Source organism: Nocardia sp. NPDC005978 (genome assembly GCF_040614455.1).
Taxonomy (GTDB): Bacteria; Actinomycetota; Actinomycetes; order Mycobacteriales; family Mycobacteriaceae; genus Nocardia.
Genome location: NZ_JBEXUS010000034.1, coordinates 1 through 57,671, shown reverse-complemented (window position 1 = coordinate 57,671; position 57,671 = coordinate 1). Strand labels below are relative to the sequence as shown.

Genomic DNA, 57,671 nt, shown 5'->3' with positions numbered 1-57,671 from the left:
CTTATCCGCCCGCTGGATCCCTCGAGGTCCCGGCCCGGCAACACTCTGCGATTCGGTCGAAATCGAAGTAGCGGTGCAGGGCCGGGCATCCACGACCCGGTGTCGTCGTCAGTGGGTGGCCGCGGGTTCCGGGGCGGGGGCCAGGCTGTGCAGGGCCTCGGTGAGGGTCGCGAGGAGGGCGTCGGCGCGGGCGGGGGTCAGCAGGCCCTCGACGTAGCCGAGATTCAGGGTGAGGGCGGTGGGGCCCGCGCCGACCGTGAGCATCATCATCCCGCTGATGGACATGCCGGAGAGGAACTCGGGGTCCGAGACTTCCCACGGCCCGATGCGGGTGGGGAAGTCGTGGGTGTCGAGGTGGGTGAGGCAGAGGTTGCCGGGGCCCCGGGCATCTAGGAGTTCGACCGTCTTGTCGGAGTGGGCCGGGGTTTTGGGGGTCATGAACGCCATGCTGCCCAGGTTGGCGAGGTGCTGGCGTTTGCCCACCCGGGTGGTGAAGTCGGCGTCGAAGGCCGCGGCGGTGTCCCACAGGGGTTTCCCGGCCGGCGTGGGCAGTGCGATCATCGCCTGGTAGGCGCCGGTCCGGGTGTCGTCCAGCGGGGTGTCGAGCTGCTCGCGGAACAGCACCGAGACGCCGACGGGGTAATTCGCCTGCGGCGCTCCGGCATCCGAGCCCGCCGCCCGGGCCAGCGCGGCGGCGACCACGCTCGGCAACGCGACGCCGCGGTCCCGGCACTCCCGCAGGAGTGCCTCGTACCGGGGTCCGTCGATCACGCTCCGTGTCAGCCTGGTGAAGCGTTGCGCGGGAGCCGATTCGGCACTGGCACTCAGGCGCACCGGCTTGGCGCGCAGGTCGCGCAGTCCGTCCGCCGCCAGTCGGCCCAGTGACCTGCCCGTGCCCCGCACACCGCGGAAGGGCTTGGGGAACAGGTCCTCCGGCCCGGGCGGTGCGGGGACCTCCGCCACCCAGCCGGTGTTTCGATCCGCGGCGAGTTCGAGGACCTGGCGGGCGAACGACAGGATGGTCACCGCGTCGGCGATGACGTAGGTGGAGGTCAGGATCAGGTCGTGCACGTCGGGGGCGACGGTGACCAGTACGGCGCGCAGCAGGGGTGCGCCGTCGGCGAATCGGTCCCGCAACTCGGTGTCGATCTCGGCGGTCCAGTCGCCGGATGCGACCTCGCGCAAGGGAATCGGCCGCATCTCGATGGGGAAGAAGCGCGGATTGCGGCCCTCGTCGCTGTGCACCACGGCGCGCAGCATGGGATGGCGGCGGGCCAGCGCGTCCAGCCCGATGCGCACCGCGCCCGCGTCGAGGTCGCCGGTGACGCGCACCCGCGACACGATGTGCAGGGGCGCTACCTGATCCGCGGTCCAATGCCACCGTTCCAGCACCGACAGCGGACGCGGCAGTGCCGCAACGGGTTCCGGATCGCCCAGCCCCGGCCAGGTCATCGGCTCGGCGAGATTGTCGCGCAGCTTGCTTTCGTTGCCCCGCGCGATGAACCTGTTCCGGACGGCGATCATCGCCCGGTTGCGGGTCTGTTCGAGCCGGCCCAGCTTGCGGGAACCGTCGACGAGCATGGTGGTCCGTGGAATTCGGCGCTGCTCGTAGGCGCGCAGCCCGGCCTCGGCGTCAGCGTGGGTGGCCAGCGCGTGCGCCAGGACCACCGCGTCCTCGATCGCGGAGTTCGCGCCCTGCCCGAGACTGGGCAGCATCGGGTGGGCCGCGTCGCCGAGCAGGGTGACCCGGCCCCGGCCCCACGAGGTCAGTGGTGGCCGGTCCTGCGAGGGCAGCGCGAGGATGTCGGATTCCGGTGTGGCGGAGATGATCTCGCCGATCTCACCGGACCAGCCCTGGAACCGGGAGAACAGATCCTGCTTGCCGTGCGGCCAGTTCGCGGCCAGTTCGCCGGTGGTGGTCATGGTGCCCCACCAGTAGACGTTGCCGTGCCCGATGTCATGGATGCCGAACCGCATGCCGCGACCCCAGTAGTGGATCGAGGCCCCGGGTTCGATCGCCGGATGACTGAACGGAACCAGCGCCAGCCAGCAGACGAATTCGCCCGTGCGCGGCGGTTCGGCGCCGTGCAGCTGGGAGCGGATGGCCGAGTTGATCCCGTCCGCGCCGATCAGTACATCGGCGTCGAGCGTGCGGCCGTCCGCGAAACTCACCTGAACTCCGTCGGCGGTCTCGGTGAAACCCGTTGCCTCCGCGTTAAGTTCGACTCGAAGATCGGGGCCGCAGGCGGCCAGTAGGACGTCGTGCAGGTCCTTGCGGGCCAGCGCCACCGAGGGGGCGCCCAGTTCGATGTCGATGGGCGCCACGTCGATGCGTCGCATGTCCGAGCCGTCGGGGCGGCGGAAGGTGAACGAGCGGGCGCGGCCGCCCACCTTCAGCAACTCCTCGTCGATGCCGAGATTCAGGGTGCGCAGAGCGTTCATCGCGTTGGACTGCACCGACAGGCCGAATCCGGCGGCGCGCAGTTCCGGGCCGCGCTCGCAGAGCACCACGTCGATTCCGGCGCGCCGCAGCGCGGCGACCGCGGTGAGACCGCCGATGCCTGCTCCGACGACGATCGCGGACTTTTTGGGAGAGTTCACGGGGTTTCCTTGCTGTGTCACGGAATTCGATGCTTTCACGAGGTGGTCGCGGCCGCCCGCTGGAGAAGTCTGGTCAGCTGGGTGGCGACCTCGGTGACGTGCGGATGCTGGATCAGGGTCAGGTGGTCGCCGGGCACCTCGATGACCTCGAGATGCCCCGCCGCGTAGGCGTCCCAGCCGTTGGTCGGGTCGCGGTGCAGGGTGCCGGCCGAGTCGTGCGCGGGGCGCAACACCTGCGGCAACGGCTCGGCGGCCCGCAGCAGGGTGATGTCGCCGTCGTACGCACGCGGCCGATACCCGTCGATGGCCCGCCAGCCGCCGGCGAACACCTCGAACAGCCGCCGCACGAGCTCCCGCGAACCGGCGGGCGGGAGCACCCCGGACGCGATGGCGGTGGTGAGGATGAAATCGAAGACCTGGTCATCGTTTTCGAGCTCGGCGGGAATCTCGACCACGGGTGTGTCCGCGCCGCGCGCCAGCCACAGCAGCTCCCACAGGAAGAACTCGTGGAGGTTGTGGCGCGGGATCGGCTTCCCATCACCGTGCCGGACGGTCATGGTGTCGATGAGGGCCAGCGTTGCGACCTCGTGGCCGGCGGCGGTCAACTGCTGCGCCATCTCGAAGGCCACCATGCCGCCCAGCGACCAGCCGCCCAGGTGATAGGGGCCCGCGGGCTGTACGCGGCGCAGCGCCGCGATGTAGCCGCGGGCCATGTCCGCGAGGGTGTCGACCGGGGTGCTGCCGGGTGCGAGCCCGGCGGCCTGCAAGCCGTACAGCGGCTGCCCGTCGGGCAGCTGTTTGCTCAATTCGACGTAGCAGAGCACGTTTCCGCCGATCGGATGCACCAGGAACAGCGGAGCCGCGGTTCCTTCGCGCAGCACCACCAACGGATCGAACTCGGCATCGGCATCGCGGCCCAGTCGTGCGGCCAGGGCGGCGACCGTGGAGCCGGTCGCCAGCGCCGATACCGGCAGCGATACCCCGTAGCGCTGTTCGATGGCGACGATCAATCGCATCGCCGTGAGCGATGTGCCGCCGAGCGCGAAGAAATCGTCGTACACGCTCACCTCGGGCAGCCCCAGCGCCTCGGCCAGGAGCGCGGCGAGTCCGGCTTCGAGCGGCGTGCGCGGCCGGACCGGATCGGCGGCGGCGGTGGCGGGCAGCGCCATACCGGCGAGCACCCGGTCCGCCCGCTTGCCGCTGGGGGTCAGCGGCATGGCGTCCAGCCACACCAGGCGACTGGGGATCATGGGCTCGGGTAGCCATTCCCGCAGTGCCGTAAGCAGTTCCGGCTCGTGGACATCGGCGCCGGATCCGACCAGGAAACCCACCAGCCGGGTCTGCGCGCTGGAGGCCGCGGGGGCGGTGTGCGCCACCACCGCCACCTCGGTGACGCCCGGCAGGGTGGCGGTGGCACGGATCAGCGCCAACTCCACCTCCATCGGCTCCACCCGGTGCCCGCGGATCTTGACCTGGCCGCCGCGGCGGCCGTCGCTGATCACGGCTCCGCCGGCCTGCCTGCGACCGAGATCTCCGGTCCGGTACATCCGCCGTCCCGGTGCGAACGGGTGCGCCAGGAAGGCCGCGTCGGTGAGGTCGGGCCTATGTTCGTACCCGTCGGCGAGTGCCGCACCGGCAAGGTAGATCTCGCCGGGCACGCCGTCGGGCACCGTGTGCAGCTGTTCGTCGAGCACCAGGATCTCCACCCCGTCGATGGCCGTGCCGATCGGCGGCAGGTCCGGGAACAGGGCGGGATCCCCGGACATGGTGTAGCTGGTGGCGACGTGAGTTTCGGTGGGGCCGTACTGGTTCTCCAGCACCACGTCGGTGCCCGCCGCGCACAGTGCCCGGATCTCGTCGGTGACGCGCAGCTGTTCACCGGAGGAGATGATCACCCGCAGGGCGGCGGGGGCGGCGTCCAGGCGAATCGCGGCCTCGGCCAGCTGCTGCAGGGCCACGTACGGCAGGAAGATTCGCTCGGCGCCGGTGGCGCCCAGCAGCCGCGCCAGTGCGGGCAGGTCGCGCCGTTGCTCCTCGCCGAGCAGGATCAGCCGCCCGCCGCCGCACAGCGTCGAGTAGATCTCCTGGAAGGAGACGTCGAACGACAGCGGCGCGAATTGTGTTGTCGCGGGCGCACGGTCGAGCCCGGCGAGCAGACCACTTCCGGTCGACAGCTGCCAGCGCACCAGATTCGCCAGTGCTCGATGCGGCATGGTCACGCCTTTGGGCGTACCGGTCGAGCCCGAAGTGAACAGCACGTATGCGGTGGCGGCCGGGTCCGGATCCGGCAGGACGGCGGCGGCGTCGCCGGAAATCAGCTCATCGAGGATGATCCGCGAATAGTGTTCCGGCACTTGCGCTTCGTGACCGGGACCGGTGATCACCGCGAACGGCCGGGCCTGTTCGAGCATGGCGTGCAGCCGGGCGGCCGGATAGGTCACATCCAGCGGCACACAGGCGGCGCCCGCCTTGGCGATGGCGAGCACGGTCATTATCAGTTCCGGCGACCGATCCACGGCTACGGCGATCCGGTCGCCCGGCCGTGCCCCGCGTGCGATCAGGTTCGCCGCCATTCGATTCGACGCCGCCGACAACTGCGCGTATGTCACCGTGCGGGAATCGAATTCCAGCGCGACGGCATCGGGTGTGCGTGCCGCGCGGAGATCGAACAGCTCGATCACGGTGCCGGTGTGCACGGGATCGGGCGCGCGCTCCGGGATGGGGGCGAGCGTGCCGAAGTCGGGTGTGGCGGTGAGGTCGCCGGTGAGCAGATCCAGGACCGCCAGGTAGGTCCGGCCTATGTCGCCGAGCTGATCTCGGGTGTAGACATCCGGGTCGCCGTCGATGCGCAGGGTCAGCGTGCCGTCGAGCGGGTTGCGCACGGCATTGACCAGCAGGGCGAAATTCGTGTCCTCCCGGATGTCGATGCCCAGCAGCGTCACGTCCAGCGCGTCCAGCGCCGCGCCCGCGGCGTGGAAGTGGACATAGTTGAAGGCGGTGTCGAGCACCACGCCGGCGGTGCGCTGGATCTCTGTGAGCGGGTATCGCTTGTGTGGCGCGCTGTGGCGTTCACGATCGAAGACGCCGGTCAGCAACTCCTGGCGGGTTCGACCCGAGATGTCCAGCCGCAGCGGCATCGTATTGAGGAACAGTCCGGCCATGCGTTCGGCGTCGAGGCGTTCGGGGCGGCCATGGGTGACGACGCCGGTGGTCACATCCGTGCGGCCCGACAGCAGGCCGAGCGTGCACAGGTGCGCGGCCAGCAGGACCGCCTTCACCGGAACATGCGTCGCGGCGGCCGCGTCGTCGGCCCGTGCGAGCAGCTCGCCGGGTACGGCGACGGGCAGCGAAACGCGCGCGTCGCCGGGCTCGCCGAGGGGAGTCCGATCGTGCGGGACATGCGGACGCAGGCCGGGGATGCGCGTCGCTTCCGCGCCCTCGAGTGCGCGGGCCCAGTAGTCGGCGTCGGCGGGATCCTCGATCGAGGCACGCTCGGCGCGAACGTACTCCGCGAACGACGGCAGCTCGGTGCCGGAATCGCCGAGCTGCGCGCCGCGGTAGTCGGCGAGCAACTCCGAGAGCACGGTCGCCACACTCCAGCCGTCGAGGATGGCGTGATGGAACGACAGCACCAGGTCGATGCGATCCGGGAGCCGGAACACCGCGAGATCGAACAGGCCCGGCTGCCCCAGCGGATACTGCCGCAGCCGGCGCTGCTCGACGTGGTCCCGGATATGTGCCCGGGCATCGTCCGCCGCCATCGCGCGCAGGTCGGTGACCGACATCGGTGGTTCGAGGTGGGCGTGCACCAGCTGCAGCGGCTCGGAATACGCGGCCGGTTCGAAGGATGTGCGCAGCAGCGGGTGCCGGGCCACGGTTCGCCGCGCCGCGGCGCGTAGCCGCGATTCGTCCCACGGCATGCGCAGCGAGTAGCGGAAAACGTCGTGATAGAGCGAGGAGTCGGCGCGTTCGCGGCTGTGGAACAGCATGCCCAGTTGCAGTCTGGTCAACGGATAGGCGTCCACCACATGCCCGAGCCGAGCCCGGTCGATCCCCGCGACGAGCTCGAAGGGCTCCGGCCCGGTCGCGATCGCCGCGCCGGGCCGCGCCCGCACGGCGAGCTCGGCGATCGTCGGGCTCTCGGCGATGTCGCGAGCGCTGAGCAGCAGTCCGCGTGCCTCGGCGCGAGCCCGAACCCGCAGCAGCAGAATCGAATCGCCGCCGAGATCGTAGAAGTTGTCGAAGACCGACACCGTCTCCCGGTCGAGCACCTCGCACCAGATCTGCGCCAGTTGCTGTTCCACGGGTGTGCGCGCGGCGGTGCCGGCGGCGGATTCGGGTGTGCTGTCCAGCGCGGCCAGTGCGTTGCGGTCGGTCTTTCCGCTGGGTGTCAGCGGTATCGCGTCGATGCGCGCGAACTGCGCGGGGATCATGAACTCCGGCAGTGTCTTCATCAGCTCGGCACGCATCGTGGCGGGCTCGAACTCGGCGTCGGTCACGCAGTAGGCTGCGAGATAGTCGCCGCGAGTGGGGGATTCGCGGTTGATGACCACCGCGGAGAGCATCCCGGGCAGCGTCGCGAGCGCGTTCTCCACCTCGCCCAATTCGACTCGATTCCCGCGAATCTTCACCTGCCGGTCGATCCTGCCCAGGTACTCCATTTCGCCGTCGGCGAGCCGGCGGGCGAGGTCGCCGGTGCGGTACATACGTTCACCGGCGTGGAAAGGGTCGGCGACGAACTTCTCCGCATCCAACTCGGGCCGGCCCAGGTATCCGCGCGCCAGACCCGCACCGGCGATGCACAATTCGCCCGCGACGCCGATCGGCTGCGGCAGGTCGTCCGGGCCGAGCACGTACAGGCGGGTGTTGTCGATCGGCCGGCCGATCGGGACCCGGGTGACCGGCTGCGCCGGGTCGGTGGGGCAGTCGTGGTAGGAGACGTCGACGGTCGCCTCGGTCGGACCGTAGAGATTGACCAGCCGGGGCATGTCCGCACCGAGTCCGCCGAAGATCCGGTTCCACCGTGTGACCTGGTGCGGCAGTAGCGCCTCGCCACTGCAGAAGACCGTGCGCAGGCTGGTCGCGAGGGACGCCGCGGCGGGGTCGGATTCCAGCACGTCCAGGAACGGGGTCAGCATGGACGGCACGAAATGCAGGACGGTGACGCCGAAATCGGCGACGGCGCGCAGGATTTCCCGCGGATCCTTTTCACCGCCGGGCCGCAGCAGCGCGACCTGAGCGCCCTCCATCGCCCACCAGAACAGTTCCCACACCGACACGTCGAACGAGGACGGCGTCTTCTGCAGAATTACATCGGTGGTCCGCAACGGGTATCGCCGCTGCATCCAGCCGAGTCTGTTGATGATCGAATGATGTTCTACGGCGACGCCTTTGGGACGTCCGGTGGAACCGGACGTGTAGATGACGTACGCGAGGTCGCCGCCGGCGGGCGGCGTTGCCGGCGCGGGCACGGCCGCGGGCCGGTCCTCGGGAGTCAGCGCGACCACGTTGTCGAGCGTCGCGGCCCGCACGGCATCGGTGAGGACCACCTTGGCGGAGCTGTCGGCGAGCAGGTACGCGATGCGATCCGCCGGGTAGCTCGGATCGACCGGGACGTAGGCCGCACCGGCGTGCATGGCGGCCAGTATCGCGACCAGCATGTCCGGACCGCGGTCGTGCATCACCGCGACGAGATCGCCCGCGCCGACGCCGGTTTCGCGCAACAGGCCCGACAGGGCGGCGGTGCGGGCGGCCAGCTCGCGGTAGGTGAGGGTGTCCGTGCCGTGCACCGCGAGGGCGTCCGGGGTCTGCTCGGCCCGCGTCATGATCCGCCCGATGACGCTGAGCGCGGTGTCGTAGGGCCGGGTGGTCGCGCGGGAGCGGTCGGTCAGCAGGTCGTGCTCGGCGGCCGTGAGCATCGGCAACCGCGCAGGGTCGGCGTCCAGGGCATCGATACCCGCGTACAGGAGCGCGGTGACGTGGGTGGCGACCGATTCGATCGGATAGTCGGCATCGAAGATGTCGTTGGCGTGGTCGAGCCGGATGAGCAGGGGACCGTCGTCGTCGATCTCGGAGATGGTCCAGGCCATGGCCAGCGGGCTGTAGCCCTGGGAGGGCTGGCTGACTTCCTCGAGCCCCGGGATCAGACCGGCGGCGTCGGGCAGGCGCGGATAGGCGACGGTGACGTCGAAGAGCTGCCGCGCCGGATTGCCCGCCCGGCGCAGGTCGCCCATGAGATCGCCGAGCGGATAGCGCTCATACTGCTTCATCTGGCGCACATCGGTTTTCACCGCGTCGATGAGGTCGCGAACGGTCGCGTGACCACGGGTGCGGACGCCGAGCGGGAGCGTGTTGGCGAAGTCGCCGATGGTGGCCTGTTCGACGGGGTCGGTGCGATTGCCGAAGGGGATTCCGATCGTGATCTCCTCGGCGCGCAGCACCCGGGACAGGTAGAGACCGATCATGGCGCAGAAGTACGGATACAGCGATACGCCCGATTCTCGAATCCGGTTGACCAGCGGGCGCTCCAGCGTGAACTCGTAGGAGGTCACCGGAGCGAGTCCCGCGGCGGCGTGCGGCCGGTCGAACAGCGCGGGTGTGGTCGTGCGCAGCCGCGAGACGAGTGCGTCCCGGTCTCGACCGTAGTCCTTGCTGGCGCGGTAGTCCCGTTCGAAGTCCAGGCATCGCAGAAACGAGGATCCCGGTAGCTCGAGCGGACTTCCGGTCGCCACCGCGGTCGCGTAATCGGTGAGAATTTGCGCCCCGATGTGAAACAGACCTGTCGCGTCGGCCGCGATGTGATGGGTGGTCACCACCACGTAGGTGAGTGTGGTCCCGGCGCGGACGATGTGAGCCCGGAACGGCACCGTCGTGGTGAGCTCCACCGCGGCGCCGGTGAGGTCATGGACCCGGCGTTCGGCCTCGGCCCGTGGATCCGCGGCCGCGCTGACATCGATCACCTGGACGGCGGGCATCGGTTCGGGTGAAAGCTCCTGATAGGGAACGCCATCGACGACGCGATACCGCAACCTGAGGCCGTCGTTGCGGGCCCAGGTGCGCTCGATGGCCGCGATCATCGCGGCCACATCGATATCGAGGGAGAACCTGCCCACGACGTTCGAGAGATAGCTGGGCAGACCGGGGTACAGCTCGACGACCGTCCAGATGTCGCGCTGATAGGCCGTGAGGGGGAAACGCTTGGAAGCGGACATGGATTGCCCCTGGGGTGGAGAGCCGATGATTGCTCGATCCCGCTACGCTGCGGCGATCCGAAAGTCCATTGGGCACTGTGCATTTCGCTCACAGGCGAGCGCGAAAGCACCGGTTGGGCCGCTATGGGTTCTTACCGGCGTTCACTGTGCCACGGCAGTCCGGTATAGCCAATACCCTTCGGTAGTAAGACAATTCACGACCCCCGAAAACCAGGGGCAAGCGGTGCGTCGGGTGGACAGGCCGGTGAATGATGAGCCATATCGCCATGACGATTGCGTGAAATCAGCACGGTCGCAACGGAATGTCGGTACAGTGCTGTGCCGGACCCGGATTCGGAGTGTCGGGTCCGGCGCGATATGACTCACACTCGCGCGGGCGCGTCCTGTTCGACGATGGCGATCCGGCGATGCGCGCGGCGCAGGAATTCCGGCGCCCACCAGTTGGCCGAGCCCATCAGCCGCATCAGAGCCGGTACCAGGATGCCCCGGATCAGGGTGGCATCCATCAGCACCGCCAAGGTCAGGCCGACACCCATCAGTTTCATGAAGGAGACCTCCGAAAAGATGAGTGCCGCGGTGACGATCGTCATCAGTGCGGCCGCCGCGGTGACGATGCGGCCGGTGCGTTCGAGTCCGTAGGCGACGGCGTCGGAGGTGACACCGCGTGCCCGGTATTCCTCGGCGATGCGGGAGAGCAGAAAGACCTCGTAGTCCATCGACAGTCCGAACGCGAGGCAGAACACCAGCACCGGCACCGGGGCGGCCAGGTAACCGGTCTCGGTGAAGTCGCCTACGAGCCACTTCAGGTGCCCGTCCTGGAACACGTAGACCATCGCACCGAAGGTGGCCGACAGGCTCAGCGTATTGAGCAGCACCGCCTTCAACGGCAGCACAACGCTCCCGGTGAAGGCGAAGAGCAGCACGATCATCGCCAGCACGATGAGTGCCACCACCAGCGGCAGTCGCTGCGCCAAACCGGATTTGGTGTCGGCGTTCTGGGCGGTGGCGCCCCCGACGAGCAATGGCGCGGGCGAGTCGATGCCGCGGATGCCGGCCAGCAGCGCGTCCGCGTCCTTCGAGTACGGATCGACCTCGGGCAGCACCGTCAGGTGCGCGCCGTCGGGGCCGGGTTGGGTGCGGACCAGGCCGACATGCGGCAGGAGTTGCAACCGAGAGGTGAGTGCGGTGAGATCCGCGGCGGAGATCGGGCCGTCGACCACGACATCGAACTGCCCGGCCGTGGTGGCCGGGAACTCGGCGCGCAGTACGTCTCCGACCTGGCGGCTCTCCACGGTGCTCGGCAGTGCCCGATCGTCCGTCAGGCCCAGCTGGAGCCCGGCGAACGGCGCGCCGAGTACGAGCACCAGCAGTAGCGCCGCGCCACCGAATATCAAGGGGCGGCGGGTGACTCGGCGGGCGCTGCGATACCAGAATCCATCCTCGGGCCGGCGCGGCTCCCTTTCGGGGCGCCCGAGCAACCGCCGCACACCCCGGCGCAGATCCAGCGTGTCGATCCGGTGGCCGAACAGCATGAGCAACGCCGGCAACAGCGTCACGGTGGCCAGCGCGGCCAGCAGGGCCACCGACAGGCAGGCGGCGCCGAGCGAGCGCAGGAACGGCATGGGGAACAACAGCATCGCCAGCATGGCGACGACGATCGTGCCCGCCGAGAACAGCACGGTGCGGCCGGCGGTGGTGACGGTCGCCGTCACCGCGTCCGCGACCTCGCGACCGGCCCGGCGTTCCTCGCGGAAGCGGCTGACGAGAAACAGGCTGTAGTCGATTCCCAAACCCAGGCCCAGCACCGTCGTGAGGTTCAGCGCGTAGCTGGAGACCTGGGTGAACTCGGTGAGCACCCGCAGGATTCCGAAGGTGCCGACAATGGACACCATGCCCAGCGCCAGTGGCAGTCCGGCCGCGACCAGACTGCCGAAGATGAGGACGAGCAACACCAGCAGGATCGGAATCGAGATTCCCTCGCTGACCTTCAGGTCGGCGGTGAGCTGGGCGGTGACGTCGTGGTAGCTGACGGCGCTGCCCCCGAAACGCAGCCGTAGCCCGTCGTAGTCGTGATCTCGATAGGTGTCGAGCAGCCGGCCCACCACCTCGTCGACCGCGAGTTCGTCTCCCGGGACATCCACCGCGACCAGCGCACGGGTGCGATCGGCGTTGCGCAGGAAGTCCAGGGAACCGGTCGACCAGTAGGAATTCACCGAGCGCACCCCGGGTACAGCCGCCAGTTCCCTGGTGAGCTTGGATCCGGTCGCAGCGACCGCCGCCGTGTCGACGGTTTCACCCGACCCTGGAACATCCACCAGCACTACGACATTGGGTGTTCCGGTGGTGTACCTGTCGGACAAGACCTGTGCTGCCCGTGCCGATTCGGCATCCGCGTTCCAGAATCCGCCGCCGGAGAGCCGCTGTTGCAGCGAACCCCCGCCCGCTCCCGCCAGCACCAGCAGTACGAGCGCCACCGCGACCACAATTCTGGGTCTGCCGACCGCCAACCTCGCAAGCGACTTCATATGCGTTGATCCTCCCTGGCGGCGCCATCGAATCGGCGCCGAGCTTCGGCGTGAGACACGTTGCGGCGCTGCGATTCGGGAGTATACGAGTGCGTAACATGTTGCGCCGGATGAGAATTGCAATGCTCTGGAGCTGCACCCATCGCGGTCATCGGCGCGGTGGCGGAGTAGCGGAGTTCTGTGCCGGCGACCAGAACGGCCCCGATCCAGCGGACCGGGGCCGTTCTTCATATCGTTCGCAGCGTTCCGCTGTCGCATCACATCGGATGCGGTCCCTCACCTATCGGCGGACGGGACGCGGAGAAAAATCAGCCGAGGTCGGGGTGGCCGACCCACTCGACGATCGTCCAGCCGGTCTGGGGGGTGCCCTTGAGGACCACGCGGCCGCCGTTGCGGATCGGGTCGGTGCCCAGCTTGCCCTTGTCGGCGTTGTCGGCGTTCATCATCGACCAGAACATGATGGTGCCGCCGTGCGAGAAGATCACCGGGTTCTTGCAGTTGTTGCGCTGCACGTCGAGCAGGGCCTGATCGACGCGGCCGTCGAACTCGTTGCCGTCGATCGAGCCGGGGATTCGCGCGTTCACATCGCCGGAGAGCCACTTGATCGGCGCCTGGAGGTACCCGCCGAGCGAGTTCGCCTCGGGGGTGCCCTCGTAGTCGCCGGCCTCGATCTCGCGGAAGCCGGGCTGAACCTTGGCCTTCAGATCCTGCTTGGTGAGGGTGGGGGCCGCGGTCTGCGCGGTGCGCACCATGTTCGAGGTGTAGGCGCAGTCGTAGTCCTTGCCGGCAAGCTCGACGGCCAGCTTGTCCGCCTGCGACCGGCCGCGTGCGGTCAGGTCGGGACCGGGCACCTTGGTGTCGATCAGGCCGGAGGCGTTGCCCGCGGACTCGGTGTGGCGCACCAGGGTGATCACCATTTCGTTGGAGGCGCCGCTGCCCGAACCGCTGCCGGTGCCGATATCGGCGGCGGCTACACCGGTGGCGGCGGTCGCGGCCGCGACCGCCATTACCGCTACGGAAAGTCGAAGAGAACGGATTCGCATAAGTGGGAATGCCTTTCATCGTGGCGGAATGCCACTTCAGGTATGCCGAAGAATCGGAATTCGGAGTGTCGCGTCTCACAGAAGCAGTCAATTGTCCGAATCGACTATCAGGTATCCCATTCATCGGGATGCTCCGCGCATCCGATCGCGAAGGGGTGGAACCATCGGGATCACGCCACCGGCACGGGCACACCTGTGGACACCGTGTGCTTCCACCCGGTACTGTCCGCGCACATGAGTGGTGGCCTAGCAGGCGTGGCCGAGCCATCGGCATGATCCGAGGAGCACGACACCGGACACTGACCGCGGTGCAACGCCGCACCGCGCAGCTGCAGCCGTTCACCCTGTCCGGCTTCAGCCGAATCCTGTTCGAGACCAGTGGAATTCCGGTCCGGATCACCCCGAGCACCGTGCTGCCCCCGGCGGTGGCGGGCCGGTGGCTGCGCACCGACACCGGGGATCTCATCGAGTACGACGCCGACCTGCCGACCATCGCCCGGATCAACACCGTGCTGCACGAAGCCGGCCATATCCTGCACGGCCACAGCACGATCGACCACCGGATCGAGACCGGCGCGGCGGTGTGCTCGGTGCTCGGCCCCGGAGCCATCGCGCACTTCGCGCGGGGCCGGTACCGATCCGCGTACGACATCGGCAGCGAACGCGAGGCGGAGGCGTTCGCCCGCCGCACCCTGCGCACCATTCTATGGAGCGACAGCGGCGCCGACGAGCAGGCCAAAATCCGTACCGCACTGGGCTTTCCGCGCACCAGAATCGGCTAGCCGGTGACGCAGTTCAGCACCGCGATGGGTGTTCTCATCTTCGTCGGCTTGCTCGCGGCCATCTGGCAGCTGCCGCCGCAGGGTGCGCGGGGGCAGTGGGCGCCGGTCGTCATCCTGGGCCTGCTCTGCCTCGGCTACGTGCTGATCCTGCCCGGATCCGAAGAGCTGTTCGCGATGGTGCGGGTGAACTCCGCGTATCTGCTGAGTCACCTGTGCCTGCTGGCGGCCCTGGCGCTGTCGACGCTCTACTGGCTGGACTACCTCTCGGCCGGACCGCCCGCGACGCGCAGGCGGGTGGTGACGACCCTGGTGGTGTACGGGTTCGTCGCGGTGGTTCTGGTCGTGTTGTTCGCGACCTCGGCGCAGCAACCGCACGGACTCGGCTACGGCTACGACTTCGGCGGGAGTCCCCGCATGCGGATCTACTGGGTTGTCCAGGCGGTCATGGTGATTCACGCCATGTACCCGCTGGCACGGGCCGCGATCCGCGCCTACCGGCAGGAATTCTCCTGGCGGCGTGGGCTGTTGGCGGCGCTGTCCGGCGTGACCGTGGTCTACATCGCCTACGAGTTGTGGGTGATCGTGGTGGTCGTGCTGTGGCCGGTCATGCCGCCGCCCTGGGCGCAGGGGATCACCAGCACCCTGCAGGTCGCCGGCGGCGTGCTGCTCGTCGCCGGCGCGATCGGCCCGGTGGTGTCCGGCACCTTCCGCAGCACCCGTATCGCGCTGTCCTACCTCGAACAGCTGGCGCCACTGCACGACTGGCTGCTGAAGCGCTACCCGCAGATTCGATTCCGGGACCGGGTGAGCCTGCGGGCCGAAACCAATGTCACCGAGATGCTGGTCGAGATCAGCGACGGGCTGCGGTTGCTGCAACGCGACGCACCGGCGCTCGCCGCGGCCCACTCGCTGGACCACGAGACCGTCGCCGGCGCGGTGCGCGACGAAACCAACCACGCCGCGTACGAATTGGCCGCCGCCGCCCTGTTCCGTTCGGCAGCCGGATCCATTCCGGCTGTGTCACAGCACGATTCGGCGGGAACCGGCTAGCTCGACGGCCGGGCCTCGGGCAGATCCGGGGGGTCGGCGGGCAAACCCTCCTGCACCCGCAGGAACTTGAGGTAGTCGATCAACGACGCCAGCGACTGCTGGGAGAGATCGAGCGCCCGGAACGCCAGGGCCTCGATGTCCGGCGCGGTGGCGAGCCGCAGATACTCGATCTCCTGCCTGCCGCGCTGCCAGGTCTCGTCGTCGGTGAAGAACCGGATGTCGACGTCGAACGCCGCGGCCAGTCCGGCGGCGTGCTTCAGCGACGGATTCTGCTTCAGGCCCGAACGTAGTTGCGCCACATATACCGCCGAGATGGTGTGCCCCCGTTCGGCGGCCCGCCGCGCGATCTCGTCCGCGGTGTACCGCTGCCCCCGTGCGTTGGGCATCGTGCGAAACAGATACTCGAGTCGTTCGGAGAAGGCCGCCCCCTCGTCCATTGTCAGCCCACCCATTCTCCGGCTCGCTTCGCTGCGAGCGATCATGCTACAGCATATTGATACCGGCGTCCGCCGCTCGACAGCCGTGCGCGCACCGCGGTCAGTACGCCCCGTCGCCGCGCGCCACGGTCGTGATCGTTTTCCCGATGATGCTCATATCCAACAGCATCGACCAATTCTCGACGTAGAAAAGGTCGAGTTCGACGGACTCCTCCGGGGCCAGGTCGGAACGGCCGCTGACCTGCCACAGACCGGTGATGCCGGGCATGACCAGCAACCGGCGGCGGGTTACGCCGTTGTAGGAGCGCACCTCCCGGCGCACCTGGGGCCGGGGGCCGACGACGCTCATGTCGCGGCGCAGCACGTTCAGGAACTGGGGCAGCTCGTCCAGGCTGTACTTGCGGATGAACTGGCCGACCGGGGTGATCCGGGGATCGTTCTTCAGCTTGAAGAACAGCGGGTTGCCGCCGTTGCTGGTGATGAGGGCCGGGGCCTGACGGTCGGCGTCGGCGTACATGCTGCGGAACTTGATCATTCGAAACGGCTTGCCGTCCACGCCGATTCGTTCCGAGAGATAGAAGATCGGGCCCTTGCTGGTGAGTTTGACCGCCGCGGCGATCACCAGCATCAGCGGAGCTACCAGGATCAGCGCCAGGATCGCGAAACAGGTGTCGAACGCGGCTTTGTGCAGTGACATCGCGCGGTCGTATTGCGGCCCGTCGATATGGAGCATCGGCATGCCTTCGAGGAGCTGGCTCGTCATACGCGTTTTGGAGATGTCGATCACGCCGGGCGCGACGATCAATTCCACACCGGCCAGATCGAGATCCCACGCCATTCGGCGAATATCGCTGGGGCCCAGATGATTGGTGGCCATGACCGCGACGGTGTCCGCGCCCACGCGGCGTGCGGCACGGACCACCGATCGATCATCGCCGACGATGGGTATCGAACGGCCGTCGATCTCGATGACCGCCGAGTCCGCCGCCGGGAGCCGGTCCGGCGTGCAGACGCCGGCGACGCGATAGCGGACCGGCCGGCTGCGCGAGAACGCCGCCGCCATGGTCCGCGCGGCTTCGGTGCTGCCCACGATCAGAACCGATCGCTGGTGCGCGTGCGGCGTCTGCCGGCGCGCGGTGCGCAGCCGCCAGATCAACCTGCCCAGGATCAGGCCGGTGAGTCCCAGCGGCAGGGTGATCGCCAGATAGGTGCGGGCGTCGTCCAGACCCAATACCAGCGCGACGATCGCGAGCGGGCCGAACAGATGCAGCGCCGAGGACAGCAACTTCCGGTATTCGCCGCTGCCGGTATCGATTACCCGTGGCGAGCGGGCGCCATTCCAGTTCAGCAGTGTCAGCCACGCGAGCGCTATGCCCGCGGAGATCAGGGTGCTGGTGGCCGCCGGTTGCGGTCGCCAATCGATGGACGCATCCGCTGCCCGGACCGAATCGATTACGTGCGTGAGAACGACAGCGAAACAAACCATGAAGAAGTCGATCGCCAGCAATTGCCGCGAGTAACGAGTTCGCCATTGATCGCGCTCGCCGGGACGCAGCGAATTCAGCGGCGCGGCAATAGCGTCGATGGGGGCACGGAGTTCTATACCCATGGAGATGTACCTGTCATACACAGAGGGTCTTTCGCGCTTCGATGCGCGACGGTGGTCGAGGGTGCTGGGGGGTGGTCGGTACCGGCGACCGGCGCGGTAACTGCCCGCGGCTCATGGTCAGTTGTCCATGTTGTCGGGGCTCCGCGAGCTGTGGCGGTCGGCGAGAATCCTTATCGGGCATTCTGATAGCGAATTCGAATAACTGATGTTCGGGTCGGTGTGCGGCGTGCCCCCCAAGGCTGGCGGCCCGCTTGCCGGGCCGACGGTCGAGCGTATCGCTGCGATAGTAGCCGACGGGAAGCGGAATCACGCTGGGGCTGTGTCCCACTCACGGGGAATCTGGTTGTAACGTAATCGCGGAGCAATGAGATGTGGATCGTGCAGCCGGCTGTCATCGGTCTGTTGGAATCGGTGGGGCTGGAGCTTTATGCGTTGTCGACTGTGCAATTCCGAACGAATAGCGAGCGTGCTGGATCTGGGCGCGACGCCGCCCTGTGAGAAGTTTCTCTCGGTCGGCGATCTCGACCTGCCCGAGGTGACCTATCCGCTGCATCTGCGATTGTGCGACGAGTGCCTGCTGCTGCAACTGCCCGCGCTGATAACCCCGGAAGAGACATTCACCGAATACGCCTACTTCTCCTCGTACTCGGACAGCTGGGTCCGCCACGCCGCCGAGTTCGTGACGGCGGCGGTCGAGCGCCTGGATCTGGGGCCGGAGTCGTTCGTCGTGGAGGTCGCCAGCAACGACGGCTACCTGCTGCAACACGCCGTCGCCCGCGGTCTGCGGTGCCTGGGGATCGAACCCTCGGTCAACGTCGGCGCGGCCGCGCTGGCCAAGAACGTGCCGACCGTCACCGCGTTCCTCGATGAGGACCTGGCCGCACGCGTCCGCGCCGAACACGGTCCGGCCGATCTCGTCGTGGCCAACAACGTCTTCGCCCACATCCCCGACATCCTCGGCTTCGCCCGCGCGCTGCGCGGCCTGCTGGCCGACTCGGGCACGGTGTCCATCGAGGTGCACCATGCGCTGAACCTGGTGCGGCACGGGCAGTTCGACACCATCTATCACGAGCATTTCCAGTACTACACCCTGGCTTCGGCGCAGCGCGCGCTGCGGGAGGCGGGGTTGACGGTGGTGGACGTAGAGCTGCTCGGCACCCACGGCGGATCGTTGCGGGTATGGGCCACAGCCGATTCCGCGCGGCCGGTCTCCGGCGATGTCGCGCGGGTGCTGGCGGCCGAGGCCGAGGCCGGACTGCACGCGGCCGGCGGCTACGCGGACATGCGCGCGGCCGCGGAGACGGTCCGGGCGGAACTGCTCGGCTTCCTGCTCGAGCAGCGCGCTCTCGGGAAGCGGGTGGTCGGATACGGCGCCCCGGGCAAGGGCAACACCCTGCTCAACTACTGCGGAATCCGCAGCGACCTGCTCGAGTACATCGTGGACCGAAGCCCCTACAAGCACGGCAAATTCACCCCGGGAACCCGGATTCCCATCCACGCGCCGGACCGGATCGAGGCCGACCGGCCCGACGTCGTGCTGGTGCTGCCCTGGAACCTGGAAACCGAACTCACCGAGCAACTGCGGTACGTCGGAGAGTGGGGCGGCGTCCTGGTCTATCCGCTGCCGACGCTGCGCGTGGTGCACCCGAACGAGATCGAGAGCAGAGTGTCATGAAGGTTGTGCTGTTCTGCGGCGGCTACGGCATGCGCATGCGCGGCGGGTCGGGCGACCCGATCCCCAAGCCGATGCAGCTGGTCGGGCCGCGTCCGCTCATCTGGCACGTGATGCGGTACTACGCGCACTTCGGGCACCGTGACTTCATCCTGTGCCTGGGCTACGGCGCGCAACACATCAAGGACTACTTCCTGACCTATCGCGAGACGATGTCCAACGACTTCGTGCTGCGCGGCGGCGAGGTGGAGCTGCTCCAGTCCGACATCAGCGACTGGACGATCACCTTCGTGGACACCGGCGTCGAATCGGCTATCGGGGAACGACTTCGGCGCGTGCGCCCGCATCTGGAAGGTGAGGAGTACTTCCTCGCCAACTACTCCGACGTGCTGACCGACGCTCCGCTGGACGAGATGATCGAGCAGTTCCGGCAGTCCGGCGCGGCGGCGGCGCTGATGGCGGTCCCGCCGCAGTCGTCCTTCCACTGCGTGGATCTGAACCCGGATGGTGCGGTCAAGGCCATCACGCCGGTGTCGCAGCTGCCCGTGTGGGAGAACGGCGGCTACTTCGTGCTGAGCCAGGAGATCTTCGATCTGCTGCCGCCGGGTGGCGATCTGGTCGAGGACGCCTGCGCCGTATTGGCCGATCAGGGCAGGTTGTTCGGGTATCAGCATCCGGGGTTCTGGAAGCCGGCCGACACCTTCAAGGAGCGCGCCGAACTCGACGCCGGGTACCGGGACGGCAATCGGCCCTGGATGGTCTGGGAGCGCTCGGCGTGATCGCGCTCGACTCCGGTCCGGTCAGCGAGATCGCCGTGCTCGGCGCGCACTGCGACGACATCGCGATCGGCATGGGCGGGACCCTGCTGACGCTGGCCCGGCGGCACGCGGGGCTGCGGGTCCGGGCGCTGGTGCTCTCGGGCCGGGACACCGAGCGCGAGACCGAGGAGCGCGCCGCGCTGCGCGCGTTCTGCCCGGACGCCGACCTCGCAGTCACCGTGCTGGACATCCCCGACGGTCGCGCCCCGGCGTGCTGGGACCGGGTCAAGAACGCGCTGAACGAGTTTCGGCGATCCACGAATCCGGATCTCGTGTTCGCGCCGCAGCGGAAGGACGCGCACCAGGACCATCGGCTGCTCGCCGAGCTGACGCCGACCGAGTTCCGCGACCATCTCGTGCTGGGGTACGAGATCCTCAAATGGGAGACCGACACCCCGCGCCCGACGGTCCTGCATCCGCTCGAGCCGGAGGTGGCCCGCATCAAGGCCCGCCTGCTGGCGCAGTGCTACCCGTCGCAGGCGGATCGGGACTGGTTCGACGACGAGGCGTTCCTCGGTCTGGCGCGACTGCGCGGAATCCAGTGCCGCGCACCATATGCCGAGGGCTTTGTGCTGGACAAGGCCACCATCACCTTCGGAGGTTCGTAGCGATGCGGGTACTGGTCACCGGTCACCAGGGTTATCTGGGCACGGTCATGGTGCCCCGGTTGATCGAGGCCGGCCACGAGGTCGTCGGCCTGGACTCGGGTCTGTTCGCGGAGTGCGTTCTCGGTGCGGCGCCGCAGGATCCGCCCGGGCTACGGGTCGACCTCCGCGACGTCCGCGCGGAGCAGCTCGCCGGATTCGACGCGGTGATCCACCTGGCGGCGCTGTCCAACGATCCGCTGGGCGCGCTGGTGCCGCAGGTCACCCACGACATCAATCACCACGCGTCGGTGCGGCTGGCCGTGCTCGCCAAAGCGGCGGGCGTACGCCGGTTCCTGTACGCCTCGACCTGTTCGGTCTACGGCGCCGCGGGTGACGCGCCGGTGAGCGAGAGCGCGCCGCTGCGGCCGCTGACGCCGTACGCCGAGAGCAAGGTCCGGGTCGAGGACGACGTCGCGGCGCTGGCCGATGACGGCTTCTCCCCGGTCTTCCTGCGCAACGCGACGGCTTTCGGCTTCTCCCCGCGGCTGCGAGCCGACATCGTGCTCAACAACCTGGTCGGCTACGCCGTGCTGACCGATGAGGTCCGGGTGCTGTCGGACGGCACGCCGTGGCGTCCGCTCGTGCACGCCGTCGACATCGCGGACGCCTTCGCGACCTGCCTGGTCGCCCCGATCGACGCGATTCACTGCCGGGCGTACAACATCGGCACCGAGGCGAACAACCTGACGGTGGCGCAGATCGCCGCGGCGGTGGTCGAGGTGGTGCCCGGTGCGCGACTGGTGATCACCGGCGAGCACGGCGCGGATCCGCGGTCCTATCGCGTCGACTTCTCGGCCGCGCGCGAGGGGCTGGGATTCGAAGCGCGCATCGGTGTTCCGGAGGGCGCGCAGGAGCTGTACCGGGAGTACCGGGCCCGGGAGCTGACGGCCGACGGCTTCTTCGACAGCTTCGTGCGGCTCTCCCGCTTGCGGGTGCTGCGCGAGCAGGGCCTGCTCGATGACGCGCTGCGCCGCGTCGTCGCGTGACGCCGCCGTGAGGTCGTCGCGCCCGGGGGAGGCGGCACGCTGCCGCGGTTGTGCGGGAACGGATCTCGCGCCGGTGCTCGATCTCGGTACGGTGGCGGCCGCGGACGATTTCCCGCCGGCGGGCACCCCCGTCGATCCCGCCGAGACCGCGCATCCGCTGGCGATGCTCCGCTGCGCTGAGTGCGGTCTGGCGCAGCTCGCGCGGGATGACACCGTGACGCGCGAGCCGCGCGGCGTCGAACCGCGGGCGCTGCGGGATCAGGCCGCCGATGCCGTTGCGCGCGTGGCCGACTCGGGTCTGCTGCGCGGTTCGACGGCACGGGAGTTCGGCAGCCCGCACGGCGGCAGCTGGCTGCCGCTGCTCACCGAGCGCGGTTTCGAGATCACCGAGTCCCGCGCGGATCTCGTGATCGACTGCTTCGGCATCATGCACGAGCCGGACCAGCGCGCCGCCTTCGCCCGGCGCGCGGCGGCGGTGGGACCGGACGGGGTGTTGCTGCTGCAGTATCACTCGCTGCGCGCGATCGTCCGGCTCGGGCAGTGGAACGCGCTGCGCCACGGCCATTTCGGCTACTACACCCTGCCGGTCCTGAGCGGGCTGCTCGGCGCCGCCGGCATGAGCGTGGCGCACGCGTGGGAGTTCGATCTCTACGGCGGCACGGTCCTGCTCGCCGCCGTGCACGGTGCCGCCGCCCCCGGCGAGTCGGTGCGTCGCATCGCCGCGGCCGAGGCGGCGGCGACCGATCTCGACGCGGTACGCGGTCTCCAGCGCGCGGCCGACGCGCACGCGCTGGCGCTGCGCACTCGGCTGGAGCGGGAATCCGCCGCCGGCCGAACGGTATTCGCGTACGGCGCGGCGTCGCGGGCGGTCGGGTTGTTCTGCCGCGCGGGCCTGCATCGCGGACTGCTCGCGGGCGTGGCCGACGCGTCGCCCGCGAAATGGGGGCGGCGAATGCCGGGCACGGATATCCCGATCATCGCGCCGGGCGAACTCGTCGCGGCCGATCCGGATCGGGTGCTGCTGACCGTTCCGGATCTCCTCGCCGAGGTTACCGAACAGTACCCCGAATTGAATGGCAGATGGATTCTCGACGGCGCCGAACCGCACGACATTGCGAATCGGACTACGTTGCACGGACATTCGCGATGAACGCCGAATGTGACATCGATCACGAAGAGGTTTGGGAAGTTCCCCTGCACTGGGACGTATCTATACCGTCGAACGGCCGGGCATTCATTCGGCGCAATGGATCGCAGCTGGATTGTCAACTGATGAGGAATATTGTGGTTGCGCGGGGTGATGCACAGCGTTTTCGTGCCGCTATGGTCCGTGCTGAATCACCGCTGGTGAGCGGTACTTTCGAGGTGAGCGGAAGGTCGGTCGCCGCTGTTGGGATCGATGCGGTCACTCGAATTGCCGAGCGCGGAAGTCGTCCCGGTTCGCTCGGATTAACCGGAGATCGTTCCTCTGTAACGGTCCGCGACTCACCCGGCGATGTAGTGACTGCTCGCGGCCGTTCGTGGGCCGTGTGAGTTCGCCTTCTTGTTCGCCACGACATAGTTCCGCTTCGCGTTCGTGCATTTCCCGGCGCGCATTCAAGTGGCCTGCCGAGGAGTAAATGTGGTCAGCCTGTCCGTGTGTGTTCCCGCCTACAATGCCGGGCGCACTCTGGAAACGACACTGCGCTCGGTGCTGGATCAGAACGTCGATTTCGAGCTGCTGGTTCTGGATAACGCGAGTTCGGACGAGACGGCCGATATCGCAGCCGCTTTCGACGACCCGCGGCTGCGCATCGTCCGCAACGACGAGACGCTGGCCATCGGCGACAACTGGAACAAGGCGATCCGGCTCTCCACCGGGCGACTGGTCAAGGTCGTGTGCGCCGACGACGTCATCCTGCCCGGCTCGCTCGCGGCGCAGCTCGAGGTCATGGCGGATCCGGGCGTGGCGCTCAGCTCGGCCAAGTTTCAGGTGATCGACTCGACCGGCGCGCTGCTCGAGAGCGGTCTCGGCCTGCCCGGCCTGCACGGCCACCGCACGGCGCGCGAGCTGGTGCGCACCATCGTCAGGTACGGCCCCGCCGAATTCGGCCCCACCGCCGCCGCGATGTTCCGGCGTGAGCACTTCGATCGGGTCGGCGGGATTCGCGGCGATCTCGTATTCCCCATGGACGTAGACCTTTTCGCGCGCGTCGGCCAGTTCGGGACCTTCTTCGGCAGTTCGGAGATCGCGGCTGCCTGGCGTGATTCGCCGTTCAACCTGTGCAGCCGCACCTCCACGATCAGCAAGCTCACCGAGACCTTCCGCTTCCATCACCGCATAGCCCGCGATCTCCCACGCCATCTCGCCCCCGCGGACGTGCTGGCCGGCGATTGGCGACTGGCGCGGGACGCGATGAACCGCCTGCGGATCCGGACCGCGATGAGCGCTGCTCGCGTGCTGCGGGAGCGCGGATGAGCGACGTGCGGACCAGGGTGCACCTGAGCGGATCCGAGTGGTTCGACGCCGCGCCGGGCGGATTGAACCGGTACTTCACCGATCTGTTCCAGGCCCTGGCGCCGCGGCCGGAAGCGACGGTGTCGGCGAGCGCCTTCGGCGATCCGCCGGCGGGCGGGCATTCGTGGGGACCGATCGGCGGGTCGACGGCCCACCGGGCGGCGACCGCGTTCGCCGCGGGCGCTCGACTGCCGCGCGGCACCGTGCTGGACCGGCATTTCGCGCTCTACGGCCGGCCCGCGATCGGTGTGCGCGGGCGGCATCCGCTGGTGATCCATTTCCACGGACCCTGGGCCGCCGAGAGCAGGCTGGCGGGTTCTGGCGAACTCGCCGCGCGCGCGAAGTTCGCCGTCGAACGGCTGCGCGGGCTCGGCGCCGATAGATTCGTCGTGCTGTCCGAGCAGTTCCGGGATCTGCTCGTCGCGGACTACCGGGTGCGCCCGGACCGGATCTCGGTGATTCCGCCGGGCGTCGATCTGGATCGATTCCGGCCGGGCGCGCCCGTACCGGGCGCGTCGACTCGCACGGTGCTGTGCGTGCGCAGGCTCGAACGCCGCATGGGCATCGACAGGCTGCTGCGCGCCTGGCCCGCCGTGCTCGCCGCCTGCCCCGAGGCGCGCCTGGTCATCGTCGGCACCGGGAGTGCGGAACCCGAACTCCGCGAACTGGCCGGGGATTCCGGCATCGCGGGCACCGTGACGTTCGAGGGCTGGGCCACCGACGAGCGACTGACCGAGCTGTATGCCCGGGCGGAGCTGACGGTCGTCCCCTCGGTCGCGCTGGAAGGCTTCGGCCTCATCGCGCTCGAATCGCTCGCCGCGGGCCGCGCGCCGATCGTGACCGACTGTGGGGGCCTGCCGGATTCGGTCCGCGGGCTCGATCCGACCCTCATCGTCCCCGCGGGCGAGGTGGAACCGCTGGCCGCGCGCATCGTGGCCGCGCTCGACGGCGCGGTCCCGGATCTCGCACGGTGCCGGGCGCACGCCGAGACGTTCTCCTGGGATGCGGCGGCGTCGCGGCATCTCGCGCTGTACGCGGAGCTGGCGCGATGACCCGGGCGGTATTCCTCGCGCACACCGCGGCGCCCTCAGGCGCCGAACTCGCGACGCTGCGCCTGCTGTCGGCCCTGCGGGATCGCCCCGGCGCCCCGTTCGAGGTCGAACTGCTGGTGACCGAGGACGGTCCGATGGTCGAGCGCGTGCGCGCCCGCGGCATCCCGGTCACGGTGCAGCGCAACACTTTCGACAGTCGCTCGATGACCATCGCCGACAGCGGGGCGGGCGGTCTGCTCGCCGGTGGCGTGGCACTGCTGAAACTCGGCTGGACCCTCGGGGGCGTCCTGCGCGAGCGCCGGGCCGACGTTCTGGTCGCGGAGAGCACCAAGGCGCTGCTGATGGGCGCGGTCGCCGCCGGCCGCGCCCGGATCCCGCTGGTGTGGCAGGTGCACGACCTGGTGTCGCGCGAATACTTCGGGCGGGTGCTCGCGGTGGTGGTCCGGCTGCTGGGCTGGTTGCTCGCACGGGGCGTGATCGCCAACAGCCGAGCGACACTGGGCTCGCTGTTCACCTGGCGCCGGGCCGCCGTCGTGGCCTATCCGGGCGTCGAACCGGTCACCGCGCCGGACGACGACCGCGCACCGCAACGCGCGCCACGGGACACGGTGGTCGCGGTCGTCGGGAGGCTGTGCCCTTGGAAGGGCCAGGACGTGCTGCTGCGCGCACTCGCGGCCGCCCGGCACCGGCCGCGCACGGTATACATCGTGGGCGGAACGTTTTTCGGGGAGGAGTCCTACCGGGACGAGTTGGTGGCCCTGTCCGATGAGCTCGCGCTGCCGGTGGAATTCGTCGGCCACGTCGAGGATCCGACGGCGTACATGCGCGCGGCGGACATCTTCGTGCACTGCTCGGTGCTGGCCGAGCCGTTCGGGCAGGTCGTGGTCGAGGGCATGCAGGCGGGTTGTGCGGTGATCGCCGCGCGTGCCGGTGGGCCGCTGGAGATCATCCGGCCGGGTGTCGACGGATTTCTGGTCGACGGCGGCGACGCCGCCGCGCTCGCGCGGATCCTGGATCAGCTGATCGCCGATCCCGAGCTGCGCACCCGGCTCGCCGGTTCGGCGCGAATTCGCGCCCGGGAGTTCGGGATCGACGCGACGGCGGCCGCCGTCGCCGAGGTGTTGACCGCGGTGACCGCGGGATCGGCACGGCGGAGCGCGGTCTCGTGAACGAGCCGGCGAACCGGGGGCAGCGGGCTCGCGGATACCAGGGCCGCCATCGCAAGGCGGCCCCCGCCGTCGCGGAGGCGGGCTCCGGGCGCGAGATCTTCGGCGTCCTGCGCGATATCGGCCTGGTCAGCATCGGCAAGTACGGCCAGTACCTGGTCACGGTGGCGACGCTGCCGTTGATCGCGCGGGTGCTCGGTGCGGAGGGACTCGGCACGCTCGCGGTCGGCATGGCCGCGTACTTCATCGGATCGCTCCTGGTGGACCTGGGCATCACCTCGTACATCTCCGCCCGGGTGCAGGGCCCGCGCCCGAATGTCATGCACGTCAACGAGCTTCGGGGCACCTACCTCGTCATTCGCGGCGCGATCCTGGGCGTGCTGGCCGTGGCGCTGGCGGGGAGCCTGCTCGCCGGAGCGCCCGAACACCTGCACATGATCTTCCTGGGCCTGTTCGTCGGCGGCTTCTGGTCCATGTCCGAGGACTGGGTCCTGATCGGGCAGGGCCGATTCGGCGCGTCGGTCGTGTACCAGGGGGTGGCCCGGGTGGGCTACCTGCTGCTGTTGATCCTGGTGCTGCCGCACTTTCCGAACGCGTCGATGGCCATGCTCTGCCTGCTGGCCTCCGCGGTGGTGAGTGTCGGCCTGACCTGGTTCGACACCTGGCGCCGGTTCGGGCCGCCGGGGCGGCCCCGCAAGGTCCGCGCGCTGCTGCGGATCGGCGGGCCGGTGCTGACCTCCCGGCTGCTGGTGACCAGCTACGGCCAGGGCGCGGCGGCGGCGTACGGCGTGGTGCTCAACGCGGCTTCGCTCGGGCTCTTCTCCGCGGCCGATCGGCTGGTGCGCGCGGTCCAATCGCTGTTGGACCCCATCGGTTTCGCGCTGCTGCCGCGCATGGCGCGGCGCACGCACCGCGGGTTCTGGCGCGATTCGAGCTGGACGCTGGCGGCCTGCGTGGGGCTGGCGGTCCTGGTGGCGGCCATGGCCTGGGCCGCCGCGCCCCTGCTCATTCATCTGATCTTCGGTGACGAGTTCGCCGAGGCGGTGACCGTGCTGCGGGCCGAGGTGCTGATCCTGCCCGCGACGACCATCACCTCGTTCATCACGACCGCGGTGCTGCCCGTGCGCCAGGACTCCGCGGGCGTGCTCGTCGGCGGGTTCATCGGGACCGCGGTCGCCGCGCTCGCGCTGGGCGTGGCGGCGTGGTCGCACTCGCTGTGGGCGCTGGTCTGGGGCATCGTCCTGGCCGAATTCGCCGTCGCGTGCTGGTACATCGTGCGGATGCGCTGGCTGTTCGTGCGCGATCTGGCGAACGCCACCCAGGTCACAACCTTGCTGCCGGTGGTTCGGAAGGAAAGACGATGAGGATTCTGTTCGTAGGAGACGACTGGCTCGGCAGCAACGCGCGCTCGCTCGCCGAGGGCTTTCGGCATGCGGGGCACGAGGTTCTGGTCGTCGACTCCACCCCCGTGACGCTGCCGCCGCGGTTGTCGCCGTCCTGGCTCTACTCCAAGGTGGCCGACCGGCGCGCGCCGCAGGTGGTCGACCAGGTGCACGCTCGCATCGAGCGCGCGGCCGCCGAACTGCATCCCGACATGGTGTTCGTGTTCAAGGGGGTGCATCTCGATCAGAGCCGGCTGCTGGCGACGCCCGCTCGGTTGCACGTGCACTACAGCCCGGACGACGTGTCCAACCCGGTCAACATCACCCCGGAATACCTTGCGCTCGAGTCGCAGTGGGATCTGATCGTCACCACCAAACGGCACAACATGCCGGAGCTGCTCGCCCGCGGGGCGCGCGAGACCCTGTTCGTGCGCAGCGCCTACGATCCGGCGTGGCACCATCGGTGCGCGCGCCGCGGGTCGCGCCAGTTCCTGACCGGGTTCATCGGGGCGTGCCGCCCGGACCGGCGCGACAGCGTGGTCTCCCTGGCCCGGACGTACGGCGCGCAGATGATGGTGAGCGGACCCGGCTGGCAACAGGTTCGGCAGTTGCGCAGCACGCGGGCCAAGCTGTCGGGTCCGGTCTACGGCGAGCAGTTCTCCATAGCGGTCGCCTCCATCACCGCCAACCTGGTCTTCCTGAACTCCGACAATCGCGATACGCACACCTGCCGTACCTTCGAAGTCCCCGCGGCGGGTGGGCTTTTCGTCGGCGAGCGCACCGCCGAGCACTCCGAACTCCTCGCCGATCGCACCGAGGCGTTCCTGTTCTCCGATCGCGATGAGCTCGACGAGATCCTGGAGTGGTGCGCGGCCAACCCCGGTCCCGCGGCGCGCGTGGCCGAGGCCGGCTATCGGACCATCACCAAGGGCGGGCATCGGTACGCCGACCGGGCGCGGGAGATCATCGATGCGATCGGATAGCACCGCGGGACAGGAGATCTCGTGCTGAGCGCGAGTGTCACGATCGCGCTCATCGCGCTGGCGCTGCTCACCATCGTCGTGGCGGCCGGGCGGGTGGGCGGCGTTGCCCAGGTGCTGCTGGTGGCGCAGGCGGTGTACTGGACGATGTCGTACGTGGCCCGGCCGCTGGTGCTGCTGGTGGTGCGGCCCGAGCCCAGCTTCGGCGACAACGTGGCCGATCCGCGACTGGCGCGCATCGGCTACGACATCGGACTCGCGCTGGTGCTGCGCCCCGTGGTGTTCGGGATGTGGGTGTACGCGGGGTTCGTCGTCGCCTTCGCGATCTGGGCCCGGCGCAGGTCGCGGCCCGAGCGCACGGTGGTGATCACCCGGGATCCGAACTTCCTGCCGACGTTGTGCGTGCTGTATCTGCTCGGCACCCTGGCCCGGCTGGCGAGCGTCGCCACCGGCGCGGCCGGTAGAGCGGGCGAGGTCGAGAGCGCCAGTCCCGTATTGAGTTTGCTCACGACCATGGCGACCGTCGGCGCGCTGGGCCTGATCGTGTTCATGCGATCGGAGAGCAACCGGACCACCCTGCTGGTGGTCGGGGTGCTGCTGCTCGGGGAGCTGTGGTGGACCACCGCGATCCAGTCCAAGACCCCGGTGCTCGGGGCGGCGCTCGCGATCGCGGTGCGGTTCGGGCTGGAAGGGTGGACGCGGACGAAACTGGTCTCGATCGCGGCGGTGTCGGTCGCGGGTATCGGCGCGTTCGGCTGGCTGCAGTCGCTCAAGGCCACCGACTACTCGAAAGCGGAAGCGGCGCTGACCGATTCGGGCTACCCGCCGGCCGTGCAGCCCTTCCTCAGCCTGCTGCGCCGTTTCGATCTGCTCGAGGCCGCCACGGACGTCTACTACACCGGTCCGAACTCGTGGCTCAGCTTCGATCAGGTGGTGAACCATGTGCTCGTGAGCATGGTCCCCACCCAATTGCTCGGCGCGGAGAAGGCGCAGTCCGGAACCGAGTGGGCCAACCACGTGCGCGGCACCTCGGTCGATATGAGCCAGGTGTCGGTGTCGCTGGCCGAGGGCAACGTCAACGAGGGCTACGTGCTCGGCGGCTACGCCGGCATCGTGATCGGGATGCTGTGCACCTTCCTGCTGCTGCTCGCCTGGGAGCGAACGCTGTACTCGCGCTTGCTGATTCCGGTGATCTTCGGGACCGCGCTGATCGAGTTTCCGGTCATCTTCGAACGCGGCGTGCTCGGCACCGCCGAGACGCTGGGCAAGTTTCTGCAGGCAGCGGTGCTCATCTGGGTGGTGTACCTCCTGGTGGGAGAGCTGCGACGAAAACCAGGGTCGATCGGCGCGCCGGCGCCGCCGCGCCCGATCGAATCCGCTGCCGCGGACAAGCGAAGGAATTGAGTTATGGGACTAGTGGATTACGTGCGGGTCGTCCGGCGGCGCTGGGGCGTGGTCGTCGTCGCGCTGCTGCTCGGGGTGCTGGGGTCGATCGGGTACCTCCAGACCGCACCGGTCACCTACACCGCGTCGAGCAGCGTCTACGTGTCGATGGCGACCGGTACCTCGGTCAACGACTCGTACCAGGGCGGATTGGCCGCCCAGCAGCGGGTTCGGTCGTACCTCGAGCTCGCCACCAGCACCAAGGTGCTCGATCGCGTGATCGGTCAGCTCGGGCTGCGGGGATCGGCGGAGGAACTGCGGCAACGGGTCACGGTGGCCTCGCCGCCCGCCACCGCGATGCTGCGCGTCACCGTCACCGCGCCGTCCGCCGCCGGGGCGCGCAATCTGGCCGATGAGGTCGTCGCGCAATTCCGGGCCCTGGTGGACGAATTGGAGACCATCGAGTCGACCGCCGCTCCGGCCGCCCGGGTCGCGGTGGTGGACCGCGCGGAGCTGCCCGGCGCGCCCAGTTCCCCGCAGTCCTCGCGGATCGTGATGATCGGCATCCTGGCCGGATTGCTGCTCGGCGGCGGCGGAGCGCTGCTGCTCGAACGGCTCGACCGCCGCGTGCGCTCGCAGCCGGAACTGGCGGAGCTGGTGCCGGTGCTGGGCACGGTCGCGCTCGACGGCCCCGGAACCGAGGCCGATCTGCGCCAGGTGCGGGCTCGCCTGGTCAAGGACGTGGCGGGCAGCCGCGTGAAAACCGCCATGCTGACCAGCTTTTCGAAGAACTCCGAGCCGTCCCTCGCGGTGGGGCTGGCGCGTTCGCTGGCCGACGCCGGGCGGCACGTGCTGCTGATCGACGCAGACACCACCCGCAAGGGCAGCACCGGCCTGATGCCGGAGAACAACGGTGCGGGACTGGTCGACATGCTGCGCGGTGGCCGGTCGGCCGCCGAGGGCGTGCTGTCCTGGTCCGACCGCGGCATCTGGGTGATCCCGCTGGGGGCCGCCGATCAGGGCATGTCGGATCTGCTGGCCTCGGAACAGTTCGACAAGTTGCTCGCCGAACTCGAGAACATGTTCGACGACGTGCTCATCGATGTCGCGCCGGTGCTCGCCGCCGCGGATGCGCTCACCGTGGGCCCGCGCTGCGGGCGGACCATCGGGATCGCCGAACTCGGCCACACCACCTCGGGCGAGGTCAACGGCGCGGTGGCCGCGCTGGCAACGGTGGGCGCGAGCCGGCCGCAGACGATCGCCATCGCCGCGCGCGGCGGGTGGGCGGAGCGGCTGACCGGAGGGCTGCGCAGGTGACGGGCGAGGGAATGCAGCGGCGCCGCATGCTGGCCGGAGCCCTCGGCGCGGCGGTCACCCTGCCGGTCGCCGCGTGCGCCGCGGCCGGGCCCGGCGCCGCCGCGCCGGGCGGCACGGTCCGCAATGTCCGGGATTTCGGCGCGATCGGCGACGGCACCGCGGATGACACCGCCGCGATCGCCGCGGCCTGCCGGACCGGTGACGAGCCGCTGGTGCTGTACCTGCCCGCGGGCACGTACCGGGTCACCCGGTGGCCCGAACTCTCGGACTTCGCCACGATCTACGGCGACGGCGGCGACGCCACCACCATTCTCTGCGAGACCGACACCACGCTGATCTCGCTTCGGCATCGCCAGCGGGTGCGCTTCGCCCGGCTCGGCATCTATCTCACCGGGCCGTCGGCCACCGCGGTGTCGCTGTTCCAGTGCTTCCGCTGCTCCTTCGACTCGGTCGTGATTCGCGGAAATCATCTGAGCGACAACTTCCCCCGCTACGCCGCGCAACGCGGGGTGGTGCTGGAGGGCAACACCGGCGGCACCGCCTTCCTGAACTGCGACATCAACAACTTCGGGTTCGGGCTGGTGACCTCCTGCATCCAGAACTACGTGACCTCGTCCAAGTTCACCAACAACCGCATCGGCGTGCTCGGCACCGGCAACGACCACAACGCCGGGCTGGCGCTGACCAACGTCGAGTTCGTCTCGGACAATGACCCGCGCACGACCGACAAGCACCTCTGGGTGGACGGCGCATCGAACGATTGGTGGCTGACCAATGTGTGGTTCGAGGGTTCGGACATCGCGCTGTCGATCGGGCAGGCGGGCGGGGCGGGCGGGCCGTCCCAGTTCGGCATGGTCAATTGCAAGGTGGCCGCGCGCAGCGTCTGCCTCGACCTGATCCATTGCCGCCAGCCCTATCTGGCGAACGTGCGGTTCGATCCGGACCCGCATTCGACCCCCATCGAATTGCGGATCGATGCGGCGGGCTGCCCGGAGGGCACCGCGATCAATCTGATCTCCAGCGCGGCCGCCGACATCGCCGCCGGGGTCTTCCCGCCGGGCTGGCAGGTGATCGGCCGGGGCAGTGCGAACGTGCCCGCGGTACAGGGAACGTTGATCGCGCAGGCGACCGGGGACGCCGATGTCTTCCGCGCGCAGGCGCCCGATGGCGCACCGATGTCCGCCATATTGTCCAGCGGGGCTTGGTTTTCCGATCGCGCCGACGGCGGGGTGGTGCTCAAGGATCCGGAGGGCGGCTACTGGCGGCTGGTGGTGTCGCCCTCGGGCGCGCTCACCACGGCCCCGCTCGGCAAGCAGCGGCCGACGCGGTGACGCCTCGATGATCAGCAGCCGAAAAGCGTTGTCGCGAACCCGGATCGGGCCGGTGAGCCTGCCGGGTGGAACGATCGTGCTGCGGCCGCCGCGCTCGGCGGACTTCGCGCGCTGGCGGCAGATCCGGCTCCTGGATCAACGGCTGATCGAACCCTACTGGGGCACTTCGCCGCTCGGCTGGCGCGCCCGGCACAGCGAGCGGGTCTGGGTGCGTGAGTTCCTCGACGCCGTGGTGTACACCCGGCTCGGGCGGCGGCTGGCGCTGGTGATCGAGGTCGACGGCTGTTTCGCCGGCCAGATCGAGCTGACGTCGATCGACAGGCGCACGCGCAGCGCGGAAATGGGCTTCTGGCTGGACTCGGTCCGGGCGCGCCGCGGGGTCTCCACGGTGGCCGCGGGCATGCTGATCGACTTCGCGCTCGAGCAGCTGGGCCTGGAGCGGATCGTCGCGCCGATCTCCACGGACAACGCGCCGGTGCTGCGCGGGGCCGCCGTGTGCGGCATGGTCCGGGAGGCGACCATGGCGCGCTACTTCGATGTCGGCGGCGAGCGCCGCGACCACGAACTCTGGGTGGCGACGGTGGCGGCCGCGCCGCCGGGCGGGTACGCGGCGCGGACCATCGAGAAGTACGCCGGCATGGACGCGAACCCGGTCGAGCGGCTCGTCGCCCTGGAACCCGAGCGCGCGCCGGGTCCCGCGGCGCTGGCGGCCGGGGTCGTGCGTTTCGCCCTGGGGTGGTTGCGGCGCAGACTGCGGCGGTTGCGCAGGGGCACAAACGAACTGATCACCTCCGGCGTGCGGCCGGACGTGGTGCTGCGCAGTCGCACGCTGGCCGATGTCTGTAGACCGGCTGTGCCCAAAGAGCATTCGATGATTCACGAGCTGACCACGCAGCTGCGCGGCTGGTCGGGGCTGACCTCCGATCCGGGTCTGATCCTGGTGATCGAACGCGCGGGCGTTCCGGTCGGGCAGGCCCGGCTGTACGGCCTCGATCGCTTCAATCGCAGTGCGCGCGTGCATCTTCACCTCGCGGTGCCGGACCCGGACGGTGATATCGGCGCGACCGCCCTGCGAGCTCTGATCGACACCGCGTTCGAGCGGTTCGGCGTCCTGCGGCTTTCTATGACCGCGCCGGCGGACGCCCCGGCGACGGCCGCGGCCGCGGTACGGGCCGGGATGGCGTCGGAGGGCATACTGCGCGAGATCGTCGGGCCCGGCGGGCTTCGTGGCGATCACGAGCTGTGGGCGGTCACCGTCGAGGCCGGCGCCCGGCAGCGTTCGGTGCCGGCATGATCGAATCCGGCAGGCGGCGACGGCGGTGGGCGGTCCGGCTCGCGGCCGCCGTGACGGTGTGCGGTGCGGTCGCGGTGGCCGGACTGCCGGTGTACGTGCACCCGCAACTGGATCCGCTGCGGCCCGCCGACGCGATCGTGGTGCTGGGCGGCACCCCGTACGAGCGCTTCGACCTCGGCCTCGAGCTGGCCCGGCGCGGATACGCGCCGCAACTGCTGATCTCGCGCTCGACCGGCGCCGACGACCCGGAGATGGCCAAGTACTGCGACGGCCACTTCGCCTTCCAGGTCAGCTGTTTCGAGCCCGATCCCTGGACGACGCAGGGCGAGGCGCAGGAGGTCGGCAGGCGCGCCGCGCGGTTCGGCTGGCGGCACCTCATCGTCGTGACCTTCACCCCGCACATCTCGCGGGCCCGGTACATCCTCGGCAAGTGCTTCGACGGCGAGCTGACCATGGTCGCCAGCCCCACGCCCACCGGTCCGCGGTTCTGGTCCTGGATGTACCTGCGCCAGAGCGCGGGCTATCTCAAAGCTTTCGCCGAGCCCCGATGCTGAATCCGAAAGGCACGCACCGATGATCACTTCCTCCGGCCCGCCCGCGCCGGAGCGGACGCCCGCTTCGAGCCCGTCGTACGCGCACCTCGCCGCCAGCGCCGCCGCCCGCGCCCGGCTGCACGAACTGGTGCCCGGCGGCGCGCACACCTATGCGCGCGGGGACGATCAGTATCCCGAGGCGATGGCCCCGGTGCTGGTGCGCGGCAACGGGTGCCGGGTACAGGACGTCGACGGTCACGAGTACATCGAGTACGGCATGGGCCTGCGTTCGGTCAGCCTCGGCCACGGGTATCGGCCGGTGGTCGAGGCGGTGTCGGCGGCGATCGCGGACGGGGTCAACTTCTCTCGCCCGACCGAGCTGGAACTGCTTGCCGCCGAGGACTTCCTGAGTCTGGTGCCGGGAGCGGACATGGTGAAGTTCGCCAAGAACGGTTCCGACGTCACCACGGCGGCGGTGCGATTGGCGCGGGCCGCGACCGGTCGCACCACGGTGGCGGTGTGCGATCAGCCGTTCTTCTCCACCGACGACTGGTTCATCGGCACGACCGCGATGAACGACGGCATCCCCGACACCGGCGACGTCGTTCGTTTCGAGTACGGCGATCTCGAGGCGCTGGCGGCGTTGCTGGCCGGGCGCGAGGTGGCCTGCGTGATCATGGAGGCGGCCACGGCGCTGGCCGAACCCGCACCCGGGTATCTGGAAGGTGTTCGCGCCCTGTGCGATCGGCACGGCACACTGCTGATCTTCGATGAGATCATCACCGGGTTCCGCTGGGCGGCCGGTGGCGCCCAGGCGGTGTACGGCGTCACCCCGGATCTCTCGTGCTGGGGCAAGGCGATGGGCAACGGGTTCCCGATCTCGGCCTTGGCGGGCAAGCGCGAGTTCATGGAGCTCGGCGGGTTGCGTACCGAGCGGGCCCGGGTCTTCCTGCTCTCCACCACGCACGGCGCGGAATCGGCCGGGCTGGCGGCGTTCCGGGCGGTGGTGCGGGCCTACGCGACCACCGATCCCATCGGCCGGATGGAACACGCGGGCCGTCGCCTGGCCGACGCCGTCAACGCCGTCGCGGCCGAGGCCGGGATCGCCGGTCACCTGCAGGTGGCGGGCCGCCCGTCCTGCCTGATCTTTCGCACGAACGACGCTTCCGGACAACCCGCACAGGAGTTTCGCACCTTGTTCATGCAGGAGATGCTCGAGCGGGGGGTGCTCGGGCAATCGTTCGTCACGTCCGCCGCACACACCGACGCCGACATCGATCAGACCGCGGCGGCCTGCCGGGCCGCCGCGGTGATCTACCGCAGGGCGCTCGATCAGGGCGGGGTCGACGGGCTGCTGCGGGGTCGCCCCACCGCGCCCGCGATCCGCCGCTTCGCCGCACCGCGGCGCATCGGGCAGGCCGCCGAATGAGCGCGCCGCGGATCGGCCTCGTGCACGAACGATTCACCGAGTACGGCGGCTCGGAGGCGGTGGTCGCGGAGTTCACCCGAACCTGGCCCGGCGCACGGGTTTTCGCGCCCATCGTCGATGTCGCCCGCTCGCCCGCGCCGCCCGCCGACAACCTGGCGATGCCGTGGGGGGACATCGAGGACACCTGGCTCACCCGCGCGCACGCCGCGACCGGCCGCCGATCGCACGCGCCACTGCTGCCGTTCGCGCCGCGCGCGTTCCGCGGGCTGCCCCTGACCGGCCGGTTCGACGCGGTGGTCGTCAGCCATCACGCCTTCGCGACCCAGGCGGTGTTCGCGACGGACGCGCCGGTGGTGGCGTACGTGCACAGCCCGGCACGCTGGGCCTGGGACAGGGCTTTTCGCGCGCAGGAGGGCGGCGGCCGCGCGGGGCAGCTCGCCCTGACCGGCCTCGGCCACATCGCCCGGCGCGCCGAGCTGCGCGCGGCCCCGCACCTGACCCGGGTGATCGCCAACTCGCACGCGGTCGCCGAGCGGGTGCAGGACTGGTGGGGATTACCCGCGACGGTGGTGAATCCGCCCGTGCGCCTTGATCGCTTCGCCCTCGATCCCACCGTCGAACGGGAGGACTTCTTCTTGTTCGCGGGCCGGCTCGTGCCCTACAAACGTCCGGACCTGGCGATTCGAGCCGCCCGCCGCGCGGGCTGCCGCCTGATGGTGGTCGGGGACGGCCGCTTCCGCCGCCAACTCGAGGAGCTGGCCGGCCCGGAAACCACCTTCCTCGGCGCGGCCCCCGACGAGGTCCTGGTGGACATGTACCGCCGCTGCCGCGCCCTGCTGATGCCCGGGATCGAGGATTTCGGCATTGTCCCCGTGGAAGCGATGGCCTGCGGCACCCCCGTCCTGGCGGTGTCCGAAGGCGGCGCCCTGGACACGGTCCGCCCCGGCGTGACCGGCGAGTACGTGCCCCCCGGCTCCGACGAGGAGGTCGTCGAACACCTGGCCCAGCGGATGACCGGTTTCGACTCGGCGACCTTCGACCCGTCCGTGATTCGAGCCCACGCGGAGTCGTTCGGCCCCGCCTCGTTCCGCGACCGGGTGGCCGCGGTGGTCGCTGACGTCCTGGAGCCCGGGCGGGTGGCCCCTCCCGGCACGGATGCGATGAGCGGAGGACGGTAGCGCCCTGCTGCCCCGCGATCGGCCCGGAATCACTCGATTCCGGGCCGTTCTCGTGTTCGGGGGCGCCGAGTTCGGGGCATGCCGAGCGCGGGACGTAACGCGAGGTAATTTCGGCGGAAGGCGGCGGTGACAATTCAGCAACATCGGTGCGGGAAGTTGGGCGGGTAAACCTTTCTGGGCGTATGCCCAGCTCAGTGTGTGAGGAGTGCGAGTCTCTCTATGACTGCTGCGACCCGGACCGACCTCATCGGCGAAGCCGCCTCCGACGACTATCTGGCCAAGAGAACGCTGCGGAAGGGGTCCGCGGGGTGGGTGCTGCTCGCGGGGCTCGGGGTCAGTTACGTGATCTCGGGGGACTACTCGGGGTGGAACTTCGGACTCGCACAGGGCGGGTTCGGGGGGCTGTTGATCGCCACCGTCCTCATCGCGGGGATGTATCTGGCCATGGTGCTGGGGATGGCGGAGCTGTCGGCCGCACTGCCCGCGGCGGGCGGCGGATACACCTTCGCGCGGCGGGCGCTGGGACCGTGGGGCGGATTCGCCACGGGCGCGGCCATTCTCATCGAGTACGCCATCGCGCCCGCCGCCATCGCCACCTTCATCGGCGGCTACGTCGAATCGCTGAACCTGTTCGGGATCACCGACGGGTGGTGGGTGTACCTGGCGGTGTACGTGCTGTTCATCGGCATCCATCTCGCCGGTGCGGGGGAGGCGCTCAAGGTCATGTGCGCCATCACCGTGGTGGCGCTGGCCGGTCTGGTGATCTTCGCTGTCGCGGCCTGGGGGGAGTTCGAGATCGCCAATCTCACCGATATCCCGGCCGATCCCGACGCGCTGGGCAGTTCCTCGTTCCTGCCGTTCGGTGCGTTCGGGGTCTGGGCCGCCATTCCCTTCGCCATCTGGTTCTTCCTCGCCGTGGAGGGCGTGCCGCTGGCCGCCGAGGAGGCGCGCGAGCCGGAGAAGAACGTGCCGAAGGGCATTATCGCGGCGATGCTGGTGCTGCTGGTGACCGGCGGCGCGGTGCTGCTGCTGTCCACGGGAGCCCTTGGCGCGGAGAAGCTTTCGACCTCCGGCAACCCCCTGGTCGAGGCGCTGGGTGACAGCGGAGCGGCCACCGCGGTCAACTACATCGGGCTGGCCGGTCTGGTCGCGAGCTTCTTCTCCATCGTCTACGCGTACTCGCGGCAGACCTTCGCGCTCTCGCGAGCCGGATACCTGCCCAAGTCGCTGTCGGTGACCAACCGGCGCAAGGCGCCGATGCTCGCGCTCATCGTGCCGGGCGTCATCGGCTTCGGCCTGTCGCTGACCGGCGAGGGCGCGATGCTGTTGAACATGGCGGTCTTCGGCGCCGCCCTGAGCTACGTGCTCATGATGGTGAGCCACATCGTGCTCCGGGTGCGCGAGCCGGGCATGCGCCGGCCGTACCGCACCCCCGGCGGCGTCGCGACCACCGGTTTCGCGCTGATCGTGGCGTGCGTGTCGGTGGTGGCGACCTTCCTGGTCGACCCGGTCGCGGCCGGCTGGACCCTGGCCGCCTTCTGCGCCTTCCTGCTCTATTTCGGCCTGTACAGCCGGCACCGCCTGGTCGCCAACTCACCCGACGAGGAGTTCGCCGTGCTGGCGCGCGCCGAACAGGAGCTCGAATGACGCGCTACCACCAGATGATCGGCGGCGCCTCCTATACCTTCGACGGTCTGGTCGACCTGCTGGCCAAGGCCACACCCCGGCGCAGCGGCGACGAACTCGCCGGCTGCGCCGCGGGATCGGATGCCGAACGCGCGGCCGCGCAATGGGCGCTGGCGGAGGTGCCGCTGCCCGCTTTCCTGAACGATCCGGTGGTGCCGTACGAAACCGACGAGGTCACCCGGCTCATCATCGACACCCATGATCGCCGGGCCTTCCAGGCCGTCTCCCACCTCACGGTGGGCGGCCTGCGGGACTGGTTGCTGCACGTGGCCGCCGCCTCGGGCGCGGCCGCGACCCTGGCCGCGGTCGCGCCCGGGCTCACCCCCGAAATGGTCGCCGCGGTCAGCAAACTCATGCGCAATCAGGATCTGATCGCCGTCGCCAAGGCCGTGGAGGTGCGGGCCGGATTCCGCACCACCGTCGGGTTGCCCGGCACCCTGGCCACCCGGCTCCAGCCCAACCATCCCACCGACGATCCGCGCGGCATCGCCGCGGCGGTGCTGGACGGGCTGTTGCTCGGCTGCGGCGACGCGGTGATCGGCATCAATCCGGCCACCGATTCACCCAGGGCCACGGCGGATCTGCTGCACCTGCTCGACGAGGTGCGCCGCCGCTTCGACATTCCCACCCAGTCCTGCGTGCTCTCCCACGTCACCACGACCCTGGGATTGATCGAGGCCGGTGCGCCGGTGGACCTGGTCTTCCAATCCGTCGCGGGCACCGAGGGCGCGAATTCGGGCTTCGGCGTGAACATCTCGCTGCTGCGCGAAGCCAACGAGGCGGGACGGTCATTGCGCCGCGGAACCGTCGGCGACAACGTCATGTACTTGGAAACCGGTCAGGGCTCGGCGCTTTCGGCCGGTGCGCACCTGGGCGTCGGCGGCCGTCCGGTGGATCAGCAGACCCTCGAGGCGCGGGCCTACGCCGTGGCCCGGGACCTGGATCCGTTGCTGGTCAATACCGTTGTCGGGTTCATCGGTCCCGAATATCTGTACGACGGCAAGCAGATCATTCGCGCGGGGCTCGAGGATCACTTCTGCGGCAAGCTGCTGGGCCTGCCCATGGGCGTGGACGTCTGCTACACCAATCACGCCGAAGCCGACCAGGACGATATGGACACCCTGCTCACCCTGCTGGGTGCGGCCGGGTGCGCGTTCGTCATCGCGGTGCCGGGTGCGGACGACGTCATGCTCGGCTACCAGAGCCTGGCGTATCACGACGCCCTCTACGCTCGAAAAGTATTGGGGCTCAAACCCGCTCCGGAGTTCGCGGCCTGGCTGGAGCGGCTCGGGATGCTGGACTCGAACGGCCGGGTGCTGCCGATCGAGCCGCTTTCCTCGCCCCTGCACACGCTGGCCATCGCGGGATGAGCGAGACGAGACCCGCGCCGGGAGTGGAATCGGTTGCCGCCCAAGCATTCTGGGACGGCCTGCGACGCAGCACGCAGGCCCGCATCGGGCTCGGCCGGGCGGGCGACGCGCTGCCGACCGCGGAGGTGCTGAAATTCCGGGCCGCACACGCCGCCGCCCGCGACGCCGTGCACAACCCGCTCGACGTGCCGGGCCTGATGGCGCGGGTGCGCGCGCTCGGACTCGGGGAGCCGGTGCACGTCGCCAGCCGGGCCGTCGACCGCTCGCAGTACCTGCGCAGGCCGGATCTGGGTCGTCTGCCCGCGGAAAGCGCTACCGGAGAAAAGCTTTCGGGAATCGAGTCGACAGGCGCGGACGTGGGCGTCGTCCTCGCGGACGGCCTGTCCCCGCGTGCCCTCACCGATCACGGCGCGCCCATGCTGCTGGCGCTCGCCGCGGAGCTGGGTGACCGCTACACCCTCGCGCCGCCGGTCATCGCCACCCAGGCCCGGGTGGCGCTGGGCGACCACATCGGGCACGCCCTCGGGGTGCGAACGCTGCTGGTGCTCATCGGCGAACGTCCCGGGCTGTCGGTCGCGGACAGTCTCGGCATCTACCTCACCCACCTGCCCCGGCCCGGCCGCGCCGATTCCGAGCGCAACTGCATCTCCAATATCCATCCGCCGGAGGGGCTCGGCTACGCGCGGGCCGCGCGGGTAGCCTGCGGTCTGATCGAGGGTGCGCGCCGGATCGGGCGGTCGGGAGTGGAGCTGAAGGACACCTCCGACGATGCGGAACTCGCCGAGCGGGACGCGATGGTGCTGGAGCCCGGCGCAAGCCCCAACAGTCGTTGTGCAGCCGACCAAACGATCTTGAGCTAGATTGTGAAACTGACAGATTCACATTTTCGATTCGTGCTGTAGACGCAGGGCACGCAATAGTCGGTGTGATTCACAGTTCAGAAGTGCCGGTCCGTACGACGCACTGAGTTCGAGGTGTCGGGGCCGAGGAATCAGCGTTCGATGGCGGCTGACCATACGAGGAAAGTCTTGTTCAGAGTTGCCTTCAGGGCCGCGGTCCTGATGTTGAGTGCGGTCGCTTCCCTGGGAGTGGTGAGCGCGCCCGCGCAAGCCGCCCCGCTGTACCCGACCCCCGATCCCGATGCCTTCTACGCTCAGCCCGCCGACCTGGGAAATTTGAAGCCCGGCGACGTCGTTCGGACCCGCAAGATCGACACCGGTCCGTACGTCGGCACCGAGGGCTGGCAGGTCGCCTTCCGTTCCACCAACTCGCTCGGCGGCCCCGTCATGGGCGTCACCACCGTGCTGTTGCCCGCCGGGGTGGCGAATCCGCCGCTGGTGTCGTACCAGGCGCTGATCAATTCCCTGGGCACGCAGTGCAATCCGTCGCGGTCGCTGTTCAACGGCGAACTGCAGGACGCGCCCGGCGCCATGCTGCCGATCGGCCGGGGCTGGGCGGTCTCGCTGCCCGACTACCTCGGTCCCACCTCCGCCTACGGTGCGGCCAAGCTCAGCGGCATGATGACGCTGGACAGCGTCCGGGCCGTGCAGAAGGCGACCGAACTCGGCCTCGGCTCGTCGCCGGTGGCCATCGCCGGATACTCCGGCGGCGGAATGGCTTCCGCGTGGGCGGCCGCGCTGGCGCCCACCTACGCACCCGAGTTGAAGATCGCCGCGGTCGTGGCCGGCGGCGTCCCCGCCGACCTCGAGGAGATGGCGCTCGCACTCGGTTTCGCACCGCACCCCGGCTTCGGCCTGGCCTTCGCCGCGGCGATGGGCCTCGAGCGCGAGTACCCGGACCGGCTTCCGGTCTCGGACCAGCTCAACCCCGAGGGTCTGTGGTTCCGGGAGTTCACCCACGACGCGTGCCGCCGGTTCCTGCTGTTCCACGGCGCCTTCCGCAACGCCGAGCAGCTGGCGGCGTCGAAGTCCCTGATGGACAGCCAGGAAGCGCGGGCGGTGCTGCGCGAGAACAGTTTGCGTCACTACCCGGGCGTGCCCACCGCGCCGACCTACCTGTGGCAGGGCCGTTTCGACACCCTGACCTCGTTCGGCCCGGTGGCCGAGGTGGCGGATCGTTACTGCAAGGCGGGTGCGCCGGTCGACTTCCGGCCGTTCGACATCGCGGAGCACATGACCACGGCCGTAGCGGGTTTCGTGGACGCGTGGAACTACGTGGAAGCGCGCTTCCGCAACGATCCGGTGCCGACCAGCTGCTGATCGATCCGGTCCGATAGACGATCGGCCGGGACGACCACCCGCGTGCCCCGGGTTCGAAAACCATTCGAAACCCGGGGCATTCGCGTGTTCCAGGTCCGTGACCGCGGTCGGCTTCCGGTCTTTGCTCGGCTCCTCGGTCCGCGGGCGGCGCTACCGCCGGACGGCGTGCGCGATGCGCCCGGCGAACACGTCGTACTTCGGGTCCGGGTCGAATCCGTAGCGGGACAGGGTTTCCGGCACCGAGGTGTCGACTATGCCGTCGAAACCCAGTTTTTCGAGTTCGCGGGCCAGCTCGGCGGGTGCGAAGAACGTCTGCCACGGCTCGCCCTGATCGGCAACCCTGGTCAGCACGTCCGCCCCCATCGCGCGTCGTTCGGCGGATCGGGTGGCGGCCGGATCGTTGTAGTCGACGACGAGTTCGGCGTGCGCGTCGAGCCCCGCCGCGAAGGCGAACAGCCGCAGCGTGGCCGCCCTGCTCAGATACATCACCACCCCGAGGCAGACGAAGATCGCCGGCGCCGTCCGGTCGAACCCCTCCGCCCCGAGCGCGTCTCCCAGGTCGTCCCCCTCGAAATCCGCGGCCACGAACGCGACCGACTCCGGCACGCCGATCCCCGCGGCCCGCAATCGTTCTCGCTTCCACTCCTGCGTATCGGGATGGTCCACCTCGAACACCCGCAGCCCCGCATACGGGTTCCGGTACCCGAAGGTGTCCAGCCCCGCCGCCAGGATCACCAGCTGCCGAACCCCCGCCGCGACGGCCGCCTCGATCGCGTCCTCGGCCACCCGGAACCGGACCAGGATCCACGGATGCAACACGTCCGGGATCCAATTCTCCCGCGCGGCGCCCACTTCCCCGTCCGGCACCCCGCAGATGGCCGCCGCCAATGGATCATCGAAAATCCGCGCTCCCGAATCCACCCGATGCGCGGCCCGGATCAAAGCGATCGACAACGCCGTCCGGCTGGCCCGCCCCTGCTCCACGCCGTCCCCCTCGCACCGAGTTAGGTTCGCCCCCACCATATCCGCCCCCGCCCCACCCCATCCCCCGATCGCCGCGGCGAACCATCTCGATTCGGCCGGCGCGGCCCCGCGCCCGCTGTCCGGCCTGCTATTTCCGCCGGGTCGGCTTATCCGCCGAATCCTGACAGCTGATCCGCCGCGCCCTCACGCGCCCGGATCGGGGAGTGACGCCGCGATCGCTTCCCACGCGCCGTGCAGGTGGGGGCAGATCGAGCCGGTCTGGGTCAGGACCGTCACGCAGCGGTTGTCGTGGTCGTAGAGCTCGAGGGCGGAGGTGACGCCGGTGGGGCCGTGCGAGTGGGTCAGCCAGCACTCGCGGATGTGCAGGGGGCTTACCGCGTAGCGGGCGGCGCCGAACACCACCGACACGTGATCGGGTTCGTGTTCGACCAGGGCGGCGCGGTCGCGATGCAGTTGCAGGCAGCCGCCGCCGGGGACGGCGACGGTGAAGGGCAGTGACAGGTCGGCCAGATGGGTCAGCAGGTGCGGGAGCACGCGCGGCTCCACGCGGCGCGCGCCGGTGAACGGCAGCACGTGGTAGCGCTCGGTGGTCAGGGCGTCCAGGTGGGTGATCTGGTCGGTGTCCCGCCAATCCAGCTCGGACCAGCGCAGCGGCGTCTCGGGCTCCGGCGGCGCGGCGGGAGCCAGCGCGATCGCCTCGATGAGCATCGGATCGGACCGCGGGGTGAAGTAGGCGCGGTGGGTGCCCGACGCGTCGGCCAGGGTCAGGGCGCGGGGGGTGAGGTGGATGTCGGTGATCCGGCCCGGGTGCAGGCGCAGCGCGATCCGGTCTGCGCCGCAGGACAGCGCCTCGCCCGGAAACGCGGGCGGCAGATACTCGCCGGTGTGGCTGAGCAGGGCCGCGGCGTTCGCGGTCGCGGTGACCACCATCCCGAGGGCGGGCAGTGCCTGGGCGACAACCCGCGCCCCGCCGGCCACCCGGCGGGCGGGGCAGTGTTCGCAGCGGTGGCCGTCAGTACACATCGCGGACGTACCGCTTCTCGCGCTTGAGGGTGTTGACGTAGTCCGCGGCGGTCTCGGCGTCGAATCCGCCGTGCTCACCCACGATCTCGTGCAGCGCCCGGTCCACGTCCTTGGCCATGCGGGTGGCGTCGCCGCACACGTAGAAGTGCCCGCCCTCCTCCAGCCACGCGAACAGGTCCGCACCGTGTTCGCGCATCCGGGACTGCACGTAGATCTTGTCGGCCTGATCCCGCGAGAACGCCAGGTCCAGCCGGTCCAGCAGCCCCGACCCGTGCCAGGCCGTCAGCTCCTCGGCGTAGATGTAATCGTGCTCGCGATGCTGGTCCCCGAAGAACAGCCAATTGCGCCCGCCCGCACCGCGCTGTTCCCGCTCCTGCAGGAACGCCCGGAACGGCGCGATCCCGGTCCCGGGACCGACCATGATCATCGGCGCGTCGTCCGAACTCGGCACCCGGAAGGACTTGTTGGGCTGCAGGAAGATGCGTGCGTCCCCGCACCGATCGGCGAGATAGGTCGAGCACACGCCGCCGCGATCGCGCCCCGCGTGCTGATACCGCACCCCCGCCACGGTCAGGTGAATGCGCTCGGGATGCGCCAGCGAACTCGAGGAGATCGAATATGCCCGGTGCTGCAGCGGTTTGAGCAGTCCGATGAACTCCTCCAGCGCCAGCACGTCACCCCCGATCCGCAGGATGTCGAGGATGTCCTTGCCGTAGAGCCAGCGATCGAGCACGTCCTTGACCCCGCCGCGCAGCACGTGCGAGAGCTCCTCGTTCTCCGCGCGGCTCTCCACCTCGCTGAGCAGATCCTTGGCGGGCGTGCTGATCTCGTAGCGACCGCCGAGCAGCACGCTCAGCGGCTCGCCGTCCACGACGGTGTCCGGCGACACCCGGAAGTGGTCCGCGATGGCCGCCACCAGCTCGGGGTTGTTCTCCGGGAAAACCGCCAGCGCGTCACCCGCCTCGTACCCGATGCCGCTGTCCGCCAGCGCGAACTCGACGTGCCGAATCTCCTTGCCGGACCGGGGCCCCGACAGCATCCGGTTCACCGGCAGCTGCGCCACGTACGGATTCTTGCGCGTCCACCCGGACCGCGCGAGGGTGCTGGGCGGCGGCGTCCCGGGCGTGCCGCCCGCCCCGGCCAGGGTCACCAGCGTGGCGACCGCGCCGCGCACCCACTCGGCCGCCGGTGTCTCGTAATCGATGTCGCAGTCGGTCCGCCCCACGACCCGATGCGCCCCGAGCTGTTCCAGCCTGGTGTCGATGAGCTTGCCCGCCTGGCAGTAGCCGTCGTAGCCGGTGTCGCCGAGCGCGAGCACGCCGTAGGCGAGCCCTTCCAGACGCGGCGCTGTCTCCGAAGACAGTGCTTCCCAGAACAATTCGGCATTGTCCGGCATCTCGCCCTCACCGTAGGTGGAGGTGATGACCAGCACGTACTTGAATCCGACCAGCTCGTCGAGCTTGATGTCGTCTAGCCCGCTGACCCGCGCGTCGAACCCCTGCGCGGTGGCCGCGGCCGCGGTATCGGCCGCGAGCCCTTCGGCGTTGCCGGTCTGGCTGCCGTACAGGATGCGCAGCGACGGTCGCGGCGCACCGGTTTCGGTGCTCGCCGGGGCGGCGGCCGGGGCCATGGCGAGCCGGGAGTGCAGGCCGGCCAGGAAGCCGGCGAGCCAGGCGCGCTGGTCCTCGTTGAACGGCGCGTCCTCGGGAATGTAGGCGATCTTCATGTACTCGCTCTTCAGGTGGTCTGCAGGGAAGGACCGGACAGCGCGACGACCGGAATCGACTTGTGCGCGAACAGTTCCTCGAAGGAGGGCAGGCGGCCGATGCGGTCGATGTTCTTGGCGCTCTGGAACAGGATCCAGCCGTAGGTGCCGGGACTGTCCATCGAGCGCACATTGCGTTCGCTCAGCGCCCGCTTGTAGTCGGTGAGTCGTTTGTCCGCGACCATGACCGCCAGGTCCTCGTCGCTGAACCCGTCGATGGCCTCGCGGGCGTACTTCTGCAACTTCTGGATGAGGAAGAAGTCCTCGGTGAGCACCAGATTGCGCACCGCGGCCCCGATGCGCGGATCCTGTACCGCGCTCACCTCCGGCAGCCGTGACATCGCCAGCTGCTGCGCCATGTTCAGCACCGTGTAGGTGTTGAGCAGCGCGTACATCTCCTCGGTATCGGTGTCGCCGTATCCGGGCACCGCACCGCCGAGCACCGTGCGGGACTCGCGGTAGGACAGCTTGAACTTGCGCACCTGATGCCCGGACAGCGCGGCGGCGAGTTCGTCCAGCAGCTCCCTGCGGGTCTTGGCGGCCAGAATCGCGTCGGCGTCCTGGTACTGCAGCAGTGCGCGCGGCATGGCGTACACCAGGTGCGCGCGGGTGCCCTCCCAGTCCGCGAGCAGCGCCGCGCCGCGCTCGGACCCGGTCGCCTCGACATGCCATTCCAGCAGCGTGCGCGCGGCCTGCTCGTGGAACGGCGCGTCCGTGATCGGCAGCACCAGCACCGAATCCGCGCTGACCTTCGCGCCCAGCGCGCCTTCGGGGTCGTACTGGTAGAGGAAGCCGCCGCTCATGCCGTTCCCGACGCCCTTGCCGAAGCCGCCGATATTGAGGACCGCGCCGTTGGTCATGTACTCGCACAGGAATTCGCCGACGCCCTCCACGACCGCCGAGGCCCCGGAGTTGCGCACCGCGAACCGGTCACCGGCTTCGCCGTCGACGAACAGCCGTCCGCCCGATGCCCCGAACAGCGCGAAGTTGCCGATGAGCACGCTGCCCCCGGGCGCGGTGGACCCGCCGCCCGGCGACCGCACGGTGATCACGCCGCCGCAGGCGCTCTTGCCCACGCCGTCGTTGCAGGTTCCGATGTGGGTCAGGCTGATTCCGTCGTTGCAGAACAGCCCGTAGCTCTGGCCGGCCGAGCCGGTGGTGGTGATCTCCACGCTGCCGGGCTGCAGATGTCGCCGGCCGCGGTCGTCGGTCACGACCGCCGCGCCGTCGGCGTCGCCGTGGTTGAGCATGCGCTCGATGTCGATGGCGAGCTGACCGCCGACGCCCTTGTTCCGGTTGGTGAGCGCGACCGGCGGCAGCACCGCACCGTCCAGGCTCAGCGCCGCGAGGAAGGAGTCGTCGATCGCGTAGTCCTTCTCCATGTAGATCGGGTTCTCGACGACGAATTCCGCTGCCACGGTGAGCATTCGGCGCAGGTCCAGGCGTCCGATGGAGGACGGGTGGTCGAGCAGGTGCAGCAGATCGCTGCGCCCGCGCGCCGCCCGCAGCGAGGGCACGCCCAGGGTGGCCAGGATCTCCCGGACCTCGTGCGAGATGTTGAGCAGGTACTGCGCCAGCGCGCGCGGATCACCCTCGAACACTTCGGGATTGGTGGTGAGACCGGCCGGGCACTTGATGTTGCAGTTCTTCGCCATCACGCAGCGCAGCATCATCAGCGCGGTGGTCCCGAATTCGAAACTGTCGGCCCCGAGCAGCGCGGATTTGACCACGTCGCTCGCGGTCTGATGCGCGCCCGAACATCGCAGCACGACCTTCTGTCGAATACCGTTGGCGCACAGCGCCTGATGCACCTCGGCGACGCCGATCTCCGCGGAGCGGCCCGCGTACTTCAGGCTGGTGACCGCGGCCGCGCCGGTGCCGCCGGTGTTGCCCGCGACATTGATGACGTCGGCCCCGGCCTTGGCGACCCCGACCGCGATGGTGCCGATGCCCTCCGAGGACACCAGCTTCACGATCACCCGCACCCGGGCGGCCTTGCAGTCGTGAATGAGCTGGGCCAGATCCTCGATCGAGTAGGTGTCGTGGTGCGGCGGCGGGGACACCAGCTCTACGCCGGGGGTTCCGCCGCGCGCGGCCGCGATCTCGACGGTCACCTTCGGCGCCGGCAACTGGCCGCCCTCACCGGGTTTCGCGCCCTGCCCGATCTTGATCTCGAGTTCGCGCAGCATCGGATCGGCGAGATAGCCCGCCCACACCCCGAAGCGCCCGGAGGCGAACTGCTTGATGCGCGAGCCGCGAATGGTGCCGTAGCGGGTGATGTGTTCGCCGCCCTCACCGCAATTAGACAGTCCGCCCACCATATTGGTGCCGTGCGCTACCGCTTCGTGCGCGGGCGCGACCAGCGCGCCATGACTCATCGCGCCCGAGGCCAGGGTGGCGGTGATCTCGCTGGCGGGCTGGACCGTGGCTAGCGGAATCGAGGCGGGGGCGGTGTCCACCGCCGCGAGATAGGCCGCCGCTGCCCCGGTGGCACGCACGCGCAGGTGCTCGGCGCTGACCTCCGCCTCGGCGATGTCCGCGCCGAACCGGGCGCGCAGCGACTGTGCCAGGGCCGCGAGCCGGTGCGGGGTGTGGGCCAGCCGCAGGGTGAACACATCACCCTGCTGCTCGCGGGTCAGTCCGCGAACCAGGAACGAATTGTTGCCCGAGCGCGCGAATTGCCCCATCTCGCTGCGGAATTCGTCGGCGGTGTGCACGAAGTTCACATCCGCGGGCAGGGCGAGCACGTCGCGCAGCGCGGCGGGCCGCCGCGTGCGCTCGGCGTTCATGGCCCGCACGAAATTGCGATAGCCCGCCGTGATGTCGAAGCTGTCGATGGCGCGCGGGGTGAGCTCGTCGAAACTGGTGTTGCGGTAGGCATTGTCGTCGAGCCCGAACGCGCCCTCGAGCTGGTTCAGCGGCAGCAGCCGCAGGTGAGCGGGGTCGGCCATCGCCGGATTGTGCGGGCGTGCGGTGTCGTCGAAGGAGATGGCCTCCTCGGTCATGTCGACGAAACCGCGCACCGCGGTGGTGCCGTAGGAGTGCCCGGCCCCCTCCGCGCGCTCCTTGAACAACCCGAGCAGCGGGATGTCCTGCTCGCCGCGCACCGTGCGGGCACGGGCGTGCCAATCCGCCACCGCCGCGGCCAAAGTCGCGAATCCGACGCCCGCCACCGGCGACACCACGTTCGGGAAGTACCTGCGCAGCACCGGATCCGCGGTGTCGAGGTAGTTGGGCTCGAAGAACTCGCCGCCGATGTAGCTCTCGGCGGTGCACAGTCCCACCCGGCCCATGGTCTTCATGAGCGACTTCTCGGCCGCCTTGGCGAACCGGGCGAAGGCGCTGTCGGCGTCGTCGCCGTACTTCTCCTCGGCGCGCATCTGCACCGACAGCGCGTACACCGCGGACGCCCCGAACCCGAGCACCGCGGCGACGTGGTGCGAGGAACACAGCTGCCCGCTCTCGGCGATCACCGAAACCCGCAGGCGCAGACCCTCTTCGATGAGCCGCTGGTTGATGGCCGAGACCACCAGGATGAGCGGCAGCGCGGCGCGTTCGGCCGACACGTGGCGGTCGGTGATGATCGCGATGCCGCCGGTCTCACGGGCGAATTCCTGTACCTGTTCGCAGAGTTCGTCGACCGCGCGCACCAGGGCCGCGGCATTGGCGGCGGGATCGGTGAGATCGGCGCGGTAGCGCATGCCGAAGCGCCGCACCGGCGTATCGCCCTGCTCACGGATCTTGAGCATGTCCCGGTGGTTGAGGATGGGGGAGCGGACCACGATCTGCGGGGCCGCCTGCGCGCCGCTGTTGGGCTTCGCGCCCAGCGCGACCCGCAGGGTCATGCCGTCGGCTTCCCGAATACTGTCCAGCGGCGGATTGGTGACCTGCGCGAAGCGCTGCGAGAAGTACTTGGCCACACCGCCTTCCTGGTCCGAGAGCGCGTTGATGGCCGCGCCGTAGCCCATCGCCGAGATCTTCTCCTGGCCGGTGGCCAGCATGGGATCCATCAGGAACTTGAAGCTCTCCTGATTGAGCGAGTAGGCGACGTAGCGCTGTGGGCGGGTGAGGTCGCCGTCGTATCGCGCGGGGGCGCTCTGGTTCTCGGGCGGGACGGGCGGCAGGTCGGCGATGTTCACCCGGGCGGCGGTCAGCAGGGCCGGGTAGTCGTGGCGGGCCGCCAGCATCTCCAGGGCCGCCGTCGTGCCGTACGCGCGCCCGGCCGCGTGATCGAAGAACAGCATGCCGCCGGCCTCGATGCGCCCGCGCACCAGCACCTGCTCGGGCGGGAAGTACACCTGCCCGGCCTCGGACATGACGCCCAGGTAGTCGGTGGTCTCGACGGTGCGCAGCGGGCGCAGGCCGAGCCGGTCCAGGCGGGCGCCGATGATCACGCCGTCACCGAAGACCAGCGCCGCCGGGCCGTCGTTCTTCTCCTCGTAGAGGCTGAAGTACTCCAGCATGGCGGTGACCCGGGGCGAGAGCGTGGTGTCGTTCTCCCAGGCGGGCGGCATCATGGCCACCACCGCGGTCACCAGGTCGAGGTCGTCCTCGATGACCCGGTTCTGCAGGGTCTGATCCAGGCGGCAGCTGTCGGACTGGCCCGCCGGGCGCACGATGGCGCGGCTGCGGGCGCGGGCGAGCGCGTTCTCCGAGAGCCGGTTCTTCTTGTCGGTGTTGAGCTCGCCATTGTGCGCCATGAACCGGAACGGTTGCGCCATCGTGGAATCGGGCGCGGTGTTGGTGGAGAACCGCGTATGGAAGAACAGCGAGTGCACCTGCATCCGCGGATCGTTCAGATCCCGGAAGTAGGGCACCACCTCGTGCGAGTTGAGCCTGCCCTTGAGCACCTGGGTGCGGGCGCTGAGCGAGAGCGGGTACAGCCCGCGCAGTTCCGGGCGGGTGTAGGCCACGGCCTCGATCGCCATGAGCGCGTCGTGGATGCGCCGGTCGGAGTCGGCCCGAAAGACCCACTGCCGCACCGGTAGCTGATAGCGAACCGCGGCCGGGCGGACGGCGCTGTCGTCGGTGGGCACGTCGCGGGTCAGCAGGATCTCGAATCCCTGCGCGCGCAGCGCGTTCTCGATGACGGCCTCGGCCTCGGCGGCGCGCTCCGGCTCGGCGGGCAGGAAGAAGTTCCCCACCCCGAACTCCCCGAGTCGCAGGTCTGCCCGTCCCGTGAGCTCGGCGAAGAACCGCAGGGACAGATCGAGATTCACGCCCGCGCCGTCACCGACGCCCTCGGAGGACATGCCCCCGCGGTGCGGCACGGCGCACAGCGCTTCGTGCAGCTTGTGAATGATCTCGTGTGTCTGGACGCCGTCCTTGCGGGTCAGGAACCCGACGCCGCAACTGCTCTTCTCCTGCTCCGGGTCGTACAGTCCAATCACACGAGTTCTCCTCAGCCGGCGCCGCGAACGACGCGCCAACGAACGACATGGTTCACTCGTCCCGCCGGCTCCGCGCACGCTCGCCCCGGCCTTGCCCGGCTTCCGCGCCGGAACCGACAGGACAACGAGCCAGCCTCAAGCGAGGATAGGCTAACCTCAGAAATCGCCTGCGGATAGCTCCTGCGGCGCACGTCACATCCCGGACATCGGGTGGTCGCGCGGTGTTTGCCCGGCGCGGTCCGATTCGGCGCGTGCCGAATTCTCGCATCCGGATGACCGACGGTAGGTCCGTTGAATGCTGATTCCCGGAGGTTTTCGGGGGCTGCGGTTCAATGCCAGAGCTAATAATCAGCAACCCACTCGGATATCGGGGTCCCGATTGGCTGGACGAGCAGGAAACACCCGGTCGGGCGGGTATGCCGAGACTGTGATCCAGCTGTTATTCGAACGCCCGGTCTTGAAAGTTCGGGGAACCGAACTTTATATTCAGGTGATGAAGGTTTGGATTCGGCGGTCCGGGCGTGTGCCGCTGCGCGCGCTGACATCGATCGGCGGTGTGTGCGCGCTGCTGCTCGCGCTCACCGCGTGCGGCGGCGAATCGGATCGTGACGGCAAGCCGACGGTGCTCACCACGTTCACAGTCCTGGCCGATATCGCGCGCAATGTGGCGGGGGAGCACCTGGCGGTCGAGTCGATCACCAAGGTGGGGGCCGAGATTCACGGGTACGAGCCGACGCCGGGGGATATCCGCAAGGCGGCCAAGGCCGATCTGATCATCGACAACGGGCTGAACCTGGAAGCGTGGTTCTCCCAGTTCGTCACCGACGCGAAGGTCGAGCACGTGGTCGTCACCGACGGGGTCTCCCCGATCGCGATCGGGGAGGACGCCTACCGGGGCAAGCCGAACCCGCACGCGTGGATGTCGCCGCTGAACGTGCAGATCTACGTGGACAACATGGTTCGCGCGTTCGAGCAGCTCGCGCCCGCGCATGCCGCGGACTTCCGCGCCAACGGCGACGCCTACAAGGCGAAGCTGCAGCAGGTGCATACCGATCTGGTCGGCACGCTGTCCGGATTGCCCGCGAACGAGCGGGCGCTGGTCACCTGCGAAGGCGCGTTCTCCTATCTCGCCCGCGACGCCGGGCTGACCGAGAAGTACATCTGGGCGGTCAACGCCGAGCAGCAGGCGACCCCGCAGCAAATCACCTCGGCCATCGATTTCGTGCGCGCCAACAAGGTGCCCGCGGTGTTCTGCGAATCCACCGTCTCCGACGCGCCCATGCGGCGGGTGGTCGAGGCGACCGGCGCCAGGTTCGGCGGCACCCTGTACGTCGATTCCCTCTCGGAGAGTGACGGTCCCGTGCCCACCTACCTCGATCTCATCCGGCACGACGCCGCCACCATCACCACCGCGCTGACCGGACGCGCGTCATGAGCGCGGCGATCGACGTCGCGGACGTCAGCGTGCACTACGGCGACCTGCTCGCCCTGGACGGCGTCACCGTCGCCGTGGGCAGCGGCCGGATCTGCGGACTCGTCGGCATGAACGGCTCGGGCAAGTCGACGCTCTTCAAATCCATCATGGGACTCGTCCGCCCCGACCGCGGCACGGTGCTGATCAACGGCGCCGCCCCGGCGGCCGCGCGCAAATCCGGTGTCCTGGGCTATGTTCCGCAGAGCGAGGACGTGGACTGGAGCTTCCCGCTCTCGGTCGGCGACGTGGTGATGACCGGCCGCTACGGCCACATGGGCTTCACCCGCAGACCCCGGCGCGCGGACCGGGAGGCCGTCGCGCACGCGCTGGAGCGGGTCGAACTGACGGACCTGGCGGGCAGGCAGATCGGCCAGCTGTCCGGCGGGCAGCGCAAACGCGCCTTCGTCGCGCGTGGAATCGCCCAGGGCGCAACGGTGCTGCTGCTGGACGAGCCCTTCGCCGGGGTCGACAAGCGGTCCGAGGCGACCATCACGACCCTGCTGCGCGAACTCGCCGCGGACGGGGTCACCGTGCTCATCTCCACCCACGATCTGCACGCGCTGCCCGGTCTCGCCGACGAGGCCATCCTGCTCAATCGGCGGGTGCTGGCGCACGGCGATCCGCGCGAGGTGCTGCGCCCGGAGAACCTGGCGCTGGCCTTCGGCATGGATGTGCTCGACCGCGACGTGCCGGACCGGGACCTGCCGGTCCGCGACGCGCTGCCGAAGGCGGGCTGAGATGAGCCTGTCCGAGATGCTGCTGGACCCACTGGGTTACGAGTTCATGACCCGCGCGCTGCTGACCAGCGTGATCACCGCCGTGGTGTGCGGCATGCTGTCCTGCTGGCTGGTGCTGATCGGCTGGTCGCTCATGGGTGACGCGGTCTCGCACGCCGTGCTGCCCGGGGTGGTGCTGGCCTACATCGTGGGCGCGCCCTTCGCCGTCGGCGCGGTCATCTTCGGCTTCCTGGCCGTCGCCCTGATCGGCGTGGTGCGCAGCACCAGCCGGGTCAAGGAGGACGCCGCCATCGGCATCGTGTTCTCCACCCTGTTCGCCTCGGGTCTGGTGCTGATCTCGGTGACGCCCAGCCAAACCGATCTGAACCACATCATCTTCGGCAATCTGCTGGGCGTGAGCCGCGCGGAGCTGATCCAGGTCGCGGTGCTGGCCGTCATCGTGCTGGCCGCGCTGTACCTGAAGCGCCGCGACTTCACGCTCTACGCCTTCGACCCCACTCACGCGCACGCGATCGGCCTGCACCCCAAGCTGATCGGCACCGCGCTGCTCGGATTGCTCGCGCTCACGGCGGTATTGGCGCTGCAGGCGGTCGGGGTGATCCTGGTGGTCGCCATGCTCATCATTCCCGGGGCCACGGCCTACCTGCTCACCGATCGCTTCGGCCGCATGCTGCTGATCGCGCCGACGGTCTCGGCCGTGTGCGCGGTGACCGGCCTGTACCTGAGCTACCACCTGGACACGGCGTCCGGCGCGATGATCGTGGTCGTGCAGGGCGCGGTCTTCACGCTCGTCTACCTGTTCGCGCCGCGACAGGGCGTGATAGGCAAGCGGATCGGCGCGGCGCGCCGGCGGTCGAACGCCGTGCGGGGGGTGGCCGCGGCACCCGCGGCCTGATCCGCGTTCGCTGTCGGTACCCCGCTCTACCGTGCGTCGCATGAGTTCGACAGCGACGCATTCGCTCACCTACCTCCGGCCGTCGGGCCTCGATCGTTCGGGTGGGCGCGACCTGCTCGGCCTGCAGACCAGCGGGGGGCGCACCCCCGGCGGCGACGTCGCCAATCCCACGTTCTTCCAAGGGTTTCTGAAGGATCCGGCGGTAGCGGCGGCGGGCCTGCTCGCGGTCGCCGACGTGGCCGCGGCTCGGTATTACGACCCGCGCCGGACGGGCTCGGGCCTGCTGGACCCGGTGGTGACCGGCAACGGCGACCGGTTGCGGTTCGAATCGTTCTCGGCGTGCTGCGGGGTGCACGCGCGGCTCGACGTGCTGGACTCCGGCCTGGACGGCGAGATCGGCCACGGGACAACGAATGTGGATGTGAACACCCCGCTGCGCGACGCGCTCAACGGCGTCACCGCGGGCGATCCGCTGCATCTCACCGTCGGCCCGCAGGAACTGGCCGTGGCCACCCTGGGCGACCGGGTGGTTGAGAAGAAGGTGCCGCTGCCGGACCGCTGGCTGCGCGGCTTCGCCGAAACCCAGGTGATAGCGGCGGGATTCGAGCTGCGCGCGGAGGTCTCCGCCGCCGAGGCGGTGCGCTTCCTGCGGTCGCTGCCGCGCTCGGGCGGCAACGCCGCGCGGGGCGGGCAGTGGGTGGCGGCGGCCGGGGGCAGGCTGCGGCTCACCTCGCGCCCGGCCGCGGGGACGGTATGCCTGCCGGGTCCGCAGCGGCTGGCCGCGCTGCATCGGGTGCTGCGCCAGGCGGATTCGCTGCGACTGTACGGCCCGCCGGCCGCCCCGGGCAGCGGATTGCTGGCCTCGGCGTGGGAGATCGGCCTGCCTGGAACGCGGCTCACGCTCACCCTCTCACCCGAGACCGGGCGCGGATTCTCCGGTGAGGGCACGGTATTGAACGCCCTGGCCGATGCCGAGACCGAATCGGACGCCGAGCTGCTGTCGGTGCTGCTGGCCTGGGATCCGCGTATCGACCTCGGCCTGCTCGCGGCACAGTCCGGACTCGCGGTCGAGCGGGTCCGATCGGCGTTGACGCGGCTGGGGGTCGACGGCCGCATCGGCTACGACCTCGCCGAAGCCGCGCACTACCATCGTGAACTGCCCTATGCCACAGGGCGAGTCGAACGGCACAACCCGCGGCTGAAGGCCGCCCGCGAGCTGGTCGCGGCGGGCGCGGTGCGACTCGAACCGGGCGAGATGGCCGACGTCGTCTCCGGGAGCTTCGTGCACCGCGTCCGCCTGGCCGCGAACGGCGCGTTCCAGTGCACCTGCGACTGGTGGGCCGGAACCGGCGGCGGGCGCGGCCCCTGCCGGCACGCGCTGGCCGTGCGCATCGCCCGCAACGGCGCTACCGCCGCGCTCTGATCACCGAACCTATTTTTTCCCAAGGGTATTCATGACCAAGATCCTCGACGCGAAGCAGCTGACGAACACGCGTCCCTCCCGAATCGCCGACCTCGTCGCGTCCATGTCCGTCGCCGAGCGCCGAGCACTGGCGCCCGCGCTGAAGACCGCGCGTTCCGCGCTGCCGCGCCGCGGCTGGTGGGAGTCCTACTCGAAACCCCATGCGGCGGTGCAGCTGTGGGGGCTGGGCTGCCTGTCCACCCCCACGGCCGTGGCCCAGTGGCTCTCGGCCGGTGTCACCCGGCAGATCGACACCCGTCCCGAATCGCTGCTCGCCTGCCTCGAAGCCGGAGAGCGCGACGATGCCTGGCGCGCCGAACTCGCGGCCAAGCTCGCCGCCGGTCGCGCCGAAAGGTGGCAGGGTCTGCCGTACTTCCCGCTCATCGTGCACCTGGTGCGGACCTCGGACGCGCCGGTGCCCACCGACGATGCCTTCGTCCAGGCCTGGGCCGGCCGCCGGGACGGGGCAACGGTGCGGTTGTCGCCGCGGTGGCACGAGCATCAGCTGCCGATCGGGGTGAACCTGCGTGAGCAGTTGCGCGCCGACCCCTTCCTGCCCGCCCTGGCGCGCCGGCTGGTCGAGGTCAACGGCCTGAATCTCTTCAATGACCCGGATGTCCAGCACGGTTCGTGGCCGCACGCGCTGAACGAGCTGTCCCGCGCGGGCGTCGTCGACCGCGAGGAACTGCACACCTGCACCCTGAACGCGCTGCTGCGCGCCGATGGGCGAGCCTCAGACACGACGAGCAGGCTGAACGTTCTCGTCGCCCTGCGCGCCGAACCCGCCGAATGCGCCGTCCGCGCCGAGACCTACGCGCGGCTGCTCGCCGAGAGTCATTCGACCGTGGCCGGACACGCGCAGGGTGTGCTCATCGCCCTGCACGAGGCGGGCAGCTACTCCGCGGCCGACGCGGTCGCTCTCTCGGACGCGGTGTTCGCGCGGCCGGAGAAGAAACTTGTTCGCGCCCAGCTGAGCTGGCTGGAGCGCATCGTGCGCGCCGAACCCGAGCACATTTCCGCGGCGGTGCGTCTGTGGGCGGAGTTGGCCGCCACGATCGAGGACGCCACCCTGCGCGCCCGTGCCGAGAAGCTGGTGACCCGCTATCTGCCCGAGGCGGACGACGAGACCCGGATGGATCTGGCTGTCGCGCCGGAGCCGGAGATCGAGGAGCCCTTCGAACTGCCGCCACCGCTCGCGCCCGCACCGCTGAGTGAAATCCCCTCCACCCCTGGTGATCTGGCGGACATCTACCGCTGGCTATCGGCCCGATCGGGCGGCGACCCACGCGGCGGAGAGCGGTTCTTCGACGGCCTGGTGCGCTTCGCGCACGCGGACCCCGCGGGCCTGGACGCCGCCCTGCGCCCGGCGCTGGACCACGATCTGAGCACCGTGCGGGCCATCGAATCCGCAGCGCGGCAGCGCAACTGGTGGGGTCAGCAGCCGTGGGGGCCGCTGACCACGGCGGCCATCGCGCTCGGCATCATCGGGTACCGCCCGGCGCTGGACCGGCGAGCCACCGTGCTGGGTGAGCGCATGGCCGAATGGGCCGAGCTCGTCCTGTCGAAAGCGCCGCTGCCGCCGTGCGCGCTCGCCACCCCGACCTACGACAACGGACAGCTCGATGCCGCCGAGTTGCTCGAGCGCCTGCGCCTGTTCCACGCCGCCGGGATCCGGCCCGGCCCGATCGAATTCGCACAGGCCCTGGTGCGCGTCGCGCCCGGCGCCGACTCCGCGATCGGCGC

Annotated in this window: 38 protein-coding genes; 28 read left to right on the top strand and 10 right to left on the bottom strand. The window is 69.5% G+C overall.

Annotated elements, in window-relative coordinates; all coding sequences use genetic code 11:
- Window positions 1-108 precede the first annotated feature (108 nt).
- From ABZ319_RS17710 to ABZ319_RS17695, 4 genes are all read right to left on the bottom strand, one after another.
- Window positions 109-2,601, bottom strand: coding sequence for an FAD-dependent monooxygenase (locus tag ABZ319_RS17710; RefSeq protein ID WP_354987485.1), 2,493 nt, complete (start codon window positions 2,599-2,601; stop codon window positions 109-111).
- A 35-nt stretch (window positions 2,602-2,636) separates the two neighbouring features.
- A complete protein-coding gene (locus ABZ319_RS17705; RefSeq protein WP_354987484.1) occupies window positions 2,637-9,812 on the bottom strand; it encodes an amino acid adenylation domain-containing protein in 7,176 nt (2,391 codons plus the stop codon).
- Window positions 9,813-10,174: 362 nt separating this feature from the next.
- Window positions 10,175-12,337 carry an MMPL family transporter gene (locus ABZ319_RS17700; RefSeq protein WP_354987483.1) on the bottom strand — a complete coding sequence of 721 codons (2,163 nt, stop codon included), beginning with the start codon at window positions 12,335-12,337 and terminating at the stop codon, window positions 10,175-10,177.
- A gap of 308 nt (window positions 12,338-12,645) precedes the next feature.
- Complete coding sequence (locus ABZ319_RS17695) at window positions 12,646-13,344, bottom strand: histidine phosphatase family protein (RefSeq protein ID WP_354987482.1); 699 nt, start codon at window positions 13,342-13,344, stop codon at window positions 12,646-12,648.
- A 344-nt stretch (window positions 13,345-13,688) separates the two neighbouring features.
- Between ABZ319_RS17695 and ABZ319_RS17690 the strand changes: the two genes are divergently transcribed.
- Entirely contained in the window at window positions 13,689-14,162 is a 474-nt protein-coding gene (locus ABZ319_RS17690) for a hypothetical protein (protein ID WP_354987481.1), read from the top strand.
- A 3-nt stretch (window positions 14,163-14,165) separates the two neighbouring features.
- Window positions 14,166-15,212, top strand: a complete 1,047-nt coding sequence (locus tag ABZ319_RS17685) for a DUF6545 domain-containing protein (protein WP_354987480.1) — start codon at window positions 14,166-14,168, stop codon at window positions 15,210-15,212.
- Here the strand turns inward: ABZ319_RS17685 and ABZ319_RS17680 are convergent.
- A complete protein-coding gene (locus tag ABZ319_RS17680) occupies window positions 15,209-15,664 on the bottom strand; it encodes an XRE family transcriptional regulator (protein WP_354987479.1) in 456 nt (151 codons plus the stop codon). The two genes, ABZ319_RS17685 and ABZ319_RS17680, sit on opposite strands and share 4 nt — an antisense overlap.
- An 85-nt stretch (window positions 15,665-15,749) precedes the next feature.
- Window positions 15,750-17,258: a sugar transferase gene (locus tag ABZ319_RS17675; RefSeq protein ID WP_354987478.1), complete on the bottom strand. Its 1,509-nt coding sequence runs from the start codon at window positions 17,256-17,258 to the stop codon at window positions 15,750-15,752.
- Window positions 17,259-17,685: 427 nt separating this feature from the next.
- On the opposite strand from ABZ319_RS17675, the gene ABZ319_RS17670 reads away from it, so the two are divergent.
- The 21 genes from ABZ319_RS17670 to ABZ319_RS17570 all read left to right on the top strand — a co-directional run bounded on the left by ABZ319_RS17670 (window position 17,686) and on the right by ABZ319_RS17570 (window position 42,198).
- The gene (locus ABZ319_RS17670; RefSeq protein ID WP_354987477.1) at window positions 17,686-18,933 is read left to right on the top strand and encodes a class I SAM-dependent methyltransferase; all 1,248 of its coding nucleotides are present in this window, start codon (window positions 17,686-17,688) and stop codon (window positions 18,931-18,933) included.
- The gene (locus ABZ319_RS17665; protein WP_354987476.1) at window positions 18,930-19,709 is read left to right on the top strand and encodes a glucose-1-phosphate cytidylyltransferase; all 780 of its coding nucleotides are present in this window, start codon (window positions 18,930-18,932) and stop codon (window positions 19,707-19,709) included. The genes ABZ319_RS17670 and ABZ319_RS17665 overlap by 4 nt, the downstream gene beginning before the upstream one ends.
- Window positions 19,706-20,356: a PIG-L family deacetylase gene (locus ABZ319_RS17660; protein WP_354987475.1), complete on the top strand. Its 651-nt coding sequence runs from the start codon at window positions 19,706-19,708 to the stop codon at window positions 20,354-20,356. Before ABZ319_RS17665 ends, ABZ319_RS17660 begins: the two co-directional genes overlap by 4 nt.
- 2 nt (window positions 20,357-20,358) lie before the next feature.
- Entirely contained in the window at window positions 20,359-21,381 is a 1,023-nt protein-coding gene (locus ABZ319_RS17655) for an SDR family oxidoreductase (RefSeq protein WP_354987474.1), read from the top strand.
- The gene (locus ABZ319_RS17650) at window positions 21,353-22,531 is read left to right on the top strand and encodes a methyltransferase domain-containing protein (protein ID WP_354987473.1); all 1,179 of its coding nucleotides are present in this window, start codon (window positions 21,353-21,355) and stop codon (window positions 22,529-22,531) included. The genes ABZ319_RS17655 and ABZ319_RS17650 overlap by 29 nt, the downstream gene beginning before the upstream one ends.
- Window positions 22,532-23,002: 471 nt before the next feature.
- On the top strand, window positions 23,003-23,839 hold the full coding sequence (locus tag ABZ319_RS17645) for a glycosyltransferase (protein ID WP_354987472.1): 837 nt from the start codon (window positions 23,003-23,005) through the stop codon (window positions 23,837-23,839).
- Between the two features lie 17 nt (window positions 23,840-23,856).
- Window positions 23,857-24,930 (top strand): glycosyltransferase family 4 protein, encoded by a 1,074-nt coding sequence (locus ABZ319_RS17640; RefSeq protein ID WP_354987506.1) that lies wholly within the window; start codon window positions 23,857-23,859, stop codon window positions 24,928-24,930.
- Window positions 24,927-26,099, top strand: a complete 1,173-nt coding sequence (locus ABZ319_RS17635) for a glycosyltransferase family 4 protein (protein ID WP_354987471.1) — start codon at window positions 24,927-24,929, stop codon at window positions 26,097-26,099. The genes ABZ319_RS17640 and ABZ319_RS17635 overlap by 4 nt, the downstream gene beginning before the upstream one ends.
- Before the next feature lie 95 nt (window positions 26,100-26,194).
- The gene (locus tag ABZ319_RS17630) at window positions 26,195-27,460 is read left to right on the top strand and encodes an oligosaccharide flippase family protein (RefSeq protein ID WP_354987505.1); all 1,266 of its coding nucleotides are present in this window, start codon (window positions 26,195-26,197) and stop codon (window positions 27,458-27,460) included.
- Window positions 27,457-28,461: a glycosyltransferase gene (locus ABZ319_RS17625; protein WP_354987470.1), complete on the top strand. Its 1,005-nt coding sequence runs from the start codon at window positions 27,457-27,459 to the stop codon at window positions 28,459-28,461. Before ABZ319_RS17630 ends, ABZ319_RS17625 begins: the two co-directional genes overlap by 4 nt.
- A gap of 21 nt (window positions 28,462-28,482) precedes the next feature.
- Entirely contained in the window at window positions 28,483-29,862 is a 1,380-nt protein-coding gene (locus ABZ319_RS17620; protein ID WP_354987469.1) for a hypothetical protein, read from the top strand.
- Between the two features lie 3 nt (window positions 29,863-29,865).
- Window positions 29,866-31,158 carry a Wzz/FepE/Etk N-terminal domain-containing protein gene (locus tag ABZ319_RS17615; RefSeq protein ID WP_354987468.1) on the top strand — a complete coding sequence of 431 codons (1,293 nt, stop codon included), beginning with the start codon at window positions 29,866-29,868 and terminating at the stop codon, window positions 31,156-31,158.
- On the top strand, window positions 31,155-32,489 hold the full coding sequence (locus ABZ319_RS17610) for a glycosyl hydrolase family 28-related protein (protein WP_354987467.1): 1,335 nt from the start codon (window positions 31,155-31,157) through the stop codon (window positions 32,487-32,489). Before ABZ319_RS17615 ends, ABZ319_RS17610 begins: the two co-directional genes overlap by 4 nt.
- A 52-nt stretch (window positions 32,490-32,541) precedes the next feature.
- Complete coding sequence (locus ABZ319_RS17605) at window positions 32,542-33,783, top strand: GNAT family protein (protein WP_354987466.1); 1,242 nt, start codon at window positions 32,542-32,544, stop codon at window positions 33,781-33,783.
- Window positions 33,780-34,337: a YdcF family protein gene (locus tag ABZ319_RS17600; protein WP_354987465.1), complete on the top strand. Its 558-nt coding sequence runs from the start codon at window positions 33,780-33,782 to the stop codon at window positions 34,335-34,337. The genes ABZ319_RS17605 and ABZ319_RS17600 overlap by 4 nt, the downstream gene beginning before the upstream one ends.
- A gap of 19 nt (window positions 34,338-34,356) precedes the next feature.
- Window positions 34,357-35,745, top strand: a complete 1,389-nt coding sequence (locus ABZ319_RS17595; protein ID WP_354987464.1) for a glutamate-1-semialdehyde 2,1-aminomutase — start codon at window positions 34,357-34,359, stop codon at window positions 35,743-35,745.
- Window positions 35,742-36,923, top strand: coding sequence for a glycosyltransferase (locus ABZ319_RS17590; protein WP_354987463.1), 1,182 nt, complete (start codon window positions 35,742-35,744; stop codon window positions 36,921-36,923). The genes ABZ319_RS17595 and ABZ319_RS17590 overlap by 4 nt, the downstream gene beginning before the upstream one ends.
- 219 nt (window positions 36,924-37,142) lie before the next feature.
- A complete protein-coding gene (gene eat / locus ABZ319_RS17585; RefSeq protein WP_354987462.1) occupies window positions 37,143-38,570 on the top strand; it encodes an ethanolamine permease in 1,428 nt (475 codons plus the stop codon).
- Entirely contained in the window at window positions 38,567-39,979 is a 1,413-nt protein-coding gene (locus tag ABZ319_RS17580) for an ethanolamine ammonia-lyase subunit EutB (protein ID WP_354987461.1), read from the top strand. The genes eat and ABZ319_RS17580 overlap by 4 nt, the downstream gene beginning before the upstream one ends.
- A complete protein-coding gene (eutC, locus tag ABZ319_RS17575; protein WP_354987460.1) occupies window positions 39,976-40,839 on the top strand; it encodes an ethanolamine ammonia-lyase subunit EutC in 864 nt (287 codons plus the stop codon). The genes ABZ319_RS17580 and eutC overlap by 4 nt, the downstream gene beginning before the upstream one ends.
- A gap of 201 nt (window positions 40,840-41,040) precedes the next feature.
- The gene (locus ABZ319_RS17570) at window positions 41,041-42,198 is read left to right on the top strand and encodes a lipase family protein (RefSeq protein ID WP_354987504.1); all 1,158 of its coding nucleotides are present in this window, start codon (window positions 41,041-41,043) and stop codon (window positions 42,196-42,198) included.
- A gap of 150 nt (window positions 42,199-42,348) precedes the next feature.
- On the opposite strand, the gene ABZ319_RS17565 is transcribed toward ABZ319_RS17570, so the two are convergent.
- The 4 genes from ABZ319_RS17565 to ABZ319_RS17550 all read right to left on the bottom strand — a co-directional run bounded on the left by ABZ319_RS17565 (window position 42,349) and on the right by ABZ319_RS17550 (window position 51,360).
- The gene (locus ABZ319_RS17565; RefSeq protein ID WP_354987459.1) at window positions 42,349-43,182 is read right to left on the bottom strand and encodes a class I SAM-dependent methyltransferase; all 834 of its coding nucleotides are present in this window, start codon (window positions 43,180-43,182) and stop codon (window positions 42,349-42,351) included.
- Window positions 43,183-43,365: 183 nt separating this feature from the next.
- Window positions 43,366-44,205 carry a hypothetical protein gene (locus tag ABZ319_RS17560; RefSeq protein WP_354987458.1) on the bottom strand — a complete coding sequence of 280 codons (840 nt, stop codon included), beginning with the start codon at window positions 44,203-44,205 and terminating at the stop codon, window positions 43,366-43,368.
- Entirely contained in the window at window positions 44,195-45,931 is a 1,737-nt protein-coding gene (locus ABZ319_RS17555) for a sulfite reductase flavoprotein subunit alpha (RefSeq protein ID WP_354987457.1), read from the bottom strand. Before ABZ319_RS17555 ends, ABZ319_RS17560 begins: the two co-directional genes overlap by 11 nt.
- An 11-nt stretch (window positions 45,932-45,942) precedes the next feature.
- Window positions 45,943-51,360, bottom strand: a complete 5,418-nt coding sequence (locus ABZ319_RS17550; RefSeq protein WP_354987456.1) for a glutamate synthase-related protein — start codon at window positions 51,358-51,360, stop codon at window positions 45,943-45,945.
- Window positions 51,361-51,853: 493 nt separating this feature from the next.
- Here ABZ319_RS17550 and ABZ319_RS17545 point away from each other — a divergent pair, with 493 nt between their 5' ends.
- From ABZ319_RS17545 to ABZ319_RS17525, 5 genes are all read left to right on the top strand, one after another.
- Window positions 51,854-52,795, top strand: a complete 942-nt coding sequence (locus ABZ319_RS17545; protein ID WP_354987455.1) for a metal ABC transporter substrate-binding protein — start codon at window positions 51,854-51,856, stop codon at window positions 52,793-52,795.
- Window positions 52,792-53,571 carry a metal ABC transporter ATP-binding protein gene (locus ABZ319_RS17540; protein WP_354987454.1) on the top strand — a complete coding sequence of 260 codons (780 nt, stop codon included), beginning with the start codon at window positions 52,792-52,794 and terminating at the stop codon, window positions 53,569-53,571. The genes ABZ319_RS17545 and ABZ319_RS17540 overlap by 4 nt, the downstream gene beginning before the upstream one ends.
- 1 nt (window position 53,572) lies before the next feature.
- A complete protein-coding gene (locus ABZ319_RS17535; RefSeq protein ID WP_354987453.1) occupies window positions 53,573-54,466 on the top strand; it encodes a metal ABC transporter permease in 894 nt (297 codons plus the stop codon).
- A gap of 40 nt (window positions 54,467-54,506) precedes the next feature.
- Window positions 54,507-55,889 carry an SWIM zinc finger family protein gene (locus ABZ319_RS17530; protein ID WP_354987452.1) on the top strand — a complete coding sequence of 461 codons (1,383 nt, stop codon included), beginning with the start codon at window positions 54,507-54,509 and terminating at the stop codon, window positions 55,887-55,889.
- Window positions 55,890-55,920: 31 nt separating this feature from the next.
- Window positions 55,921-57,671 (top strand): DUF6493 family protein (locus tag ABZ319_RS17525; RefSeq protein WP_354987451.1); only part of this gene is annotated, 1,751 nt, incomplete at its 3' end.

Excerpts from the sequence above, each read along its gene's own strand:
- ABZ319_RS17545 (WP_354987455.1), top strand. The coding sequence starts at position 51,854 with ATGAAGGTTTGGATTCGGCGGTCCGGGCGTGTGCCGCTGCGCGCGCTG.
- ABZ319_RS17670 (WP_354987477.1), top strand. The coding sequence starts at position 17,686 with ATGCGTTGTCGACTGTGCAATTCCGAACGAATAGCGAGCGTGCTGGAT.
- ABZ319_RS17560 (WP_354987458.1), bottom strand. The coding sequence starts at position 44,205 with ATGTGTACTGACGGCCACCGCTGCGAACACTGCCCCGCCCGCCGGGTG.
- ABZ319_RS17555 (WP_354987457.1), bottom strand. The coding sequence starts at position 45,931 with ATGAAGATCGCCTACATTCCCGAGGACGCGCCGTTCAACGAGGACCAG.
- ABZ319_RS17635 (WP_354987471.1), top strand. The coding sequence starts at position 24,927 with ATGACCCGGGCGGTATTCCTCGCGCACACCGCGGCGCCCTCAGGCGCC.
- ABZ319_RS17595 (WP_354987464.1), top strand. The coding sequence starts at position 34,357 with ATGATCACTTCCTCCGGCCCGCCCGCGCCGGAGCGGACGCCCGCTTCG.
- ABZ319_RS17600 (WP_354987465.1), top strand. The coding sequence starts at position 33,780 with ATGATCGAATCCGGCAGGCGGCGACGGCGGTGGGCGGTCCGGCTCGCG.
- ABZ319_RS17625 (WP_354987470.1), top strand. The coding sequence starts at position 27,457 with ATGAGGATTCTGTTCGTAGGAGACGACTGGCTCGGCAGCAACGCGCGC.
- ABZ319_RS17570 (WP_354987504.1), top strand. The coding sequence starts at position 41,041 with ATGTTGAGTGCGGTCGCTTCCCTGGGAGTGGTGAGCGCGCCCGCGCAA.
- ABZ319_RS17540 (WP_354987454.1), top strand. The coding sequence starts at position 52,792 with ATGAGCGCGGCGATCGACGTCGCGGACGTCAGCGTGCACTACGGCGAC.
- ABZ319_RS17530 (WP_354987452.1), top strand. The coding sequence starts at position 54,507 with ATGAGTTCGACAGCGACGCATTCGCTCACCTACCTCCGGCCGTCGGGC.
- ABZ319_RS17590 (WP_354987463.1), top strand. The coding sequence starts at position 35,742 with ATGAGCGCGCCGCGGATCGGCCTCGTGCACGAACGATTCACCGAGTAC.
- eutC (WP_354987460.1), top strand. The coding sequence starts at position 39,976 with ATGAGCGAGACGAGACCCGCGCCGGGAGTGGAATCGGTTGCCGCCCAA.
- ABZ319_RS17615 (WP_354987468.1), top strand. The coding sequence starts at position 29,866 with ATGGGACTAGTGGATTACGTGCGGGTCGTCCGGCGGCGCTGGGGCGTG.
- ABZ319_RS17700 (WP_354987483.1), bottom strand. The coding sequence starts at position 12,337 with ATGAAGTCGCTTGCGAGGTTGGCGGTCGGCAGACCCAGAATTGTGGTC.
- ABZ319_RS17695 (WP_354987482.1), bottom strand. The coding sequence starts at position 13,344 with ATGGCGGTCGCGGCCGCGACCGCCGCCACCGGTGTAGCCGCCGCCGAT.
- ABZ319_RS17535 (WP_354987453.1), top strand. The coding sequence starts at position 53,573 with ATGAGCCTGTCCGAGATGCTGCTGGACCCACTGGGTTACGAGTTCATG.
- eat (WP_354987462.1), top strand. The coding sequence starts at position 37,143 with ATGACTGCTGCGACCCGGACCGACCTCATCGGCGAAGCCGCCTCCGAC.
- ABZ319_RS17655 (WP_354987474.1), top strand. The coding sequence starts at position 20,359 with ATGCGGGTACTGGTCACCGGTCACCAGGGTTATCTGGGCACGGTCATG.
- ABZ319_RS17580 (WP_354987461.1), top strand. The coding sequence starts at position 38,567 with ATGACGCGCTACCACCAGATGATCGGCGGCGCCTCCTATACCTTCGAC.
- ABZ319_RS17680 (WP_354987479.1), bottom strand. The coding sequence starts at position 15,664 with ATGGGTGGGCTGACAATGGACGAGGGGGCGGCCTTCTCCGAACGACTC.
- ABZ319_RS17650 (WP_354987473.1), top strand. The coding sequence starts at position 21,353 with ATGACGCGCTGCGCCGCGTCGTCGCGTGACGCCGCCGTGAGGTCGTCG.
- ABZ319_RS17665 (WP_354987476.1), top strand. The coding sequence starts at position 18,930 with ATGAAGGTTGTGCTGTTCTGCGGCGGCTACGGCATGCGCATGCGCGGC.
- ABZ319_RS17675 (WP_354987478.1), bottom strand. The coding sequence starts at position 17,258 with ATGGGTATAGAACTCCGTGCCCCCATCGACGCTATTGCCGCGCCGCTG.
- ABZ319_RS17705 (WP_354987484.1), bottom strand. The coding sequence starts at position 9,812 with ATGTCCGCTTCCAAGCGTTTCCCCCTCACGGCCTATCAGCGCGACATC.